The organism is Bacteroides sp. HPS0048 (genome assembly GCF_964240755.1).
GTDB lineage: Bacteria > Bacteroidota > Bacteroidia > Bacteroidales > Bacteroidaceae > Bacteroides > Bacteroides nordii.
In genome coordinates this window covers 1-57671 of the sequence record NZ_CAXSVC010000006.1, presented here as the reverse complement: position 1 = coordinate 57671, position 57671 = coordinate 1, and the positions used below count along the sequence as shown (strand labels likewise).

General features: G+C 39.3%; 32 protein-coding genes (1 of these 32 running past the window's edge). 26 read left to right on the top strand and 6 right to left on the bottom strand.

Annotation, left to right across the window (positions count from 1 at the left end; all coding sequences use genetic code 11):
• The 16 genes from ACESQI_RS06800 to ACESQI_RS06725 form a co-directional block, all read left to right on the top strand.
• Positions 1–364 carry the end of a GH92 family glycosyl hydrolase gene (locus ACESQI_RS06800; protein ID WP_373125600.1) on the top strand. Its footprint begins 1814 nt before the window's first position, so only the last 364 of its 2178 coding nucleotides appear in the window; its start codon lies beyond the left edge, outside the window; its stop codon occupies positions 362–364.
• A gap of 80 nt (positions 365–444) precedes the next feature.
• Complete coding sequence (locus tag ACESQI_RS06795; RefSeq protein ID WP_373125599.1) at positions 445–2310, top strand: T9SS type A sorting domain-containing protein; 1866 nt, start codon at positions 445–447, stop codon at positions 2308–2310.
• 89 nt (positions 2311–2399) lie between these two features.
• Complete coding sequence (locus ACESQI_RS06790) at positions 2400–3761, top strand: trehalase family glycosidase (RefSeq protein ID WP_373125598.1); 1362 nt, start codon at positions 2400–2402, stop codon at positions 3759–3761.
• Between the two features lie 40 nt (positions 3762–3801).
• The gene (locus tag ACESQI_RS06785; RefSeq protein ID WP_234130344.1) at positions 3802–5775 is read left to right on the top strand and encodes a T9SS type A sorting domain-containing protein; all 1974 of its coding nucleotides are present in this window, start codon (positions 3802–3804) and stop codon (positions 5773–5775) included.
• Positions 5776–5831: 56 nt separating this feature from the next.
• Positions 5832–7355: a sialate O-acetylesterase gene (locus ACESQI_RS06780; RefSeq protein ID WP_195661026.1), complete on the top strand. Its 1524-nt coding sequence runs from the start codon at positions 5832–5834 to the stop codon at positions 7353–7355.
• Between the two features lie 24 nt (positions 7356–7379).
• On the top strand, positions 7380–9587 hold the full coding sequence (locus ACESQI_RS06775) for an alpha-galactosidase (RefSeq protein ID WP_234130345.1): 2208 nt from the start codon (positions 7380–7382) through the stop codon (positions 9585–9587).
• A gap of 20 nt (positions 9588–9607) precedes the next feature.
• A complete protein-coding gene (locus ACESQI_RS06770) occupies positions 9608–11560 on the top strand; it encodes a sialate O-acetylesterase (RefSeq protein WP_278511882.1) in 1953 nt (650 codons plus the stop codon).
• A 20-nt stretch (positions 11561–11580) separates the two neighbouring features.
• Positions 11581–13122 carry a glycoside hydrolase family 28 protein gene (locus ACESQI_RS06765; protein ID WP_234130347.1) on the top strand — a complete coding sequence of 514 codons (1542 nt, stop codon included), beginning with the start codon at positions 11581–11583 and terminating at the stop codon, positions 13120–13122.
• A 4-nt stretch (positions 13123–13126) separates the two neighbouring features.
• On the top strand, positions 13127–16333 hold the full coding sequence (locus tag ACESQI_RS06760; RefSeq protein WP_320908339.1) for a TonB-dependent receptor: 3207 nt from the start codon (positions 13127–13129) through the stop codon (positions 16331–16333).
• A gap of 12 nt (positions 16334–16345) precedes the next feature.
• On the top strand, positions 16346–18082 hold the full coding sequence (locus tag ACESQI_RS06755; protein WP_002561990.1) for a RagB/SusD family nutrient uptake outer membrane protein: 1737 nt from the start codon (positions 16346–16348) through the stop codon (positions 18080–18082).
• A 44-nt stretch (positions 18083–18126) separates the two neighbouring features.
• Entirely contained in the window at positions 18127–20937 is a 2811-nt protein-coding gene (locus tag ACESQI_RS06750) for a TonB-dependent receptor (RefSeq protein WP_234130349.1), read from the top strand.
• Between the two features lie 15 nt (positions 20938–20952).
• On the top strand, positions 20953–22692 hold the full coding sequence (locus ACESQI_RS06745; RefSeq protein WP_025867718.1) for a RagB/SusD family nutrient uptake outer membrane protein: 1740 nt from the start codon (positions 20953–20955) through the stop codon (positions 22690–22692).
• A gap of 29 nt (positions 22693–22721) precedes the next feature.
• Positions 22722–24053: a DUF5013 domain-containing protein gene (locus tag ACESQI_RS06740; protein WP_025867719.1), complete on the top strand. Its 1332-nt coding sequence runs from the start codon at positions 22722–22724 to the stop codon at positions 24051–24053.
• Between the two features lie 95 nt (positions 24054–24148).
• Entirely contained in the window at positions 24149–26938 is a 2790-nt protein-coding gene (locus tag ACESQI_RS06735) for a glycosyl hydrolase (RefSeq protein WP_373125597.1), read from the top strand.
• Positions 26939–27001: 63 nt separating this feature from the next.
• Complete coding sequence (locus tag ACESQI_RS06730; protein WP_229127691.1) at positions 27002–28162, top strand: alpha/beta hydrolase family protein; 1161 nt, start codon at positions 27002–27004, stop codon at positions 28160–28162.
• 194 nt (positions 28163–28356) lie between these two features.
• On the top strand, positions 28357–29349 hold the full coding sequence (locus ACESQI_RS06725; protein ID WP_195661022.1) for a YeiH family protein: 993 nt from the start codon (positions 28357–28359) through the stop codon (positions 29347–29349).
• A 101-nt stretch (positions 29350–29450) separates the two neighbouring features.
• On the opposite strand, the gene recA is transcribed toward ACESQI_RS06725, so the two are convergent.
• The 4 genes from recA to ACESQI_RS06705 form a co-directional block, all read right to left on the bottom strand.
• Positions 29451–30488, bottom strand: a complete 1038-nt coding sequence (gene recA / locus ACESQI_RS06720; protein ID WP_002561983.1) for a recombinase RecA — start codon at positions 30486–30488, stop codon at positions 29451–29453.
• A 50-nt stretch (positions 30489–30538) separates the two neighbouring features.
• On the bottom strand, positions 30539–31003 hold the full coding sequence (gene bcp / locus ACESQI_RS06715) for a thioredoxin-dependent thiol peroxidase (protein WP_002561982.1): 465 nt from the start codon (positions 31001–31003) through the stop codon (positions 30539–30541).
• A 6-nt stretch (positions 31004–31009) separates the two neighbouring features.
• Positions 31010–32203 (bottom strand): saccharopine dehydrogenase family protein, encoded by a 1194-nt coding sequence (locus tag ACESQI_RS06710; RefSeq protein ID WP_002561981.1) that lies wholly within the window; start codon positions 32201–32203, stop codon positions 31010–31012.
• Between the two features lie 96 nt (positions 32204–32299).
• Positions 32300–33583, bottom strand: coding sequence for a hypothetical protein (locus ACESQI_RS06705; protein ID WP_373125596.1), 1284 nt, complete (start codon positions 33581–33583; stop codon positions 32300–32302).
• A gap of 124 nt (positions 33584–33707) precedes the next feature.
• Here ACESQI_RS06705 and ACESQI_RS06700 point away from each other — a divergent pair, with 124 nt between their 5' ends.
• Positions 33708–34499 (top strand): META domain-containing protein, encoded by a 792-nt coding sequence (locus ACESQI_RS06700; protein ID WP_195661020.1) that lies wholly within the window; start codon positions 33708–33710, stop codon positions 34497–34499.
• A 313-nt stretch (positions 34500–34812) separates the two neighbouring features.
• On the opposite strand, the gene ACESQI_RS06695 is transcribed toward ACESQI_RS06700, so the two are convergent.
• Together ACESQI_RS06695 and ACESQI_RS06690 are read right to left on the bottom strand one after the other, a co-directional pair.
• Positions 34813–35808, bottom strand: a complete 996-nt coding sequence (locus ACESQI_RS06695; protein ID WP_002561978.1) for an iron ABC transporter permease — start codon at positions 35806–35808, stop codon at positions 34813–34815.
• Positions 35808–36932, bottom strand: a complete 1125-nt coding sequence (locus ACESQI_RS06690; protein WP_320908334.1) for an ABC transporter substrate-binding protein — start codon at positions 36930–36932, stop codon at positions 35808–35810. The genes ACESQI_RS06695 and ACESQI_RS06690 overlap by 1 nt, the downstream gene beginning before the upstream one ends.
• A gap of 399 nt (positions 36933–37331) precedes the next feature.
• On the opposite strand from ACESQI_RS06690, the gene dnaK reads away from it, so the two are divergent.
• The 9 genes from dnaK (at position 37332) to brxL (ending at position 57059) form a co-directional block, all read left to right on the top strand.
• Positions 37332–39251 (top strand): molecular chaperone DnaK, encoded by a 1920-nt coding sequence (gene dnaK, locus ACESQI_RS06685; RefSeq protein ID WP_007484672.1) that lies wholly within the window; start codon positions 37332–37334, stop codon positions 39249–39251.
• Positions 39252–39570: 319 nt separating this feature from the next.
• A complete protein-coding gene (locus ACESQI_RS06680; RefSeq protein WP_195661283.1) occupies positions 39571–40200 on the top strand; it encodes a BrxA family protein in 630 nt (209 codons plus the stop codon).
• Positions 40197–40808: a BREX protein BrxB domain-containing protein gene (locus ACESQI_RS06675; protein WP_234130352.1), complete on the top strand. Its 612-nt coding sequence runs from the start codon at positions 40197–40199 to the stop codon at positions 40806–40808. The genes ACESQI_RS06680 and ACESQI_RS06675 overlap by 4 nt, the downstream gene beginning before the upstream one ends.
• A gap of 3 nt (positions 40809–40811) precedes the next feature.
• Complete coding sequence (brxC, locus tag ACESQI_RS06670) at positions 40812–44420, top strand: BREX system P-loop protein BrxC (protein ID WP_195661285.1); 3609 nt, start codon at positions 40812–40814, stop codon at positions 44418–44420.
• Positions 44421–44441: 21 nt separating this feature from the next.
• Positions 44442–47972 (top strand): BREX-1 system adenine-specific DNA-methyltransferase PglX, encoded by a 3531-nt coding sequence (pglX, locus tag ACESQI_RS06665; RefSeq protein ID WP_195661286.1) that lies wholly within the window; start codon positions 44442–44444, stop codon positions 47970–47972.
• A gap of 9 nt (positions 47973–47981) precedes the next feature.
• Entirely contained in the window at positions 47982–50804 is a 2823-nt protein-coding gene (locus ACESQI_RS06660) for an SIR2 family protein (protein ID WP_195661287.1), read from the top strand.
• A 13-nt stretch (positions 50805–50817) separates the two neighbouring features.
• Positions 50818–52416 carry an RNA-binding domain-containing protein gene (locus tag ACESQI_RS06655; RefSeq protein WP_195661288.1) on the top strand — a complete coding sequence of 533 codons (1599 nt, stop codon included), beginning with the start codon at positions 50818–50820 and terminating at the stop codon, positions 52414–52416.
• The gene (pglZ, locus tag ACESQI_RS06650; protein WP_195661289.1) at positions 52413–54953 is read left to right on the top strand and encodes a BREX-1 system phosphatase PglZ type A; all 2541 of its coding nucleotides are present in this window, start codon (positions 52413–52415) and stop codon (positions 54951–54953) included. The genes ACESQI_RS06655 and pglZ overlap by 4 nt, the downstream gene beginning before the upstream one ends.
• Before the next feature lie 24 nt (positions 54954–54977).
• Positions 54978–57059 carry a BREX system Lon protease-like protein BrxL gene (brxL, locus tag ACESQI_RS06645; RefSeq protein WP_195661290.1) on the top strand — a complete coding sequence of 694 codons (2082 nt, stop codon included), beginning with the start codon at positions 54978–54980 and terminating at the stop codon, positions 57057–57059.
• Positions 57060–57671 lie beyond the last annotated feature (612 nt).

Sequence of the window (57671 nt, the reverse complement as noted above, 5' to 3'; positions counted from 1 at the left end):
TGATCGTACAGCTGAATTAGTCCGTGAAGTATTCGATCGCTTCTATTTACCAAAACCTGATGGGCTATGTGGAAATGATGATTGTGGGCAGATGTCAGCCTGGTATATATTCAGTGCATTAGGATTTTATCCTGTGAATCCGGTTAGTCTTGAATATGTAATGGGTGCCCCTCAGATTCCTCGGGCACAAATAAAATTGAAGAATGGAAAAGTATTCACAATGATAGCACATGATTTGTCTAAAGAGAATAAATATGTGAAATCGGTTCAGTTGAATGGAAGGCAAATCAGAGATTATAAAATCTCATATGATGATATTATGCAGGGTGGAACGTTGGAGTTTTTAATGACCAACGAACGTTGATCGGTTATAATCTGAACATTAAAGTACTTTGATATAAATGTAGTAATAGAGCTTATGTTAAACATTAAAATTTGAAATTTATGAAAAACTTATTTTACTCTATGGTATTGGCATTGTGCTGGCAGTCTAATTTATCAGCCCAAGAAACTTTTTATGTAAGTTCGAGTGGAAGTGATGATAATCCTGGAACTAAAGAGCAACCCTGGTATTCACTAAATGCTGATAATTGGACTGATGGATGTACAATTATTGTATTGGATGAAATCTATTTGGACCCGGTAATTGACGTAAGTAAGGAGGCTACTATCAAAGAAGTTACAATAAAAGGGGGTACTCCTGAAGCTGCAATAATGGGGGTGAATGACGATGAGTTTAATGATGGAGAAATGAATGTTTCAAGTTTCTTTGATTTGAAAAGAGTGAAGTTGAACTTGGAAGATATTACGCTGAAAAATTTACATCGGGATGGGGGAACCGGATCTGGTGGTATGATATACGTAGATCCGTATTCGGAGTTGAATCTTAATAATGTTGTTGTAAGAAACGGAGTGGTTACTACTGGAGTAAACTGCCGTGGAGGCGCTATTTGCAGTGAAGGTAAACTGGTTGTAAAAAATACAATTTTTGAAGGATGTAAAGCTTATCAAGGCGGTGCCGTTTGTCTGAGAGAATCTGAGAATCCTATTTATGCCCGATTTGAAGATTGTATATTCAGAAATAATGAAACGGGAGACGGTGTGGCTGAAAATGGTAGTGGAGCTGCCGGAGGTGCTTTATACATAGAAGGTATGGAGATGGATATTACTTTTGATAAGTGTTATTTTGATTCTAACGTGGCTACTAATACAGCCAGAAATGCTACAGGAGGTGGCATACGTTTATTCCTTAATGAGGAATGTGATGCGAATGTAACATTTATGAATTGTACGGTATCAAACAATAAGTCTGTGGGTGCCAGTGGATTCATGCACTGGGCAAGATGCGAACAAGGAAATGTAAACTTGAAGTTTGTTAATAATGTATTTTACAAAAATCGTACGGAAGGCCCACAAGCGAATCTTATTACTTCTCAGAAACCAGCGCCTACTGTAGGGATGTCGGGAAGTTTTGTTTTTGTAAACAATACGTCCATGATGAACAATACTGGTGTTGACGGATTAGTTCAGACAGACCAGAATGCCATAAATTTCAGTGACTTTGGTGGTGATTTCGATTTGGTTTTTGTAAATAATATTATGTTGGATTGTATGATAGAACCTATTGATAAAGGTGACGGAACAATGGTTGACCAGTTAGGTTGGGGATGGTCAATCCGGGAAAAAGATGCCAGATCGACAGGTGAATATATTATTAAGAATAATTTGATTGATGGTGTAGGTGGAGCGTATGATGCGACTTGGGGTGCCGGATTTTTATATCATTTTAATAATGAAGATATTGCTACGGCAAATAACAATAAAAGTGTTCGTGGCAAGTCTACTGACCAGAAACTGAAACAAGTGGGAATTAATCGTAAGTTAACCGAACCGACAGAAGGTATTCCTTATATCGAGATCAATGATCCTGAAGGATATGCTATTGATAATGGAGTTTCTTCGTTGATATATAAAGGAGAAGAATTGATTCCGCAAACTGATATAAGAGGTGTTGCTAAAACTGGTAATTCCAGAGACTTAGGTGCTTTCGAGTATAATGGAGTTGTTTCTTCCGTCAATGAATTTAAAGTGGATTCTCAGATTTGTGTTTATTTGAATCATCTTACAGGTATTTTGTATTTTTCTGAAGAAGTTGCATCGGTTCAAATATATACATCTTTTGGTATGCCGTGTATTCCTGTTGCTGTGAACGTTACATCTGTTAATATACGGAATCTGGAAAAGGGTATTTACATCGTGCGGATAGTAGATAAAAATGGAAAAGTATATTCTGAAAAGATCTTGAAATAAGAATAAAACACAGAAAGGTGCTTTGAAAAGGTTTATGCACCTTTCTGTGAATTATATAAAATGATTATTGAATACTAAATCCTGTAACTATGGATAGATTCTTGGAAAAGAAAAGAGCTTTTTCTTTATTTATTGTATTTTCGATAGCAATATTTTCTGTTTATTCTCAACAAGAAGAAACATGGAGAGATTATAGCTCTATCATAAAAAAATGTATTTACAATGATTACAAAGGGATGTTCAGAGAAGAGGGAATGGCTTTGAAATATCCTTTTATTACTCCGGGAAGCAGTCAATACTCCGATGTTTTATGGGATTGGGATTCTTGGCTGACTAATATAGCACTACGTCAGATATTGTTGGATATAGGTAATGATAAAGCTTCGAAAGAGGCCATAGAATATGAGCAAGGTTGTATCTTGAATTTTTTGGAATTTGGAGGAATGGATGGTTGGATACCTATAAATATAAAGCGGGAATCTGTGAGAGCCGAAATACAACCTAAAGAAATTTATAAAACGAATATGCATAAGCCGTGTTTGGCTCAACATGCTGCATTTTTAACAAAACTCAATGGTGGTGATGCCGAATGGCTTAGAGCTAAATTTTATTATCTTCAGACTTTTGTGAATAATTATATTAACCATCACCGAGATCGGGCTACCGGATTATATTATTGGCAAAATGATGTAGCTATCGGAGTAGATAATGATCCGTGTACCTATTATCGTCCGGCAAGAAGCTCCGGATCTATTTTTTTAAATTGTTTGATGTATAAGGAATTGAAAGCTGTAGCTTATTTGTGCGAAAGGTTGGGGCTGTCTGAGATCGCACCTCAATATCAAAAGAATGCATCAGATTTGCGAGAAGCTATTCAAAAGCATTGTTGGGATGAAAGAGACGGTTTCTTCTATAGTGTAGATTTGAATTTATTGCCTGTAAGGGGGGCGGAGGCATTTGAGAGACATAGTGGCATGCCTCGTGATTGGGATTGTCTGATCATGAGAATTGGTGTTTGGTCAGGTTTTTTGGCCATGTGGGCAGATATTGCAACACCGGAACAATCGGAAAGAATCGTTCGGGAACATTTAAAAAATACAGAAACCTTTAATGCTCCGTATGGCATCAGAACTCTTTCTAAAATGGAGAAGATGTATAATTTGAAAGCTACTGGTAATCCGTCATCTTGGTTAGGGCCCGTGTGGGGGATTTCGAATTATATGGTTTGGAAAGGGCTGGTGAAATATAGGTATGAAGAGGAGGCGTACGAATTGGCCGAGAAAACTATAAAGTTATTTGGACGTGATTTTAAACGTTTCGGGGCTTTACACGAGTATTATCAGCCTGAAAATGGGGAGCCTATACTAAATCCTGGATTTCAGAATTGGAATTATCTGGTTATGAATATGTTGGCATGGCTGGAGAATAGGCCATTGGTTGATGAATTTTAAAAAGTAAAAATCGAGTAAATAAAGAATCAATAAAATACTTATGAAACATAAAATGAAATCTTTCGGTTTACTATTCTTTTTGGGAATGATCTCTTGTACGAGCAATGCGGGAGAAGTAAATGGGGATCTACGGACTGTTCTTGATGCTCAAATCAATAATTCTGTGATTGATATTCCCAAAGGAACCTACATCCTTGATTTGAAAGATGGAAAACAACCTTACTTATTTAGTTATAAAAAAAATGTTCAGGTCAAGGGAAATGGTTCGACAATTATTTGTAATTATCAGAAGCAAGCATTTAGTTTTGAGCATTGTGAAGATATGGTTTTTTCCGATTTGACAATAGAGTATGATCCGCCGTGCTCTACACAAGGTACAATTACACAAATGTCGGCCGATGCAAAGACACTTCAAGTGGAAATACATGAAGGGTATCCGATGCTGAATCCGGAAACAGTACAGAATAGAGTACATTTTTTTGATAAAGATACCCGAGAGTTGATCTGGAATCTCTATACCAATGAAATTAAAGATCCGATTGTTTATTTAGAAGGTCGTAAAGTACAGGTAAATTTGACAATGCCTAAGGTAGGAACTTATGAGGTCGGCGATTTTGTTGTATTCAATAATATTCCTACTACTTATGTCGGTCATTGTATCATTATGAATTATTGTAAAAATATGACAATGTCCGGTATAACCATTTATGATTCTCCTGCTTTTCATTTTGCCGAACATTATTGTGAAAATACGCATTATTATCGTTGTGTTATCGATCGGAAAGTGGATGATCCCAAATATCCTCAAGATAGGTTACGTCCTGGTATTGCCGATGGAATTCATAGTAGACATGCGACAATAGGACCTACTATAGAGGAATGTGTTATTCAGTATACAAATGACGATCCGATAGCCATTAACGGGAATTTCTATCCGGTATATAAGGTAGATAAAGAATATAAACAATTGTATGTTTTGGCAAGGGAGTATAATCTTGCAGATGTAACTATCAAGAAAGATGAAAATGTTGTTGTTGTTTCGAATGATGGGGTATGTCGTGGAGAAGCCAGACCTATACGCGTGACGTTGTCAACCGATCCTACCGCCGAGGATATAAAGAAATGTTTGTCCTATTTTAAAGATATTAAAGATACTCGGTATATAAGAACTGTGATGGTTCGTTTTTCAGCGGAAGATTGGGATAAAGTTAGTAATGTCACTCCTGGTGATGTGATTTATTCAACTGACAGAATCGGAGCGGGGTTCCGAGTTATCAATAATAAAATTGGCCATGTTCCGGGGAGAGGAATATTGGTAAAATCATCTGATGGAAAAATACAAAATAATGAAATAACATATACTGGTGCCGGTGCAATAATTATTGCTCCTGAATTTAATTGGATGGAGGCAGGACTATCGAGAAATCTGGAAATAAGTGGTAATCACATAGAAACGTGTATGTTCCGCCAAAATTTGAAGCGTTCTCAGGCAGCTGCTATTTCCGTAGTATTGGAAGCTTCGAATGGTGATTTGGCACCTGCGGGTGGTTTTAAGAATATCATTATTCATCGTAATACGATAAAGAATTGTCCAAAACCGTGTGTGTTTCTGAATGCGATAGATGGTGGCTATTTTTACAAGAATACGATTGAGCCTGCAACTTGGATACGAGATCATGGACAGAATTTTTTAATTCGGAATGATATGGAGTATGTAACGAAGTATGTGAAAAATATTGTTACGGATAAAGATCCTGTGGGGACAGGGTTGAGTCAAATAAAAAACGATGGGGAGAAATTGATTCGTGTAGACAATAATGGATATGTAAGCTTAAATGGATATCAAGAAAAACAGGTGAAAATGAGAGTTTTTGATGTTTATGGACAGTTAATTCTTGAAGATTCTTTTTCTGGATATTCTTCGGTTACTTTACATCGGCTTAAACAGGGGATTTATATTATTAATCTTATTTGTAATGATGAGAGTTTTTCTAAAAAGTACTCTGTTTTCTGATATTACAGAGGATACTTTTATGCAGTAATTCCTGTGTTTTGAAAATATTTAATATTATGAAAAAGTTTTTTGTAAATCTTCTGGTGATTTTTCTTCTTTCTATCACTTCATTCGGTACTTTGTATGCAAAGACTATTTTGCCTGGACTTATAGGTAATGATATGGTCTTGAAACAGAAATCAAAAGTTGCATTTTGGGGTTGGGACAAGCCAGGGACGGATATATCCGTAGAGACAAGTTGGAACAATAGGAAGTATGTGGCAAAAACCGGATTGGATGGTAAATGGAATATGTATATTTCTACCCCTGAAGCTGGAGGACCTTATCATATATTGATCAATGGAACGGACCGGATAGAACTGAATAATGTTTTAATAGGTGAAGTTTGGTTTACCAGTGGGCAATCTAATATGGGATGGTCAATCATAGAAGAAAAGGAGGCTGAAAGCATATTGAAAAATGCCGACCATGCCAATATTCGTTTGTTTCATGTTCCGCGTCATGTCTCAGACCGGAAGGAATCTGTTTTTGGTAAGAATGCTGTTTGGAAAGAATGTAATGCTGAGACTGTTCGACATTTCTCGGCTATGAGTTACCATTTTGCCGTTTTCTTACAAGAACAGTTAAATGTTCCGATTGGAATTATTTCTGCCTCTTGGGCAGGAACAGGTATTGAATCATGGCTTTCTTATGATTTACAGGCCTCTGACGATAATTTGAGAAAAGCGACAGACAGATGGTGGAAATGGAAGAAGGATTTTCCGCATGATAGCATTGCATACGCAGAGAAATTGGCTTTGCAGGAAGAAAATTTGGCAAAAGGTACTGCCCGGAAGATTGTCAAAAAACCGAAAAGTGTTCATATGCTGGAACGACCGCATTGTAAGCCCGGTTCCCTTTATAACGGAATGGTTCATCCTTGCATGCCCTATACCATATCCGGGCTGATCTGGTATCAAGGAGAAAATAGTGTGGAATGGGCCGATGAATATGAATATCAATTGCAGAGTATGATTGATAGTTGGAGAGCCGGTTTCCATTTGGATTTTCCTGTTCTTGTCGGGCAACTGACCAATTTTAACTATCCGTCTGCCGAACGGGCAGCGATTTTGAGAGATGCACAGTTAAAGGCACGTGAGAAAAAAGATACTTATGTCATCTGTACGATTGATATTGGAAATGCGGATGATGTACATCCGGATGATAAATTGCCTTTCGGACAACGATTTGCTGATATGGCATTGAGTAAGATATATGGGAGAAAAAAAATTGCAGATTATCCGGTGGCGGAGAAAGCAGTGGCTAAAGGAGATAAAATAGTAGTGAGCTTTAATCTTGTGAAAGAATTGCGCATAAAAGGAGGGGAACTAAATGATATTTGGGTGACTGATGCTACCGGAGAAAAGCGAAAAGTGAAAGCTTTTACTAAAAGAAATAAATTAATAATAGGTTGTGAAAATATTCAGAATCCGGTAAAGGTGAGTTATGCTGTAGAAAATAACGTGAACGCAAATCTATATAATAAAAATGGCTTACCGGCATTTCCTTTTACCCTGCCGGTGAGAATGTCTGAAAAATAAATGGAAAACTAATATTATGATGATATGAGAAAGTGTGTATTGATTACTTTTTTATCGTTTATTCTGTGCGGAGTGGAAGTTTGTGCGAAATCAATGGATTTTATAACTATAGAAACGGCCGGATTGAATATGTTTTTTACTCTTTCGGAAAATAAGAAGGTCTCTTTTCTGTATTTTGGAGATAGATTGGTTTCCGATAGCCGGACTACTGTTTTAAATAAGGAATACAAGCTCAGGCGTGATGGTCGTCCGCTTATACCGGAGATTTTTCCTACTTCCGGAGACTTTTTGGATCCTGCTTTACAGTTGACACACGCTGATGGAGTATTTACAACCGATTTATATTATGTGGAGCATAATACGATAAACGTGGATGATAATGTGTCCGAAACGATCATTCGGCTTAAAGATAAATTATATCCTCTTTTTGTCAATGTTGTATTTAAGGCATATAAAAAGGAAAATATTATCGCTCAATACATAGAATTGGAAAATGGGGAAAATGATATTGTTAAGATTGAGAAAATAGCTTCGGCTTATCTTCCCTTACACCGTAAGTCTTATTATCTCACTCATTTTTATGGAGGATGGGGTGCTGAGATGAAAATGAAAGAAGAACGGTTGACACCGGGAACAAAGAGCATAGAAGCACGGACCGGGATTTTGACAACGGAGTCGGTGAATTCTTCCTTTATGCTTTCAGCAGATGCTCCGGCACAAGAGGGAACAGGTGAGATATATGCCGGATCATTAGCCTGGTCGGGGAATTATAAAATGACTTTCGAACTTGACAAATATGGTATGTTGCATATGGTAGGGGGGATTAATCCATATGCTTCGATGCTCCTGATAGAACCGGGAAAGAAAATTAAAATGCCGGAAATGATTTGGACTTATAGCTCTTGCGGTCGTGGGCAGATTTCAAGAAATTATCATGACTGGTGTCGTCAGTACGCATTGGCGCATGGGAATGAGATACGTCCAGTTGTCTTGAACAGTTGGGAAGGCACTTATTTTAAGTTTGATGAGAAAAAGGTGAAAAGGATGATTGATGCCGCTGCTGATTTTGGTATTGAAATGTTTGTTCTTGATGATGGTTGGTTTGGTAATAAATATCCTCGCGATGATGATCGGTGTGGATTGGGAGATTGGCAGGTGAATAAGAAAAAACTTCCCGGAGGGATCGGTCATTTAGCCGATTATGCACATAAGAAAGGTGTAAAGTTCGGGATTTGGGTAGAGTTGGAAATGGTGAATCCTAAAAGTGAATTAGCCGAAAAACATCCGGAATGGATCGTTAGAAGCGGTAATCGGGAGCTTTTATTAGTCAGAAGCCAATGTGTATTGGATTTGACGAATCCGGAGGTACAGGATTTTATCGTCGAAACATTTGATGATATAGTAAGTAGTTCGCCTAATATTTCATACATCAAATGGGATTCGAACCGTTTTATCAATCGTGCCGGTTCGGAATATCTTCCGGCTGACAAGCAGTCTCATTTTTGGGTGGATTACATCAATGGTTTATATTCTGTTTATGACAGAGTACGTAAAAAATATCCGCATATCACTATTCAACTCTGTTCATCGGGTGGAGGACGCTTGGATTTTGGTGCCTTAAAGTATCATGATGAAGTTTGGGCCAGTGATAATACGAATCCGCTGAGCCGGATATTTATTCAATACGGTACTAATATGTTTTTTCCGGCTATCGCTACGGGTGCTCATGTTTCGATCAGTCCTAATCATCAAACAAAAATGCATGCATCGCTGAAGTATCGGTTTGATGTGGCTATGGCCGGACGTCTGGGCATGGAACTGCAACCTGAAGATTTGCAGGGCGATGAACGTGTTTTTGCTAAAAACGCGATAGAGACCTATAAACAGATTCGTCCGATAGTGCAGCTCGGTGACTTATACCGGCTTGTTTCGCCTTATGATGAGGGCGGATGGGCGGCATCCATGTATGTTGATAAAGATAAAAAAAATGCAGTTGTGTTTGCTTATAGTTTCGAATTTCACGGTAGAGATTGTTTCTTGGAATTTAAATTGGATGGCTTGGACGAAAAAAAGAAGTATAAACTGACAGAACTGAACAGAATGGGCAAGAAAAGTTCCTTTTGGGGAAATGACAAGATCTTTACAGGCGAAGAATTGATGAAGATGGGGATAAATGTAAATGATAGTGCCATGTTTGATAGCTTTGTTTTTATGATTACAGAAGTTAATTGATAATGTTAAAGAATCGGATTATGATAAGAAAATTTGTAGTGATTATTCTTGGATTATTGGGCATTGCTGATTTATCCGCGATGATTAAGGTATCCGGTGTTTTTGCCGATAATATGGTTATTCAGAGGGATGCTCCTGTCAAAGTATGGGGATGGGGAGACAAAGGAGAACTGGTAACTGTGATATTTAATGGGCAAAACCAGAGAACCCGTACAAATAATGACGGTTATTGGGAACTTCAACTGAAAGAAATGCCTTTTGGCGGACCTTACGAGATGATTGTTTCAGGTAAAAGCAATAAGATTAAAATCAAAAATATTCTGATAGGAGACGTGTGGGTTTGTAGTGGACAGTCGAATATGGAATTCCAGGTAAAGTTGTCCGCAAATGCTCCAAAAGAGATTGAAGCGGCCAATTATCCGATGATTCGCTCTCTGAATGTTTCGCGGACTGTGAACGCATCGCCTCAAGAAGATATGGCAGGTGAGTGGGAAATCTGTTCTCCTTCTACTGTTGGCAATTTTACGGCTGTAGGATACTATTATGCGCGTGAGCTTTACAGACAATTGAATATTCCGATTGGAATTATACATTCGTCTTGGGGAGCTACCGGAGTAAGGACATGGACAAGCAGAAAAGCATTTGATATGCTTCCACCGGCAATGTCGGCCGATTATAATCAATTGGCATTAAATGATTTCGGAAAATTCCAAAGAGAGAATTCCGATAATAAGAAACGATTTGAAAAAGCACTGGCTAATGATATCGGTATGGCCGAGAAATGGTATGATCCGGAGACGGACATATCCTTGTGGAAAGAGGTAAATCTTCCCAGAGCGTGGATGGGAACAGAGCTGGGAACTTCGTTAGGAAATGTGTGGTATTGTAAGAAAATAAACCTTTCGGAAAAGGTGGTTGGAGAGTCGGGTACCATATCGTTGGGAGTTATTGACGACGGTGATATTGTCTGGATAAACGGTGTGAAAATTGGAGAAGGATACGGTTATGATAAACGGCGTATTTATGATATACCCGAAGGGCTTTTGAAAGCAGGGGAGAATACGGTAACGGTTCGGGTTAATAATTCCTCTTATACGGGAGGCTTTATCTCCGAACCGGAGAACTATTATCTTGAAACAAAGGGGAAGAATAAATTTCATTTTCCTTTATCGGAAAAGTGGAAATATAAAAAGTCTGCTGTCAGCATGGATTATGGTTATGTGGAAATAGGGCCGAATATTGCGCCTTCGCTATTGTATAATGCGATGATTCATCCGTTGATAAAGTTTCGTATAAAGGGGGTGATCTGGTATCAGGGCGAACACGATACGGTTCGGGCTTATGCATACAGAACCATGTTTCCGAATCTGATAAATGACTGGCGTCGGCAATGGGGATACGAGTTTCCGTTTTATTGGGTATCGTTAGCGAATATAAATTCGGAAGATATCTTACCTAAGGATAGCCCATGGGCTGAATTACGCGAAGCGCAAACAATGACGCTAACTTTGCCGCAAACAGGACAGGCTGTTATTTATGATATCGGTGAAGCATATAATATACATCCGGTGAATAAACAGGAAGTGGGCAGACGGCTTGCGTTGGTGGCAATGAATAAAACATACGGTCAAACAGACACGGTATGTGAGGGACCTGTATATCAATCGTTTCGGAAGGAAAAGGATACAATTATTGTATCTTTTGATAACGCGGAAAAAGGATTGTGTACTAAAAACAATAAATACGGATATGTCACAGGTTTTTCTATTGCCGGTAAAGACCGGAAATTTGAGTGGGCGAAAGCTTATATCCAAGGAGATAAGGTAGTGGTGTTTTCAGATAAGGTAAAAGATCCTGTTGCTATCCGTTATGCTTGGTCTAATAATCCGGGAGCCAATTTATATAATAAAGAAGGATTGTTGACAGTGCCTTTCCGCACTGATTCATGGGAGGAATGTACAAAAAATAAATAGTAATCTTAAAAACAAGATCAATGAAAAAGGTTATATTAAGTCTGCTATGTTTAATATGGGGAATGCAAGTGAACGCTGCCGATATGTCCATCTTGGATTTTGGCGCAAAACAGAATTCCCGGGATAATTCGGCAGCTATACAGGCTGCTATAGATAAATGCGCATTGAGTGGAGGAGGAACGGTGTATGTTCCTGCGGGAACTTATCTAACCACAACGATATTCCTTAAGAGTAATGTTCATTTATTCCTGCATAATGGAGCTGTATTACAGGGAGTAACTGATCCTAAAGCTTACAAAGGACGCGCTATTGTTGTCGGAGAAAATATCAAAAATACTTCTATTCAGGGAGAAGGATGTATTGATGGACAAGGTAATCATAAAAACTTCCAGTTTGGTGATGATAAAGGTCGTCGCCCTCATGTTGTATTGTTCGAGAATTGTTCCAATGTCAAGGTAAAGGATGTATTTCTTTATAATTCTGCATCGTGGACATTACGTTGTGCCAATAACGATGGGGTAATTGTGAACAATATAAGGATCTATTCTCATGGTAATCATAATTGTGACGGAATTGATATTAACAGTAGGAATGTCGTCATATCTGATTGTATCGTAGACTGTGATGATGATGGCATTTGTTTTAAAACGGATATTCCCGGATTTGATGTGGAACATGTGACAGTGTCTAATTGTGTTATCGCTTCCAATTGCAATGGTATTAAATTCGGTACCGGATCTTTTGGTACTTTTCGGAATATAAGTATCAGTAACTGTGTTATAAAGAAAGCCTCTGAAAACAATGTTCGTAACTGGCGAAAGATGTTAAGGGGTATTTCTGCAGATACAACAGTTATTTCCGGTATAGCACTTGAGGTTGTTGACGGTGGGACAATGGACCGGGTGGTTATCAATAATATTTCGATGCAGGATGTACAGACTCCCCTGTTTATCCGTTTGGGAAACCGTAGGGGAAAAGGAGTACTAAAGAATATTATCGTTTCAAATATCGTGGCTGAGAATCAAAGTTTAATAACTTCATCGATAACGGGAATCCCCGGTAGTTATGTTGAAAATGTTACTCTCAGAGATATTATGTTTAGCTATACAGGAGGGGCGGATGAAAACGATGCTTCTATTGTTGTTCCGGAAAAGATAAATGAGTATCCCGAAAATAGAATGTTCGGTCCGGTACTGCCGGCTTACGGTCTGTATATTCGGCATGTAAAGAATCTGACGATGGAAAACATACAATGTCGTTTACGGAAACCGGATTATAGACCCGTATTTATTTTCGATGATGTGCATAATGTAAGTCTGAATAATTTTCAGGTCGATCTTCCTCAGGGAGAGGCCCCTATAGTATATTTGAATGAGTCTTCGGATGTTGTGTTTTCCGGGTTTCGTACATCGGAAGAAGCTCCTTTATTTTTAAAGATCGATGGTGAAAAAAGTAGACGTATCGATGTTAGATCCGTCAATTTTGATAGAGTCCGGAAAGAGACAGAATGTGGGGAAACAGTAAAAGAAGGAACAATTTACAGGTTAAATTCTATATTATAATAAAATGGAAAAACACACGAAAAACGGTATTAAATGTTGGAATTTAGGATTCTTTCAACAGAGATTCCTATATCTATGTTTGGTATTTCTGCTCGTCTCAATGACATCTGTATGGGCTGGGAATACGATTGAGACTACTTTTGCAAACGTAAAGACATTGAAAGGTACAGTAGTAGACTCAAAGGGAGAGCCTCTTATCGGAGCTACTGTATTGGTTCAAGGTACAACATTGGGAACGATTACGGATGTAGAAGGAAAATTCTCTGTTCAGGCTTCGGTAGGTGCTACTCTTGAATTTTCATATTTAGGTTATAGTACGGTAATTTATAAAGTAAAAACCTTGGGTGATATTTTTATTACTATGACTGAAGATGTCCATATGGTAGAAGAGGTCGTAGTAGTAGGTTATGGAGTACAGAAGAAAGAGACTGTTACGGGAGCAATATCTTCTGTGAATACGAAGGCATTGGTACAGTCGTCTCAGGCTAATATCAGTAATGCTCTTGTCGGGCGTTTACCTGGTTTGACAGCTGTTCAGAAATCGGGTGAGCCAGGTAATGACCAATCTATTATCCGAATCCGGGGGATTGGTTCTTTTGCAGGTTCCTATGATAGTGATTTACAGAATCCTTTGGTGATGGTGGATGGAATAGAAGTGGCAAACTATAATAATATCGATCCGAATGAAATTGAAAATGTCGCTATTTTGAAGGATGCTTCGGCTACGGCGGTATATGGGGTACGCGGTGCTAATGGAGTGATACTGATAACCACCAAACGAGGAATGGTAGAGAAACCTAAATTGAGTGTATCGACCAGTTATGCCATAAATTCATTTACGAATTTACGCGAGCCGATGGATGCATATAATTGGGCTGTTCAACTAAATGAAACACGGAAATATGATGGTTATTTGACTGGAAACTACGATCCGGTATTTACGGATGAGGAGATTCGGAAGTTTAAAGATAATTCCGATCCTGTATTTTATCCGAATACGAATTGGGTGGATATGCTGTTTAAAGAAACAAGTCTTCAAACTCAGCATAATATTAACTTAAGAGGAGGTACGGAAAGAGTGAAGTATTTTGCTTCATTAGGTGTTTTTACACAAGGTGGTATGTATAATAATACAGATTTGGTACCTGATTATGATGCGCAAGTACGTTATAAAAGATATAATTTTCGTACGAATTTTGATTTTAAGGTAACAAAACGACTCGATGTAACGCTGAATGTATCTGATCAGCTGGAATTTGTCAATCGCCCTAATGAGGATACCGGAGTTGTTCTTTCGTATGCTTTTGCACATCCGCCTACATCGGGGCCGGGAGTAGTGGATGGTAAAGTGATTGAAAACTTGGATGGTCGGTATAATTATTCCAGAAATCCTGTAACGCGAATAATGATCAATAGCGGGGCATTAAAGAACTATTCCAATCAGTTGAATGTTTCGGTGAAACCAACTTACGATCTTGGTTTTTTACTTAAAGGTCTGAGTGTTCACGCTATGATTTCATATCAACAATGGAATTGGCACAGTACCCGCTATTACAAAGAGGTTCAAACTTATAAAGCTGTGAAAAAACCGGACGGTTCACCGAGTTTCCTTCCTCAAGGGACTCCGTCGCCTTATGGGCTTACTGAATCTCTTAGTCAAAGAGGAAGGACTTATTTTGAAACCGGAGTGAATTATTCGGGAGAATTTGGTGATCATAAGGTAAGTGCTTTGATGTTGTATAATCAAACAAAAGATAATAATCCCAATTTATTATATAAGATTCCGAGTGCTTATACCGGTTTGGTAGGTCGTATTACTTATTCTTATAAAAACAGGTATCTTGCTGAATTTAATGCCGGGTATAATGGTACTGAGAATTTTGCAAAAGGACATCGGTTCGGGTTCTTTCCTGCATATTCTTTAGGATGGGTATTGAGCGAAGAAAGTTTCTTCCCGGAAAATAAGATTGTGACTTATGTTAAAATCAGAGGTTCCTATGGTGAGGTTGGAAATGATAAGATTGGAGGCCAACGCTTCCTCTATTTGCCTACTGCTTACACTTATAACAGTTCGGATAATAATTCGAATGCTACGGCAAGCAATAATGCTTATCATTTTGGAACAATCGGTCTCGATTATAAAAAATGGGATCTGACAGCATCGGAAGGAAAATTAGGGAATCCTGATTTAACATGGGAACGTGCGAAGAAAATGAATATCGGAGTAGACCTTTATTTTTGGGAAGGGAGAATTAAATTTACGGGAGATTATTTTAGAGAATTGAGAGATAATATCCTGGCGAATAGAGGTAGTGTACCTGTCATTGTCGGAGCTGATTTACCTGCTTATAATTTGGGTAAAATGAAGAATTATGGTTTTGACGGTGAAATATCTTATAATGACCGTATCGGTGATTTTAATTATTGGATAAAAGGGCTGTTTACTTTTGCCCGTAATGAGATATTGAAAATGGATGAGGTTGACAGGGCTTATCCGTATATGCAGCGGACAGGGAAACCGTTTGAACAGTATTTCGGACTTATTGCTGAAGGATTTTATAATACTTGGGAGGAGGTAAATGATCCGAATCGTCCGGTATCTATCTGGAATAACAATAAGTTGCAACCGGGTGATGTCAAATATAAGGATGTGAATGGGGATGGTATCATTAATAATAATGATATGGTTCCTATTGGCTATAGCCCTTTCCCTGAGATCTCATACGGATTTTCATTGGGAGGAAGTTATAAGAACTTTGATTTTTCCGTTTTATTTCAAGGAGCGGCAAACTCATCGAAAAAGGCTTCAAAGAAATTCTATCAAGGCTGGCAACAAGATGGATCGGCCTTGGATTTCTTGAAAGATTGGAGTTGGACTCAAGAAAAATATGAAAGAGGCGAGAATATAACATTTCCACATGTTTCGGCTAACAGGTCACAGGAACATAATTATCAGAATTCGACTTTATGGATACGTGATTCAAAATATCTGCGTTTGAAAAATGTGGAATTGGGATATACATTTACCAATTCGATATTGAAAAAAGTACATATTGAGTCGGCGCGTATATATGTGAATGGAACGAATCTGCTTACTTGGAGCGGGTTGTGGAAAGGTGAAGATCCGGAAGTTCCTTCTTATAACGATAATAATTATGAACCGTATCCTATAGTAAGAACGGTTAATATGGGACTTAACATTAATTTCTAATACACAATAAAAATGGAAAAAAAATATATAAAAACCGCTGTTCTGTTTTTAAGTATATTCTTGAATGCAATATGTTTATCATGTGATGGATATTTGGAGAAACCTCCCGGAGTGGATGTTACTGAAGATACGATTTTTTCGTCACCGATACAAATCGATTATTTCGTTGCCGGAACTTATTTTATGGGAGTAAAAAGTGATTTTCCATACTGGAACCAACATGATATGAGTGATATCGGTTCGGGAGCTGCAACAGATGAAGCCGAGATAACCCAGGGGTGGTACTGGTGTCAAGCTCCGTGGAACGCTGGAGGAATGAATCCTAGTAATACAGGGGATCTTAGGTTTGCGACTCACTGGAAAGCTATACGAAGAGCTAATACGATATTGGAACGCATAGATGATGCTCCTTTTCAAGATGATGCTTTCAAACGTCGTGTCAAAGGAGAAGGGTATTGTATCCGAGCACTTAATTATTTTGAGCTGTTTCGTAAATATGGAGGTGTCCCGATTCTTCGTGAACGTGTTGCTTTAGGAGGGGATCTTAAAATTCCACGGAATACGGTTCAAGAGGTCGTTCAATTTATTTTGGATGATTGCAAAGAAGCTATAAGACTTTTACCGAAACCAAATGAGTTAAATACTTCCGAAAGAGGGAGACTCACTAATTTGGCTGCAATGTGTTTGAAAGCCAGGACTTTACTCTATGCTGCGAGTCCCACTTTTAATACAGATAAACCTTATCTGAATTTTGGTGCAAATAATGATCTGATAGTTTTAGGAAATTATGATAAAGAGCGCTGGAAAGCGGCAGCAGATGCTGCTAAAGATGTTCTTGATGAGGCTACCAAGACAGGTGTGGCTCTTGTAAAAGGAAGGAAGGATGAAAGCGGTAAGGATATATCCTATTTATACGTATGGGATAATCCGGATAATGAAGAGGTAATTCTTGCTGATCAGTGTAGAGGAAAAGTCGGTACAGGACACTTTCCATGGAATGGACAAATACCGAGTGTTGTCGGAGGTTCGGGTGGAGGACTTTGTATGACATTTAATTTTGTTATGAAATATGAGAAGAAAGATGGAACTCAGCAGACATGGAATATGAATGGAGGAGATGATCTGATGCAAAAATATGAAGAATTGGATCCTCGTTTCAGACAGACGGCAACTTATCATGGTCAACCTTGGAATTCTACGGATAATCTTTCTATGGACATGTCTCAGACTGGCAATGATAAATGTATTACAGGGCAATATATGCATAAACCGGTACCACTTTCAGTTAGCCGGAGAGATAATGTGCAGGTTGAACCTAAAGGATGTATTTTCAGATTGGCAGAATTCTATTTAAGTTACGCAGAAGCTTTGAATGAATATTATGATACTCCGCCTACAGAGGCTTATGATGCTGTAGACGAAATTCGTAAGCGGGCGGGTATGCCTTCTTTATCTCGGAATCTGACTCAGGAAGAATTCAGAGAAAAAGTGCGGAATGAAAGAGCTATAGAGTTGTGTATGGAAGGACATCGTTTGTTTGATGTCAGACGTTGGGAAATATGTGAACAGGAAGGGATTATGAAAGGCGATATGTACGGAATTAAAATCTATAAGATAGATGGTACGAAAGAATGTCGATATGAACCTTATGTTTTTGAAGTGAGGACTTTCAACCGTAAGATGTATAGGCATCCGTTTTCTACCGGTGAAATGGATAAAGGTTATCTAATTCAAAATCCGGGATATTGATATGGTTATATTTCTTGAACTTTTAAATAGATATTATGAATTCGATGTTTAAATATATAATGTGTTTTGCTTTTCTTTCCATATCTGTTTCCACTTTTGCTGTAAATGACAGTATATGTGCCGAAACTTCCATTGGATACGATGTACAGGAAAGATATAAAACGAGCAGTGCTATTTCTTCTGTCCGTGGAAATGAGCTTTCGAAATCTTTTACTCCTAATTTGCTTAATTCGTTGGCCGGCCGTTTACCGGGACTAACGATTAGTCAAGGTTCGGATGAGGCTGGAGTTATTGATAATAAATTGTTTATACGAGGACTTGGTACTTTTCAGGGATTGACTGAACCTTTGATTGTTATTGATGGCTTTGTAACCCAATATATTGATGGAGATGGATATCTGAGAACACTTTTGTCTCAACTGATGCCGGAGGAAATAGAATCAGTAACTTTATTGAAAGACGCGTCCGCAACGGCAATTTATGGATTGAGAGGGGCTAATGGGGTTTTACTGATAAATACTAAGAGAGGTTTAAATTCTCCGTTAAAAATAAATTTTACTGCACAGATTGGATTCCAACAGCCAACCCGGATGCCGAATTTTTTAGATTCGTATGATTATGCACGTCTTTACAATGAGGCTTATGGTTATGCGAATAATGGTGCTCAGTTTTATGATGAGGATGCTTTGAATGCTTATAAAAATGGTACGGATAAGTATCTGTATCCGAATGTGGATTGGTACGACGAGACCTTACGGAAAACAGCCGAGATGTATAAAGTCGGTTTGAATTTTCAAGGAGGAAATAATATTGTAAAATATTTTGTGTTATTAAATTATTTGGGAAATTCCGGATTACTCAGACGTACGGCTGATATGTCTGATAAAACCAAGAACCAGCATTATAATCGATACAATATCCGTTCTAATATGGATGTGAATATTACAAAAAACTTATCTGCTCATATTACATTGGGAATTGCTATCGAAGACAAAATAACTCCGGGAGGGACAGGTGCCGGTAAGAATACGAATGATCTTTTTAGCCGTATACAACAGCTTCCCCCTAATTCATTTCCTGTAATGAATCCTAATAATTCATGGGGGGGAAGCAGTAATTGGTCTAATCCGTTGGCTAATATTACAGAACGTGGTTATTGGAAACAAAATTCGAGAAATATTAATTCTGCTTTAAGGTTGACGGAGAATTTGGATATGCTGCTTCCCGGACTTAGTGTTTCCGGTGCTATATCTTTTAATAGTTATTATTTGGGATATTCTAATAGATATGCTAATTATGAGTATTATGCGTTAACGGGTAAAGATGTTGAAGGAAAATATTTGTATTCTGAACCTTTTGGTAAAAAAGAACAGTTAACGATTGATGATTCAATGTCCGATCAATGGAGGAATACGACGGTAGAGGGATCATTGAATTATAAAGGTTCTTTTGGCAGAAACGATATAGATGCTTTACTTTTATATTCGTATGAGAATGAGACATACGGACAACAACAACCTTTTATACATGTCGGTATGGGAGCACGTATGACTTATGCATATGCCCGAAAATATATAGGTGAGTTTTCTATGGGATTACAAGCTGCTGAAACGTTTAAAAATGGAAATCGCGCCGGATTTTTCCCGGCAGGGTCTATCGCTTGGGTTATTTCAGAGGAAGATTTTTTGAAAGAAAATAATTTGATAAGACTTTTGAAACTCAGGGCATCATATGGTTTGACCGGAAATGATAAGATTAATGGTGACAGACGCTTTATGTATGATCAGGAATATGGAGGAGCAGACGGGTATAATTTTGGAATTAGTAATAGTAATTTTTCCGGTTTCAGACAGCTTAGATTGGCTAATCCGGATATTTCATGGGAGAAAGATAAAAAGATGAATATAGGATTTGAGGCGAATTTAGGAGGAAAATTGGATCTTTCGTTCGATTATTTTCACAATCGTAGGTCGAGTATCTTATGTTTACCGAATCGGAGTATTCCTTCTTATATGGGAGCAGAATTACCGTATCTGAATATTGGAAAAACTAAAAATACCGGTTTTGAAGCATCTATTACTTATCATGACCGTATCGGTAAAGATTTTGAATATTATATAAAGACAGATATGTGGATGGCCAAGAATGAGATATTATATATGTCTGAAGATATTAGGGCCGAGAATAATGGACATTTGTATAAGACGGGGCATCGTATCAACCAACCTTTTTATTTGGAATCATTGGGGTATTACACACAAGGGGATATTGATAATCCGGACGTTGCAAAACCAACATGGAAAGAGGTTGTTCCTGGAGATTTGAAGTATAAAGATTGGAATGGAGATGGGGTTATCGATAATAATGACAGTGCTCCTTTCGGTTATACGAATATTCCGGAAATAACGCTTGGGATGAATCTCGGATTTTCATATAGGAACATAGATTTCTCGGCATTTTTCCATGCAGCGTTGAATAGGAATGTGTATTTGGATGCTAGTTATTACAAGGCTTTTCAAAACAATGGTTCTGTTTCGGAATTTGCATTGAACCGGTGGACTTCGGACGAGACAGCACATACCGCAACCTATCCCCGGCTTTCTCTTACTAATGAACAAAATAATTATAGAACATCTACTTTTTGGATGCGTAATGGTAATTTTTTGAAATTGAGAGATGTAGAAGTCGGATATACTTTTAAAAATATTATTCCCGCAACAAAAGCCGATTTAAGGGTTTTTGTGAATGGAACCAATCTTTTTGCTGTGGATAATGTTGACGGATATGATTCAGAAAGGATTGGAGGTTATCCTGCAGTAAGAACGGTGAGTTTAGGAGCAAATATTCAGTTTTGATAAATACGAGAAAAAATGAGAAGTACGATAAATAAATATAATCTTATTTTTATGTTGTTCTTGTTTGGAGCATGTTCTGATCTGGACAGAGAATATTCGACCACTATGAATGAAGAGGCGATTGCCGTGGAATATGGCAATTTGCAGAAACAGGTTACTCATCTGTATGCAGGTATGCGTGACGGACATTATTTGATTGATAATGCGATGATGGCTTCGTTAAGTGATGAGGCCGAATATACCTTGCAGGGTAATGCGCAAGTCTTTAATTCCGGTTCTTGGAATCAGTATGTTAATCCGGATGATTTGTGGGCACATTATTATTCTTATATACGTCGTATAAATACCTATTTGGAATCTTCGGAAAAGTTTGAAGTGAATCTGGACGCATATAAATTTGATCCGAGTGAAAACGCACAAGAGATTTATAAAACGCGATTGAAGGATATTGCCAATTGGAAAAAAGAAGCCCGTTTTTTAAGAGCTTATTATCATTTTGAATTGGTAAAACGTTATGGCGGCATTCCGATTATGAAAACAGCTTTACCGTTGGATGCAGATTTTAAAAATATTCATCGAAATACGTTGCAAGAATGCGTTGATTTTATAGTTAATGAATGTTCTATTTTGGGTGGAGAAGGCGAAAATGGTGATGAAGATGCTTTACCAATAACTTATAATAATGATAATTTAGGAAGAGTGACAAGAGGGGCTGCTTTGGCTTTAAAAAGTCGGTTATTGCTATATGCGGCCAGTGATTTGTGGAATACGGATTCATGGGCACAAGGATATTCACATCCCGAACTGGTGACCTTAGAACAGAAAGACCGTAGGGGCAGATGGGCGGAGGCCGCCGCAGCAGCTAAAGCAGTAATTGATTTGTCTGCCGAAGCCGGTTATGGACTAATGGAACGTTATTCGGATTTGGGAAAAGTAACTCAAAGCCCAGAATTGATATTGGTACGACGTATAAGCGGAAATACCAATACGTTTGAAAAATTGAATTTTCCGGCCGGATTTCCTAATGGGGAAGGACGAGTTACTCCTTCACAGAATTTGGTGGATGATTATGAAATGATTGATGGCAGTAAGTTTGATTGGAATAATCCGGAACATGCACTCTCTCCCTATAGTAATCGTGATCCCCGTTTGGCCTTGTCGATATATACCAATGGCTCTTCATTTAAAAATACAACTATAGAAACATTTGAGGGAGGGGCACACAAAAGGATTAAGAACGGGACAATGACCGGATATTATTTGAGAAAGTTTGTAGATTCTAATATCGATTTGATGGTGAATGGTACAAGTAATCATCCCTGGGTGATCTTTCGTATTTCCGAGATTTACTTGAACTATGCTGAGGCTTTGAATGAGAGTAATCCCGGACATCCGGATATTCTGACTTATGTGAATAAAACAAGAGGCCGTTCTGATGTTAAGATGATTCCGATTGGAGATACGGATCAGGATGTGTTACGTAAAAGAATAAGAAATGAGAGACGGATTGAATTAGCTTTTGAGGATCATCGTTTATGGGACGCCCGGAGATGGATGATTGCGACGGATGTGCTTAATGCTGATTTGACAGGTGTTGAGATACGTAAGAATGAAAATGAAACATTTACTTATAAAAAAATCAATGTTGAAAAGAGAGTCTTTTCACCTAAAATGTATTTCTATCCTATACCGGGATCGGTCATTTTGAATGAGCAAGTAATGGCTGCTGGTTGGCCGCAAAATCCATTATGGTAAATTTCTTAACGAATAAAAATATAAAGTATATGAAAAAGATGATATATAGAGCATTGTCATTGTTGCTGGTTATCTTGTTACATGCATGTGAATATAAAGATATTTATGATGCAGGATCTGAATATCCGGTTGATAAAGTATACATAGCGGGGACTTATGAAAGTATTATTTATAAGGTTGATCAGATTGTAGAAACAGAAAATGCTCCGTTTCGTTATAAAATCGATGTGGAGAATAATAAGGTTTTGATACCTTTGGGTATATACCGGTCATCGGTATGGAGTAATAATGATGTGAGTGTTGAATTGGGTATTGATAATGATACGATACCTGCTCTTATCGATTCGGAGGAATTAGTGGGTGAAGATGGTACTATTCCCGAAATTCTGCCTGCAGATAAATATCGGTTGGATACGGAAATACATATTGCAAAGGGAGAAGATTTGGGACAATTGAATTTAACTGTGGATATTCCTTTTTTATTGGATAATCTGGATAAAAGATATGTATTAGGCATAAGGATACTAAATTCGAACGCAGAGATCAATGAAAAAATGAGTCTTATTGTTGTCGACATTACAGCGGGGTTTATAGAGCCTCAACCGGACTTCACTTTCGAAATGGACGAAAAGAAACCATTTGAGGTCTCTTTCTCCAATAAATCTGTTTTCTGCCTGGATTATGAATGGGATTTTGATGACGGGTCGTCAACGGTTAACGAGAAAGAGCCTCAGAAGCATGTGTTTCCCGGGGTTGGAATTTATAATGTAAAACTGACTTCGAAGGGTACGCGTGGAAATCTGGTTACAAAAGAAAAAGTGGTTCATATTTGGGAAGATATTACGGATATCTACATTAAAAATGGTGGAAATCCTTTCCAGAAAGCAGGATTGGTTTCCGGACGTGTTGACTGCCTGAAAGATTGGACCTGTACTGAAAATGTATTGTCGACTTATAATTCGTCTAAAAAGATATATGTAGGCGGTTATCAGGGAGATAATGGTGGAGTGATGGATTTTTATGCAAATAAAGCAACGACGGGTGCATTGGAAAATGCTAAAATTTATCAAACCACGGATTTACCGGAAGGGGCTTATTATGCTGCTTTTGTTCCGTTTAGTTTTGTTGGAAAAAATAATTGTTATTTTGTAGTAGCTAAGGGAGTGGAACTTCCTGATATTGACGATGTGGAAAGTAATCCTAATGTTATTGCTTATCTTCATTGGGATGAAACAATAGAGATAACAAAACAGGGTATGGAATTTGAAGTATTGGCAAGCGGACCTGTGACAATCGGTTTTGTTGTATCTAATGATGAGGGAGGACGTGTCAAAATAAAATCAGTTTCTTTAGCTAAATAATTAAGTAAATGATGGATATTATGTTAAGAAAATATTTTTTATTATATACTGTTGTAGTATTTTTTACTTCTTGTTCTCTTTCTAATAGTTCGAAAATGCAAGAAACCGGAGCTGTAAAATGGCCGGAAATTACGCAGGAGATGAGACCATGGACTCGTTGGTGGTGGTTTGGGAATGTCTTGACTGAGAAAGATATTACAGCTGCCTTGGAATCGTATCGGAAAGCAGGAATAGGAGGGGTTGAAATTACTCCTGTATATGGAGTCAGGGGGGAAGAAAGTAAATTTATTGATTTTCTATCTCCAGAATGGATGGATAAATTAGTGTACACCCTTGCTGAGGCTAAACGCCTTGGCATGGGGGTAGATATGGCGAATACATCCGGATGGCCGTTTGGTGGGCCTTGGGTCGATGAGGATATGGCCTGTAAAAGTATGTTGTCAAAAACGTTTGAATTACAAGAGGGGGAGAGACTGGCTGAGAGAATAGAATATGTCCGTCAACCGCTGGTTTATACTCAAAACGGTTCGAAAGTGAATATTGACGATGTGAAAGAACCTGTCACTGCGAACCGGAATTTGCAAGAGAATTGTTATGCACAGATTTGGTATAAAAAAAGTTTGCCGTTGATTACTGTCACAGCTAATAAGAAGCAGGCAGGGCAAGTTGGGTTTACAGAAACTATAGATCTTACGGATAGGGTGAAAAACGGTTTTTTAGACTGGACTGCTCCTAAGGGAGATTGGTTGATTTGTGCTTTGTTTCAAGGCAATCATGGTAAAATGGTGGAACGTGCGAGCCCTGGTGGTGAAGGGAATGTAATCGATCATTTTTCGGAGCATGCAATCAGTGAATATTTGAAAAAGTTCGACGAAGCATTTGCCGGATATGATTTGAGTTATTTAAGATGTTATTTTAATGACTCTTATGAAGTGGATGATGCAGTTGGATGTGCAAATTGGACTCCGGATTTTCTGAAAGAGTTTAAACGAGTTTGTGGATATGATTTAAAACAATATCTTCCGGCTCTTTTAGGCTTGGCAGATGATGATACTAATAGTAGGGTTTTACACGATTATCGTATGGTTATCTCTGATTTGTTATTAGAACGATTCACTCGAAAATGGCAGTTGTGGGCTGAACATCAAGGAAAAGGTATTCGGAACCAGGCACACGGTTCTCCGGCTAATGCTCTGGATTTGTATGCGGCCAGCGATATTCCGGAAACAGAAGGGAGTACGATTACGGATATAAAAAGTGCTTCTTCGGCTGCTCATTTGATGGGAAAGAAGCTAACGTCAGCAGAATCAGCAACTTTGTTAAATGAACATTTTCAAACCAAATTGGCTGATGTCAAGATTGCCAATGATAAATTTTTATTGGGAGGTGTAAATCATATTTTTTATCATGGTACGGCTTATTCTCCTCAAAATGCTTCTTGGCCGGGATGGCTGTATTATGCAGCGGTACATTTTACTCCATCCAATAGTTTTTGGGATGATTTCGGAGCACTCAATAACTATGTTGCCTGTTCACAAAGCTTTTTGCAGGCAGGAAAACCATCTAACGATTTATTGCTTTATTATGGAATTTCTGACCTTTGGTCTACTCCCGGAAAAGAAATGTTTCATTACTTCCATTCTTTTAAAACGGTAACAATGGATGAATGCGGACGTTATCTCTGGCTAAACGGATATTCATGGGATGCTGTGTCTGACCAACTATTACAAGAGGTAAAAGTCGGGAAAGATGGTGTTTCTGCCGGAGGGAATACATATAAGATGATTGTGGTTCCTAAAATAAAACATATGCCTTTAAAGACATTTGAACGATTGATGGAGTTGGTGAAGGCCGGTGCTACCGTTGCTTTTTATGGTACGCTTCCTTCCGATGTTCCGGGGTTGATTGATTTAGAACACGACAGAAATAAATTGTTCTCTTTGAAAGATAGACTTAGATTTGTAGAAAAGGGGAAAGTGTGTATTGCTCAATATGGAAAAGGCAAATTTATAACCTCAGGGACCATCTCGGATTTGATGAGTGAATCGGGGATTATTTCCGAAAGTATTTGTAAACAGGGATTACAGTGTGTCAGGCGACTAAAAGAAGACGGGAATTTCTATTATTTTATTTTGAATCCTAAAGATAAAGAATTTTCAGATTGGATAACTTTGAATGCGGATTATAAATCGTGTGCATTATATAATCCAATGACTGGAAAAGACGGTTATGCGCGGACGCGTGAGAAGAGTGGGCAGACAGAACTATGGCTTAGTTTGAAACCCAATGAATCGATGGTAGTTGAAACATTCAGTCAAAAGTATACGGGTGATTTGTATCCTTATTATACACCGATAGGCGAAGAGGTTATTTTGAATAATAATTGGACGATTTCTTTTGTGAAAGGTGGTCCTGTACTACCGGAAGCGAGAAATGTTACAGAATTGGAGTCATGGACAGAATATGGAGAAGACTACGCAGCTTTTTCTGGGACAGCTGAATATACAACTCGTATACCAGCATTACCGGGAAAAGCAGATGCTTGGTTACTTCATATAGAGCATCTGTATGAGAGTGCTGCGATATACGTGAATAATAAATATCTGGGAACTCTTTTTAATGCTCCATATACAATAGAGATACCAGCTTCTGTATTGAAAGGAAATGATGAACTGAAAATTAAAGTATCCAACCTTATGGCAAATCGTATTTCTTATATGGATAAAAGAGGATTGGAATGGAAGATTTTTTATAATGCGAACATCGATTCAAAAGGACGAATGAACGTTGGAAAGGATGGGAAATTTGACGCAGGAAACTGGTCTCCCCGGCCGTCAGGAATCTCGGGTAAAGTTATATTAAGGCCGCTTTCTTGTATCAAATAGTGGCAAGTATAAAGTTATAATCATTCGTATAGTTCACATTAAGATAAAAAATGTTATATGCTTATGAAGTCAATAATTTACTGGTCTGCATTGTTGTCAAGTACATTAATTGTTCCCCAATGTACAAATTACCAAAAAACAACTCAAAAAGATGATATTTTGAGAGAGCGAGACCTTGCTTATAAAGACAGTTTTTCCGCATCTGCTTATTATGAAGACCTCTATAACAGTACTGAAATGAAGTATGCATTTAAAGGTACGACATCTGAGGAAGTCGATGTTTGGCAGACAGAATTTAGAGATAAATTAAAAGAAAGATTAGGGATCAGTCAGTTAGAAAAGCAGTTGGCTTCATTTAAAATTAAAGCCAGGAAAATCAATTCTGAAGATATCGGATATGCTGTTAGAGAGAGATGGGAAATATGGACTGAACCGACTGTTCCCCTGCCGTTTGTGCTTTTATTACCTAAAAATAAAGAAGGAAACCTGCCTTTAATGATAACACCGCACGGACATGGGAAAAATACGGAAACCTACGCCGGAATATATCTCTCTGAGCAGGAGCGTATTGAGGGTGAGATTGGCGAAAGAAATGTTGCTGTACAAGCAGTGCAGAACGGTTTTATTGCCATAGCTCCTACTTCAAGAGGATTCGGAAAGACACGTACTTCGGAAGATAAGGCAAAGGATGTACCATATTCTTGTCGTACGCTATTAATGCAAGACTTATTGGTTGGGCGAACTCCTATAGGTGATAGAGTGTGGGATATTTCTAAGTTGATAGATTGGGCATTGGCAGAGCTGCCCGTTGATAAGTCTAATATTATTGTTTCTGGTAATTCGGGAGGTGGGACGACGACTCTTTTTGCCGGAGCATGCGATACTCGTATTTCGATGTCGATTCCATCTTCCTATTTTTGTACTTTTACAGGGAGTATTGGAGCAATGTATCATTGTGACTGTAATTATGTTCCGGGAATATTGGAGTATGGTGAAATGTCTGATATCGCAGGGTTGATAGCCCCTCGCTTTTTTTGTACTTTGAATGGAAAAGACGATACAATGTTTCCTCTCAAAGAAACTCAGAAAGCTTTTATAAATCTGAAGAAAATATATACGGCTGCCGGTGTTCCGGATAATTGCGAACTTTACATTGGCAATGGAGGGCATCGCTATTACAAAGAAGGTGCATGGAATTTTATAAATAAACATTTATTGAAATAACAAATGTTTATAAAAGATAGTTGAATTACTTATAGTATAAATCAATCTTAAGATAGTAGTAGAAAATTTATACTATAAGTAATTTCTATTTGGAGGTGATAATAAAAAGTTATAGCACATAAATAGAAACGATTGGCATAGCCCATAAACTAAGCATATCTTTGCAGCCGAAAAAATAATTAAATAATAAAGATATGGCTTTAGCAATTACAAGAACATTAAAGGCAAATAATAAAACTGTTTATGTGTCTTTACTTTCTATTTTAACTTTTTTCTTGTTGTTAGACTACATTCCAGGAATGCATGCCCTTTCCGCATGGGTAACCCCTCCTTTAGCTCTCTTTTTAGGATTAGCATTTGCATTGATCTGTGGGCAGGCACATCCAAAGTTTAATAAGAAAACCTCAAAATATTTATTGCAATATTCAGTAGTCGGTTTGGGGTTTGGTATGAATCTTGATTCTGCTTTAGCTTCCGGTAAAGAAGGTATGGAGTTCACAATTATTTCTGTTATTGGTACCTTACTGATCGGGTGGTTTATTGGTCGCAAGGTATTGAAGCTGGATCGTAATACCTCCTATTTGATCAGTTCCGGTACTGCTATTTGTGGAGGGAGTGCTATTGCTGCTGTTGGACCGGTGGTGAAAGCAAATGATAGTGAAATGTCTGTGGCATTAGCTACCATTTTCATTCTAAACGCAATTGCATTGTTTATCTTTCCGGTTATTGGTCACGCTTTGGGTATGAGCCAGCATGAATTCGGAACATGGGCTGCCATTGCTATTCATGATACGAGTTCTGTTGTTGGAGCAGGAGCAGCGTACGGTGAAGAAGCTTTGAAGGTAGCTACTACTATAAAATTGACTCGTGCTCTTTGGATTATTCCGATGGCATTTGCAACTTCGTTTATATTCAAAAGCAAGGGACAAAAAATAAGTATTCCCTGGTTTATTTTCTTCTTTGTACTGGCTATGATAGTAAATACTTATCTCTTAGGTAGTATTCCGGAGTTAGGGTCTGCTATTAATGGCTTGGCTCGTAAAACTTTGACTATAACCATGTTTTTCATAGGTGCTTCTCTTTCTATGGATGTAGTAAGATCGGTAGGGTTAAAGCCATTGATTCAAGGTATATTGCTGTGGGTTGTTATTAGCTGTAGTACACTGGCATATATTTATTGGTTTTAAGAAGGTTGATCAGCTATTGATTGATAAAAAAGGATAAAAACAAAAGGCTGTGCAGGGATTACTAATCCAATTGCGCAGCCTTTAATTTTCAATCTTTAATTTTACTTATGTTCTTTCAGTTTTTCAAATATTAATGCTTCAAGTTCTTCTGCCAATTCCGGATTGTCGGCGATACACTGTTTAGCAGCGTCACGTCCTTGTCCCAGTTTAGTATCATTGTAACTATACCATGAACCACTTTTCTTAATGATTCCCATATCAGCTCCCAGATCGATCACTTCACCGGAACGGGAAATACCTTCGCCGAACATGATATCGAACTCTGCTTTACGGAAAGGAGGTGCCACTTTATTCTTCACTACTTTCACCTTAGTCTGTTTACCGATAACTTCTTCGCCATCTTTTATTTGTTGAGAACCACGGATGTCCAAACGTACAGAGGCATAGAATTTTAATGCGTTACCACCGGTAGTCGTTTCCGGATTACCAAACATTACACCGATTTTCTCACGCAACTGATTGATGAAAATACAAGTAGTGCGGGTTTTGCTTACTGCAGAAGTTAGTTTACGTAGTGCTTGAGACATCAAACGTGCCTGTAAGCCAACTTTGTTATCCCCCATATCGCCTTCAATTTCGGCTTTCGGTGTTAACGCTGCCACAGAGTCCACAACGATAATGTCAATGGCAGAAGAACGGATTAACTGCTCGGCTATTTCTAATGCCTGTTCTCCGTTATCCGGTTGAGAGATAAAGAGATTGTCTACATCTACTCCCAACTTTTCTGCGTAGAAGCGGTCGAACGCATGTTCAGCATCAATAAATGCTGCAATACCTCCTGCCTTTTGTGCCTCAGCAATGGCGTGGATGGCCAGAGTTGTTTTACCGGAAGATTCCGGACCATAGATTTCAATTATTCTACCACGTGGATAACCACCTACGCCAAGAGCTGCGTTTAATGCGATTGATCCGGTAGGGATAACCTCCATTTCTTCTACAACTTCGTCACCCATTTTCATGATAGAACCTTTGCCGAAGCTCTTTTCTATCTTGTCCATGGCAGCCTGTAAGGCTTTTAGTTTTTCGCTTGATGCCATATTATTTCCTGTTTCAAAATTAAGTTCGTCTTTCTTTGCCATACTATTTTAGTAGTTAGTAGTTAGAATTTAGTAGTCAGTATACTGACTGATTAGTCTTTATTTACTAAAATTTGAGCGGCGTGTTCTTTGGTTTTCACCTCTTTAGGTCCAATGATCCGTTCTATAATTCCTTCTTCGTTAATAAGGAAAGTAGTACGGAAGGTTCCCATGTATGCACGCCCATACAGTTTTTTTTCTCCCCATACACCGAATTCTTCTACCAATCTTTTGTCTGTATCGGCTATGAGAGTGAAGGGTAATTCGTTTTTAGCTATAAACTTCTGGTGTGATTTCTCATCATCTACACTTACACCGATCACTTCGTAACCGGCTTTACGCAGTTCTGAGTAATTGTCACGCAAGCTACAAGCCTGCGCTGTACATCCGGAAGTATTATCTTTTGGATAAAAGTAGATTACGATTTTCTTTCCTCTATAATTGCTGAGACGGATTTCCTCTCCTTTTTCGTTTACTCCTAATATTTCGGGAGCTTTATCTCCAACGTTTAATCCCATACTATTTTATAACTCTAAATCACCATCAAATACTTCATGCCAGGGCAATCCCTGTTTATTCAGTTGATCCATGAACGGATCCGGATCAAACTCTTCTACATTATTCACACCCGGACGTTTCCACTCTCCTTTGAAGAACATCATAGCACCGATCATTGCCGGTACACCGGTAGTGTAACTGACTCCCTGCATACCAGTTTCCTTGTAAGCTTCCTGATGGCTACAATTGTTGTATACATAGTATGTGCGTTCTTTGCCATCCTTCAATCCCCGGATACGACAACCAATGGAAGTTTCGCCCTCGTAATTTTCGCCCAGTTCCTGTGGGTTAGGCAATACGGCTTTGAGGAATTGTAACGGGATGATTTCTACGCCATTGTAATTGATTGGATCAATACGGGCCATACCAATATTCTGAATTACGCGCAGGTGAGTCAGATATTCCTGACCGAAAGTCATCCAGAAGCGTGCACGCTTGATCGTAGGGAAATGTTTTACCAATGACTCCAACTCTTCATGATAGAGCAGATATGAATCGCGCGGACCGATATTGGGATAGGTAATATCTTTGTGAATCTCAAGTGGCCCGGTAGTTACCCATTTACCATCTTGATAATAACGTCCGTTTTGGGTGATTTCACGGATATTAATTTCCGGATTGAAATTAGTGGCAAACGCTTTATGATGATTACCTGCATTACAGTCTACGATGTCCAGATACTGAATTTCGTCGAAATAATGTTTAGCTGCATATGCCGTATAGATTCCACTTACACCCGGATCAAAACCACAACCCAAGATAGCTGTCAGCCCGGCTTCTTTGAAACGATCGTGGTAAGCCCATTGCCAGCTATATTCAAAATGAGCTTCATCTTTGGGCTCATAGTTCGCAGTATCCAGATAGTTCACTCCAGCTTTCAGACAAGCTTCCATAATGGTCAGGTCTTGATAGGGGAGGGCAACATTGATAACCATTTCCGGTTTGAAGTCATTGAATAAAGCTACCAGCTCGTCTACGTTATCAGCATCTACTTTGGCTGTTTTTATATTAGGGTTACCAATGGCTTTCACGATGTCATCACATTTGGATTTAGTGCGGCTGGCAATCATAATGTCAGTAAATACATCGGCATTTTGTGCCACTTTGTGCGCAACGACGGTACCTACACCGCCCGCACCGATAATAAGAACTCTACCCATTTCTTTTATATGAGAATTAAAAATTAAGAATTTAAGACTTGTTTAAGGAACAAATATACGGTATTATTTTTATAAAATCATTCCCTCTTTCCTTATTTATTTATAACGAAGCAACGTGCCACTTTCAAATTCAAGAATTTTACGGGCGTACAACCAGCTTTCAAAACGGGTGTCCTGTTTAAATTCTATTTGGATGGGATTGCCCAATGCCAGACGACATTCATCTGTAGTCATACCCTCCTTTATTTTACCTTGGGCAATTAGTTTCCAATTCTCTTCTGTGATGTAAGGGTACTGTTTCCGGATATTTCCAAACGCGAAGATATCTTCTATGTAATTCTCGTTTTTGGTAATTATATCATATTTCAGATCTACTTCAGTCTCATAAATACTTCCGTTTGCATCTTCCAGAGTTAGCATAGCCACTGTTTTTGGAAGTTCTACGGAAATATCTTTTATCTGCAACGGAGTGTAACGTAGTAGGCGTACTTCTAATGCTGTGGTATTTCCTTCTACTTTCATGTTGCATTTTGTACTCATTGTTTGTTTGGGATAGACGGACATGCCGATGTATTTGTTTTTTAAGTTTTCAAGTGTTAATGCGTTTTGATTATTGAATGAGAATGTGTTTGGAAAATATTTAGTTTTCTTATCTGCCTGAAAGTCCGCCTTATCCATGCCGGAATTTGTCCTGGATAAAGCTACCTCAACATAATATGAATTACCTTTTGTGTCTTCAAAAACAATTTTTACCGGATAGGCTTTACTGCCTACTCCTATATTTGTGATTGTAACTTTTTCATTTTCGGCAATTTGTACTGTCTTATAGCCTGAATAGCTATTACTGTCGTCTATCCGTGCACTGGTGATGTGAGTGTAAACAACTTTGCCGATAAGTAATTCTCGTGCCTTGTCTACATCGGGTAAATAGACCAGTCCACTAATGTTGGCACGTGGGTTTTGCTCACAAATATCATTAAGGCGTAGGTTTTTGAATTCGGAATAATACTTCTTTCCTTCGCAGTTAAAGATGAAGCGGGTAGAGTAATTGATACCCACGTAGGTCTCCTTTTCTTTCTCTTCTGTACCCTGAAACTCGAAAATTTTGTGTTTAAGCTTATTGCTGTCCACTTCTTTTTCTGTTTCGTAAGAGTTGAAGATTGGAATAAAAAGCTCATTGCCATCAGGAATAAACATGAATTTTAATCCGGGTGTCCATTTACATAGGAGTTGCAACGGAAAGTTGTTTTCAATGAATTGTTCTTCTTCGCTCATGCTACTACTTTTTTGCTGAGGCGTCGTCACAAGATAATCATTCTGAGCTGTAATGGTTACAATTCTCAGAATAAGGCAGAGGAGAATAAATGTAATTCTTTTCATCTTCATTTGTATTTCATGAACCATTGAATTGTCTGTTCTGTTAATATTAAATTAGACAAATGTATGAACTTTATGTTATTTTTGATATATTTGCGCCCATATTTAACTTAAACGTTATTGAATAATGAAAAAAGTATTAGTTTCTATTTTCATTGCAGGTGCAGCACTTGCAATGTCATCTTGCCGCTCTTCCAAAGAGGCGACTTCTTTATCTTCTATGAATGGTGAATGGAACATTGTTGAGATAAACGGTACAGCTGTCGTACCAGGTCAAGGTCAGCAGATCCCTTTTATAGGCTTTGATACTACCACTGGAAAAGTATATGGTTACACCGGATGTAATCGTTTAATTGGATCAATTGATGTGAATGCGAAAGCAGGTACAATTGATTTGGGAGCATTGGGCAGTACTCGTATGGCTTGTCCGGACATGACCCTTGAACAGAATGTATTGAGTACTTTGGGACAGGTGAAGGGATATAAAAAAATGGGGAAAGCAACAATGGCTCTCTGTAATGCTTCCGATCGTCCTGTTGTTATACTTCAAAAGAAAGCTGCCGATGTGAAAGTGACTGATTTGAAGGGTGAATGGAACATTACGGAAGTGAATGGAGAAGCAGTTCCTACAGGTATGGAGAAACAGCCTTTCATTGCTTTTGATGTGAAAGAACAGAGAATTCATGGCAATGCCGGATGCAACCTGATCAATGGTGGTTTCAAAACGGAGGAGGGGAATGCTCTTTCAATTTCTTTCCCTGCTGTAGCATCTACCATGATGGCATGTCCTGATATGGAAACCGAAGGCAAAATTATGAGTGCCCTGAATGAAGTGAAATCGTTTGGTAAACTTGCCGGTGGTGGAATTGGCTTGTATGATGCGAATAATACTTTAGTATTGGTGCTTACCAAGAAATAGAGAGAAGTATATATTAAATAAGTATAGTGTAGCCTCGGATGAACAAATGTTGTACATCCGGGGCTATGTGTTTATGTCTGAATATAAGGAAGGTAGATGGCTTTTGCCTTAGAGAAGTACTCTTTTCTTTGGTGAGAAGCAATGTACGACATGTGCATCTCGTACAGCGCGACATGTGCATCTCGTGCAGTACGACATGTGCATCTGGTACAGTACGACATGTGCATGTCGTACATCGTTCCTTACCAACCTTGTACAGGTTGAGTCCTATCATACGCTATGAAGGTCTTACTGAAGTATTGCTTTATCCTTTTTATCCTTTATTTTTTAGTATGATCCAGATAATGACTGGAGCACCAAAGAGGGCTGTCACGGCATTGACGGGGAGTGTACCTTGAAAACCAGGCATTTGTGAAATAAGGTCACATATTAATAGGATGATGGCTCCGCACAGCATAGAAGCCGGAAGAATAATCCGGTGATTAGGAGTCTGGAATAATCCGCGGGCAATATGAGGCATTGTAATCCCAATAAAAGCAATTGGTCCGGTGAAAGCCGTTGAAGTGCCTGCTAATAGTGCTGTAGCGAGAATAATCCATAAACGTAGTTGGGTGACAGAAATACCCAGTCCGCTGGCGTAGTTTCTACCTAAGAGCAATACATTCAACTGTTTTTGCAAAAGTAGCGCCAGAAAGATTCCACTGATAATGATGGGAGCCATTACTGCCATTTGTCCCCAACCGACAGAAGACAGGCTACCGAATGTCCAGGTAATGAATAGTTTCAGTGTGTCCGGATTGCTCATGCTTTGCAGAATACTTACTATTGCTCCGGCAAAATAACCGAACATCATGCCTATTATTAACAAAGAGACAGTCTGCGGTATGCGAATGGACACGATTATAACCAACAATAGTACACATACTGCTCCAATAATAGCAGCCATAACCTGTCCCCATCCGGTAATGAGCCAAAGGGGAAGGGTAGAAGTTCCTAATGTAAGTAAGGCAACTCCCAGGCTGGCACCGGAAGTAACTCCCAATACGTCGGGGCCTGCCAATGGATTATGAAACAGTGTTTGCATCAGTACGCCGGCTACGGAGAGGGCTCCTCCCGCCAGTATGGCAGTAATAGCTTTAGGTAGCCGGTGATTTAATATGATTTCATGATAAATAAGATTATCGCTGTTTCCTGTTAAGGTTGCCCACACATCAGATAATGACAGGTTGACACTGCCAATAGCGATATCGGCCAAAAAAGCACAAATCAGCAATCCGCCTAACAAAAAAAACAGAGGATAATTTTTCATTATTTCAGTCGTTCGTAATAGGTTAGTTCGTATTCAGATAAGAGGCTGGGATGGCAGATTTTAATCATGTCATTCAGTAGCAAGTCAGGACGTGCAACTCCGCTTTCCCAGTAGTCATTTCCCCCGGTAGCATTTATTCGTTTGTTTGTGTTGTACACGTTGCCTTCTTTGTAGGCTTTGAAAAGTTTGTATTTGCTATCTGTTTTTCCTAATTCTTCAAGTGAAGAAGTCTGTACACCTATCCATATATCCGCTTGGTTGAAGTTCACTAATACCTCTTCTATATTGCTGGGGATGCTGGTGCTGGTTGAATCTTGTGAGTATTTGTACGAGGCTCCGGCATCACGAAACAATTGGGCTGTATAACTTTTACCACCTGGTAATGACCAGGTACCGCGATAATCCTGTCCGGAGAAGATAGATGGAGCATATGAGAGTACCAGTGCTTTCATCTTTGAATCGTTATAGCGTTGTTCTATTCCCGTATATATACTGTCAGCCAGTGCTTCTTTATCAAAAAAGGCTCCGATAAATTTAATCCATTCGGCACGTCCCAGCAAAGTTGGTTCTTGCCACTCTATATTATATATAATATTAAGTCCTGTTTGCCGCATTCGTTTGCTATTTTCATCTTCGGTATTATAAGCAGTAGTCATGACAGCTTGTGGATGGAGTAGGAGCAGGTTCTCTATATCGAGATTGAAAGCATCTCCCAAATCTTTAATTTGTCCTTTTTCTACTCCCTTTAGAATAGTCGGATTATAAATATAATCAGAATTGCATACTCCCGTCACTTTGTCAAGTTCTCCTAACAGTTCGAGGAAGCCGAGGTGGGTAGCTGAATTTGTCATCAGGCTCTTTAACGGAATAGTAATCTTATGTCCGTCTTCGGGCACTGCAATTGTCTCATCTTTAACGAGATAATATTTATCATATATTTCTCCTGGTTTCCAGGGGTTATATACAGTAACAATAGTATAAGTGTCGGTGTGTGCTATACCGAAACCTTGGGCTTGTGACAGAGAAACGGGAGTACCATCCTGTAGCACTGTTTCCTTTTTTGTTTTTCCGCCACAGGCTGTCAACAAAACAAAAAGGCAGATGTATAAAATACGGTTTGTCATATCAGGGTTGTATAAATTAGAAATTAGTAGTTGGTAGTTAGTAGTTAGAATCCTTGCGGCGTAATAGTATTGATATGCCGAAAGGATTCTAACTACTAACTACCAACTTCTAACTTCCAACTACAAAGATAAGAATTTATTTTTTCCATCGAACCAGAGCCGGTTACATTTGTTGTATGAAGCAATCATGCTTGCAGCCCTGTGCCTGCTGCGGCAGCTTCTAACGTTAAAAACTGTCGTTTTGGCAGAAAATATGTCACTAACTAATGTAATTTCCTTTTGGCACACGGTTTGTTTTTTAGTCGTCGTCCGTTTGAAAGATATCCTTGAAAAAAGGCACTGAACGACAACCGGACAAAAGGAAATTAGAATAATAAATAATATAAAAGTATAAAGATCATGGGAAAAATTATTGGTATTGACTTAGGAACAACAAATTCATGTGTTTCTGTATTCGAAGGAAACGAACCGGTAGTAATTGCAAACAGCGAAGGTAAACGTACAACTCCTTCTATTGTTGCATTTGTTGATGGTGGCGAACGTAAAGTAGGTGATCCTGCAAAACGTCAGGCTATCACAAATCCGACAAGAACAATTTTCTCTATTAAACGCTTCATGGGTGAAAATTGGGACCAGGTGCAAAAAGAAGTAACCCGCGTTCCATATAAAGTAGTAAAAGGTGATAATAACACTCCGCGTGTTGATATTGATGGTCGTCTTTACACTCCGCAGGAAATTTCTGCAATGATTTTGCAGAAAATGAAAAAAACTGCTGAAGACTATCTTGGACAAGAAGTAACAGAAGCAGTTATCACTGTACCTGCATACTTCTCTGATTCACAACGTCAGGCTACTAAAGAAGCCGGACAGATTGCCGGTCTGGAAGTAAAACGTATCGTAAATGAACCGACTGCTGCTGCACTTGCTTACGGTCTTGATAAGGCACACAAAGACATGAAGATTGCCGTATTCGACCTTGGTGGTGGTACATTTGATATCTCTATCCTTGAGTTCGGTGGTGGTGTGTTTGAGGTACTTTCTACTAATGGTGATACTCACCTTGGTGGTGATGACTTTGATCAGGTAATTATCAATTGGTTAGTTGAAGAATTCAAGAAAGATGAAGGTGCTGATCTTACACAGGACCCGATGGCTTTGCAACGCTTGAAAGAAGCTGCTGAAAAAGCTAAGATTGAATTATCTTCTTCTACAAGTACAGAAATCAACTTACCGTATATTATGCCGGTAGGTGGTGTACCTAAGCACTTGGTCAAGACATTGACACGTGCTAAATTTGAATCTCTGGCCCATAATTTGATTCAGGCTTGTCTTGAACCATGTAAAAAAGCAATGCAGGATGCAGGTCTGGGTAACTCTGATATTGATGAAGTAATCCTTGTAGGTGGTTCTTCACGTATTCCTGCCGTACAGAAACTGGTTGAAGATTTCTTTGGTAAAACTCCTTCTAAGGGTGTTAACCCCGATGAGGTAGTGGCTGTAGGTGCTGCTGTACAGGGTGCTGTGTTAACAGACGAAATCAAAGGCGTAGTATTGTTGGATGTTACTCCGTTGTCAATGGGTATTGAAACACTGGGTGGTGTGATGACTAAGTTGATCGATGCTAACACAACTATTCCCGCACGTAAGAGTGAAACATTCTCTACTGCTGCTGATAATCAGACAGAAGTAACTATTCATGTGTTGCAAGGTGAACGTCCGATGGCTGCACAGAATAAATCAATCGGTCAGTTCAACCTGACAGGTATCGCTCCGGCTCGTCGTGGTGTACCTCAGATTGAAGTAACATTCGATATCGATGCTAACGGTATCTTAAAAGTATCTGCTAAAGATAAAGCTACTGGTAAGGAACAAGCGATCCGTATTGAAGCTTCCAGTGGTTTGAGCAAAGAAGAAATTGATAAGATGAAAGCAGAAGCAGAAGCTAATGCTGAGGCAGATAAGAAAGAACGTGAGAAGATTGATAAACTGAATCAGGCTGACAGTATGATTTTCTCTACTGAAAATCAATTGAAAGAACTGGGTGATAAGTTGCCTGCTGACAAGAAAGCACCGATTGAAGCAGCTTTGCAGAAACTGAAAGATGCTCACAAAGCGCAGGATCTTGCAACTATTGACAGTGCTATGGCTGAACTGAATACTGCATTCCAGGCTGCAAGTGCTGAGATGTATGCACAGAGCGGTGCACAAGGTGGTGCTCAGGCTGGTCCGGATATGAACGGTGGACAACAAGCTGGTGGACAGTCTAATGGTGGACAGGATGAACATATTCAGGATGCAGACTTCGAGGAAGTCAAATGATTCCGATAAGGAAACAGATAATAAACAATAAGCAAAAGCGTGCAGCTCAATGAGTTGCACGCTTTTTGCGTTTAGGAGTCGGAGAGATTGAGGTAATGTTTTTGGCATCCTTCCCAACCGCTATTTGGAATCAATGGTTTAGTGAAGTGGGAAATACACTTATTGTGTTAAGAAAGGTGGCAAAATTTATGGTTCAACCGAGTAACTTCATTACATTTGCGTTATGTATGCAATTATGGCAGATTTGAATCGCATTAAAGTAGTTTTGGAGATTGATGTGCGAGAACTGATTAATAAATCGAAAGAATAAAAGAACAATATGGCAATGAAGATAAATAGCCCTTATACGGCTGCAATTACGGGTGGAGGTTTTTTACTTAATGAGACGCTTGCTCTGCTTCCTCTCTTGCAAAGTGAAGATCGAGAAGAACTTCTCAAAGATGAACAATTGAACAACCGCGTACTGATGATTAATGCTGAAACATCAAGAAAGAAGGCAATCCTAGAGATTAGTCGTCGTTATGATACGATGTCACCAGCTTTCTGGCAGGACTTTTTAGCGATGACTGCCGTAGAGCAGCCTATTGCTCTCTTTTTTGTGATGTTGAAGACGTACAAAATACTTTTTGACTTTCATGTAAACGTGACGATACGTCGTTGGAACAGCGTCGCTAAGTCTGTGAAGAGAGAAGATATCCTCATGGAGTTTAATGAAATATCTGCTCGTGATGCATTTGTTGACTCGTGGAGTGAAGCTACGAAGGACAAAGTGATTAGTGCCTATTTATCTATTTTGCGAAAGATAGGAATGCTCGATAGAACTAACCAATTGCAAGTGCTTGATTGTACCAACTATCCATACTATTTGCAGATTGGCGAATCTTGGTTTCTGGAGGCTTGTTTGTTACAGCCTTATCAAATTGAAAAGATTAAAAACAGTTTGGTATGACTATAAAAGAACTGGATGATAAACTTAATAGTCCCGGATTTCAGGATACTGAGAACGGAGACTTATTTTATAATTTCTTCATCTACCAATATCCGGCAGAGAAAGAATATGATATCCGTAAGCAGATACAGGAGTTCAAACAAAACCTTATCCGTCCCACGAATTATGTGGATGTGCTCACGCTCGACTTGTTTGAAGAGTTCTGTAACTACCTCAATGGACAAAAGTTTCTCAAGTTCGACTCCATGCTGCAATATTTGCTCGAGAAAGAACAGGAGTATCCCGATACGAGCGATAAGATTTTCAGCACATTGGAGCGTCATGCCCATAGTGAGAAGTTCGTGAAATATCTGCATGAGCGGATCGTGGCGCATATCACGATTGATGATGAATATCGTCGTCCATATGTGTTTATGTATGGCATCGGTACCATGTATCCTTATCTTCGTGCCAATGAACTTTTGGCAAAGTACGAGGATTACAATGAGACCGGACGCTATAAAATCATTCTCTTTTATCCCGGACATCGGGAACAAAATTCATTCAAACTCTTTGATACCTTAAATGACCATCATACTTATCGCGCAACCCTTTTAATAAACGAATAAACGATGCAACTACAAAACCTGTATATCAAATCCATTAATCGTCCGGTCAATCCGGCGGTTTCTGCTACTAAGTTCGATAAAGAGACCATTGATATTGAAATCAAGGAATACGTTTTTACCGATGAAATCCTCAATGGACTTTATCGCATTCTGAATGCTATCAAGAACAATAAACCTTATGACCATGTTGGTATTTGGATTGATGGTTACTACGGTTCGGGTAAATCTCACTTCTTAAAGTACCTCGACTACTGCATAACTCCCGAAACTCGCGATTTAGCCTTAGAACGTTTACTTGATGCTGTGAAAGAAATCGATCCTTTCGATGGTAAGCATAACCTTCAGTTTGAGTTTTCACAGGTTCAAGATATTGCTTCGTGGCTCAAGACTGCCACCGTCGATACCTGCATCTTCAACCTCGAAACCTCCTACAATGCGACTACTGACAAAAAAAAGGCTTTCTTGCAGGTGTTTTGGGATGAGTTTAACGGCAAACGTGGACTGAACAAGTTTAACCTCACCTTAGCACAGCTTTTGGAAAAACCGCTGATGGAGCGTGGGTTGTTGGAGCAATTTAAGGAGGTCATTGCCGATATGGGTGGCGATTGGAACAATCCCAGCGAGGCTGCCGACTTGGTGGATCAAGCTTTGGAGATGGTTGTAGATGCCGCTTGTGAACTCAATCCGCAGTTTGACCGCAACTCCCTGTACAATCATATCGATAAGCGCGACTATGCCATTAGCATCGAACGCTTCGGCATGGAACTGGCAGACTATATCAAGGACAAAGGCGAAGATTATCGCTTGATATTGCTTGCCGATGAGGTGAGCCAGTTTATCAATAAGGAACGTGACCGTTATCTGAATCTGCAAGAAATTATCACTAAACTTTCTGAAGCTTGCAACAATCAGGTGTGGGTGGCTTGTACCGCCCAGCAGGACCTTAGCGAAATAATGGACGACTGCAATATTGGTGAAGAAAAGGATAAGGAAGGAAAGATTAAAGGTCGTTTTGAAGTGAAAGTATCACTTAAAGGCACGCAGCCGGAAGTGATTACACAGAAGCGTATCTTGGAAAAGAAGCCGGAGGTGAAAACCGACTTAGCTGCCATGTACGAGCAGCAGCAAGGAGCCTTCAGTCTCCAGTTTAAGTTACCAAATGCGTATAAGAGCTACGATACGGAGACTGACTTTATCGACTTCTACCCCTTTGTTCCTTATCAGTTTAAGCTCATCATGCAGGTGTTCGACTCTTTCCTTGCTTTGGGGTATGTGGCTAAGGAGGTGAAAGGTAACGAACGAAGCATCATCAAGGTGATTCACGCTACGGCTAAGGCTCCCAACAATGCTCAGGCCGAAGTAGGTAAGTTCGTTTCGTTTGATGAACTTTACAACAATATGTTCGAGGAGGGTTTGCAGGCTCGTGGACAAAAGGCTGTGGATAATGCTATCCGCATTGCCCGTACCTATACTGACCCGAAATTGGCTGTACGTGTAGCCAATGTCCTCTTTATGGTTTGCAATATTTCGCAAACTGACCAACTAGTTTTCCCGGCAACGCTCGACAATATCACTACGTTGCTGATTAACGATATGACCACGCCTCGCCTCAATCTGAAGAATGAGGTAGAAAAGGTGGTCGATTTTCTTTGCGACAACAACATCATCCGTCGTGAACAAGGCCGTCAGGGTGCGCCCGACTTCTTCTCGTTCTATAGCGAAGAGGAAATGAAGGTAGCCGAGCTGATTAAAAGTCAGACTGCTGATAACAACCTGCAAGCCGGTGAACTGAAAGAAATCTTCAATCGCTACTTGAAAGGATTGAAGAACAAGGAACAATATAAAACTCGTTCGTTTGCCGTGGGAATGACCATCAATCAGCGCAACTACCTCAGTAATAACCCCGATGTAGTGCTGGAATTTATGATGGATGACGACTATGATACACCCGAACAACTTGCTCTGCAAAACCAGACCAATCGGTTGGTGTACTATGTGGGGCCACAGTTCCGTGCCAATGCTCGTTTGCGCAACAACTTTTATTGGTATTGTAAGGTGCAGAGTTATATGATCGCCAATCCTGCTACCAGCGACGAGAATGCTGCTGTGCGCGAAGAATTTAAAAAGCGTGCCAGCGAAGTGATGACTGGCATCATTGAGAGAGAGTTCCAAAAGATTCTCGACACCTGTCCTCTAGTAAGTGGTCTCTCTGTGATTGATGATGTAGAGTTGGGTAATAAAAAAGGGAATGACCGCTACTTGGCTGCTATAGAGAAACACCTCTCCGGTATCTATACCAAAGCAGGACTGGTAGATTTACCGCAAATTCCCCGAAACAGCGATAAACTCAAGACAGCTATCCTTCGTCCCGTGAACCCGGGTGATTACGAGGGATTAAATGACTCGCTTACTGAAGCAGAACATGAGGTGGAAATTTACCTCAACAAGCAATACGAGGAGTTGAATGTGGGTGATGTGGTAGCCAAGTTCTCTAAAGCTCCGTTCGGTTGGGATGGCATCTGTACTCTTTATGTAGTGAACGAACTCGTACGCCGGCATAAGCGTGACTATAGTTATAGCAATATTCCCAATGTGGAGGTGAGTATTGTAGCAAACCGTTTGCTGAGCGAAACCAACAAGTTTACCATTCGTCCGGCTGTAACCATTTCGTCCGAGGTGATTAATGGTTTCATTGCCGCTTGGAAGAATATCTTTGGTGTGAGCGAATCTTTCTCCACTACCGATAGTACCCAGCTATTCCGTCTTAGTCGAGAGAAAGAGAATGTACGAAGTGTGGAGAATGTAGTTGCACGCTACAAACAGCTCTACAAGGATATTGCCGCATACTCTTTCAGTGCGCCGCTCGACGAGATGGTGACCTTGCTCGAAGGTTGGCTTGCTGAGCGCGATCCGTTGAAGTATTTCCGTCGTGTGATTGACGAACAGCAGCAGGCGCGCACCCTCTTCGATACTTGTAAAGAAGTCGTGCAGTTTGTCCAAGACCAAATGGACAATTATAAGAATGTACTCCGCTTTGTGCGTGATAATCGGGATAATTTTAGCTTTGTACCTTCAGAGCTTCACGAAACAGTCACACAGTTATTAGAAATAGAGAATGCAGCATGGCCCATCGGCATACGTACTTATATGAAGCTTCGCAACACCCTTGCCGGAGCCATCGATGCTAAGCGAACAGAACTTCGCAAACAAATCGCTGAAGAGTATGCCAAAACGTATGCTCAGTTGGAGCAAGGCTGCAAGGAAAACGAGGTATCGACTTCTGTTCTCTCAGATCAAGAGGTTATAGTAAAACTCAAAACACAACCGGATAGCATTCCTGTGTTGCAGACCAACCTCGATACCAATGCATTCTTTGCTGAGCAAACGGCGAAGATATTGGCAGCAAAACCGAAGCCTAAACCTACGGTTGGTGATGACAAAAACAAGAAGGAAGAAACTCCCGCTAAGAAGTATCCTACACAGGTAGCTTTGAGTACTCGTACCACTTTACCTATTGGCTCAGAGGCTGATGTGGATAAGTATTTGGCACAACTCAAGAAGCAACTAATGGCACATATTGACAAAGGCGAGACGGTAATGATTATCAAATAATGAAATGAAGGAATAAGATAGATGGAAACCAATAGATTAAAGAAATTTGCTATTGAAGCACGCAATATACTAAAGGCGGGTATTGCCGCCAAACTCACCAGCTTGGGCTTCGATAACAAGGGCGAAGTGGCTGAGAATTTACGCCCGCAACTCTTGCAGGGCGGTACGCTTTGGAATGGACGAACTCTCTCCGAAGGATTTTATTACCAATGGATGCGGCTCTATGAGGAGGTGCAGGCTAAGGGGGTGAACGAAGTATACGAGCAAGCAGCTTACACATGGTTTAATCGTCTGGTAGCCATTCGTATCTTACAGAAGAACGGACTTTGCGAACCGGTAAGTACATACGCCGACTCTGCACATACCCCGCAGATTGTAAACCAAGCCCGGCAAGGGCTTTTCCCTCCAATGGAGGAGGCGAGCAAGCGTCACCTCTTGGAACTCCTAGATGACGATACGAAAGTTACTGAACAATTTGCTGTGCTTTTGGTGGCATGGTGCCATGCCAACCCTATCCTGCAACGCTGCTTTGGCACTATGGAGGACTATACTGAACTGTTGCTTCCCGCCAATATTTTGGCGGAGAATGGTTTTATCGACCTCTTGAACCACACTGAGTTTATCACCGACGAAGAGTTTCGCTCGCCGGAACTGATTGGTTGGCTATACCAGTTCTACATCAGTGAGCGCAAAGATGAGGTATTTGCCAAAAAAGGCAAGTTTGAAGCTGATGAGATTCCTGCCGCCACGCAGATTTTTACGCCTAACTGGATTGTGAAGTACATGGTGCAGAACACCGTGGGGCGTATCTATCTCGATAACAATCCCAATACCACTTTGGCTTATAAGGAGAAATGGCAATACCTCGTGGAGCCTGCAGAGCCGACTCCTGCTGAAGCTATTCTTCATTACAATGAGTTGACTGACTTGAAAGTGGCTGACCTTGCTTGTGGTTCGGGACATATCCTTAACGAGTGCTTCGATCTACTCTACGATCTTTATATCACTGAAGGTTATACGCGTGTTGAAGCCATAACACATATCTTCCAAGATAACCTCACGGGTATCGATCTCGATCCTCGTGCACAGCAACTTTCGCTCTTTGCATTGACGCTGAAGGCTTGTCAACGCGATCATAGTTTTGTAGATGCACATTGCTTGCCACGGGTGCTGACAATGCCGAAGGTACAATTGCCTTTGCCTGCCGATACCCGATTAGCGGTAGAGATTAATGTCGCCAATGCTTTGCTGAAGGATGCCGATTCTTTAGGTAGCATTATGAAGTTTGACCTTACACCTGCTGCTCGTGAATGGGTGGCTTCGCGGGTTGAAGAGAATGAAGCGGCAGCGTTGGTGATAGCGTTGACAGAGCAGTATGATGCTTTGGTGATGAATCCGCCGTATATGGGGGGAGGTAATATGAATGAGGTGTTGAGTAAATATGTGAAAAGGAATTATGAGGATGGAAAAACAGACCTTTTCTCTGTATTTATGGAGGTTGCCATTGAACGACTAAAAGTACACGGTCGTTATGGCATGATTAATATGCAGAGTTGGATGTTTCTTTCTTCGTTCGAGAAACTTCGCAAGACATTACTCGACAACTATCATATTGAGAATATGCTTCACCTTGGTCCTCGTACTTTTGACGAGCTGAGTGGGGAAGTGGTACAGAACACAGCTTTCGTGGTGGCAAAGCACAGTGTCCAACAAGGTGGAATGTACTTCCGTTTGGTGGATGGGAAAAGTTGTGCTGATAAAGAGCAAATGTTCTTGAACTATGCAGGGCAAGGTACAAAGATATACTACTCTAATGTGCCGCAGGCTAACTTTGAGAAGATTCCGGGATGCCCGATTGGATACTGGGTTTCTGAAAAAATTTTATCCCGCTTCGCGGGAAATCTCGCATTGTCTGCCGTTGCTAAACCCTGCGTTGGTTTGCAAACGGCAGACAATGCGAGATTTCTCAGATATTGGCATGAAGTCAATCTTGAAAAGATTGGCTTTGGGATGAAATCGGCTGAGGAAGCAAAAGAATCGGGAAAGAAGTGGTTCATAACTACTAAAGGCGGCCCATTTAGAAGATGGTACGGCAATATGGACTATTTAGTAAACTGGGAAAATGATGGAAAGGAACTAAAAGAGTTTAAGGGTTCTGTTATAAGAAATGAAAAGCGATACTTTACTTCACCGGGTGCTACGTGGTCAACTATAGCATCAGGCAAACCATCTTTCCGTTTCTTTGATAGAAGTTGGTTGTTTGAGACTAAAGGATCTGTATGTTTTCCTATAAAGGAAGATAAACTTTATACTCTAATGGGTTATTTGAACTCTCCTATTGTAGTTGCTTGTCTTCAAACTTTGTCTCCTACCTTAGATTATCATGAAGGTCCCATGGGTAAAGTCCCATATGAAGATATTGAGAACGTTGCAGAGATTGATGTGTTTGTAAAATCTAACATCACAATCAGCAAGCTCGACTGGGATTCCCACGAAACTTCTTGGGACTTTCAACAGAACGAGCTTATTTCCCTTATAGATTTCACCGAACAAGACATTACAACAGAGTCACTGACTACCTTGTTTAGTACTACTGCATATTGTGATGCAGCAACACCACAAGCTGACAATAATCCTCATACATTCCGATTGCAAGACCTCATGGATCTTTATCATCAAAAGTGGAGTACCTTTTTCATGCAACTCCAGACCAATGAAGAAGAACTCAACCGTCAGTTCATCGACATCTATGACTTGCAAGACGAACTTACCCCCGACGTACCTTTGAATGAAATTACCATCCTGCAACAAGGAGAGGTGAGCATTGAGGGAAATGCCTTGAAATGGCACGACGAAGTAATATTAAAGCAATTCCTCAGCTATGCTGCCGGCGTATGGATGGGACGTTACCGCTTGGGCAACCCCGGTTTGCATATCGCTCATCCCAACCCTACAGCCGAGGAATTGGCTCCTTATACTTATAATGGTCACATCATCGAGATAGATGATGATGGCATCTTCCCCTTGATGGCCGCCGATAGTGGCTTCACCGATAATGCCTGCCTACGCACCGCTCAATTCGTGAGCGATGTATTTGGCGCGGAGCATCAGGTGGAGAACCTTAACTACATTGAGCGTATCCTCGGTAAGACCATAGAGCAGTATTGGCAGAAAGACTTTTGGAAAGACCATAAGAAGATGTATCAGAATCGTCCCATCTATTGGCTGTTTGCGAGCAAAAAAAGCACCTTTCAGTGCATTGCCTACTTGCATCGTATGACACCTTATACCCCCGAACGCATCCGCAGTAAATATCTTCTGCCCTTCATCGAAACGCTAGGTCGTAAGATTGCCGATCTCACAGCTCGCGCTGCCGACCTCAGTACAGCCGAGCGCAAGAAGCTTGACACGCTGAACAAACAACTTAAAGAGTGTCGTGAATATCATGACCGCCTTGCTGTAGTAGCTGAACAAGCTATCCCGCTTGATCTTGACGATGGTGTGGTGGTGAACTATGCTAAATTGGGTGATGTAGTTAGTAAATTAAAATAGAGTAGTACAATGGATAAACAGCAACTTTCTAATTTGTTACATATACAACAAGCAAGCCGTGAAAATCGTTTGGTTGTATTTGTTGGTGCTGGGGTTTCAAGAAACTCCGGTATTCCGACATGGAACGACCTTATTAAAACGATGAAGTCAGAGTTACCAGATAAACTTGCTAATGATATGGATGCGCTGAAGGTGGCTCAACTGTATAAAGATGCAAGAGGTCACAAAGAGTATATGGATAAAGTAAAAGAAGTTTTACTTTACAATAAGGCTGTTCCCAATCCATTGCATAAAAGAATTCTAGCACTTAAACCATGTCATATGGTTACTACTAATTATGATGATCTAATCGAACAAGAACTTATTAATGAATTCATACAATATGCTGTAGTAAGAGAAGATAAAGATATACCGCAAATGGTACATCCTAATGCTCTTGTGAAGATGCATGGTGATTATGCAACAGATAATATTGTTCTTACAGAAACGGATTATTATAATTATTCAAATAATTTTCCTCTTATTCGTGCCTTTGTGCTTTCACTATTTGCTAGTAAACTTGTATTGTTTGTAGGTTTCTCTTTTGCGGATTTAAATCTCAAAATGATTTTAAACGAGCTAAAAGGCATTTTATCCGAGAATATACAAAGAGCATATTTATTATCATGTGAAGACCCTGATCCTGTAACAAAGCAGTACTTTGAAAAGAAAGGTATTAATATATTATATTTTAACGAGAAAGATGTAGATTTAATCAATGGTTCTGATTATCCAGAAAGTTCTCTAAGTGGAATTGGACTTCTTACGGATAAAATCTTATTTGCAATAAAAAATTATAGCCCAATATCTAAAAATGATCTTGTTAGCTACATATATGACCGTATTATATCATATAATAAGGAACTTCATTCTTTTGGCGATGGACTTAGATATTTTTTCCCAAATAACAAAAGTATGATGTGGAATACGCATTCATGCGGATTGCAAACACACTTGACTTATTTTGAGGATATAGCAAAACAGTTACAATCCAATCAACAAAAAAGGAAATTCTTAATCACTCATCCAAATATTGATTTAAGGTCATTGCTAAAAATAGCATGCTATAACTATTTATATGAAATAGACGGAATTAAGATACTAGATGATAAATTCTGTAAGAATATAGATAATTATATTTTACCGACTACAATGTGTTTCTTGCATAAATTTGACCAGGTCAAAACGTGTGAGCGATTAAAGGTTTTGTGTGCACAATCCATTCAATATACTATTGAAGACTTAGAATACCCGTTTACCTTGTATCTGTTAGGAGATTATTGGGCGGCTTACAAACAGTATGTAAAACTATTGCCTTTATATTGGAATCGTCAAAAGTATATTTTGTATTTCATTTGTAGATATAACATATGGTCTATACGATATGGCGTTGAATATCAGCAGATGCAAGATGGTAGTTTCAATTCAGATAAAGAGCTTCAATTAGCTTATGCTTCTGAATTAGAAGATATTTTGAGCAAACTTCCAATAGATTTAGAGATTAAGAAGATGTTTCAAGACTTAATATCATACAGGTTTGTTGGAAGTCACGTTGTGGAAACTTATAAACTTAAAGAAAAAATTTTTCAGCAACGAAAATCTGCTGAGAAAGGCGGTTGCTCCATTAATAGCAACATCACCGTTCTAATGTCACTTTATCAACGTGAAAGTATGTTTTCTTGGGCTAATTATATAATATGTGATAATAATGAACATTTTAAATCAGTTTGTAATAATACGGCATTGGGTATTTTGAATAGTTTTGCTACACCAACAAGCAAAATGTTTGGCGGAAAATTGTGTTCAACAAAAATTGAATCGCTTGATTCATTTATGCTTGAAATGCTGATATTTGATGTAGAACATGAACAACTGATATCAATTTTTAAAGGATACGACATAATGAATTTAGAATTTGATACTTCTGGCGTTGAATACATAAATTTATGCCTTAATAGTTTAGGCGTCGATTGTCAGTATTTGTATAAATCTGATTTGTTTTTTTATAATCCCTTATGCAATCTTTTTCTCATTATCTCTAAATCACATATTAACGAAGTAGATACAGAGGCATTGTATAAAGCATTATTGAAATATTGGAGATTTGAATTGCAAATAGGTCATGAAACCATTAATAATCTTATACGACAATACTCACCATCTAGTGATTTTGTAGATAAACTAATAAGCCAAATGCTTTATAATTCTCATAATACAGAATATTACAGAGAAAGCATTCGACAATTGGCTACTATACTAAAGAAAAATGAATTAGTATTTAGCGATATTCGCATGGATACTCTTAAGCAGAATCATGAAGATAAAGTTTTGATATTACTATATCCTATTTGTTCGAAGTCATTAAAAGACACAATATTGGATTATTGTTTGGAAAATATTGAAGATTTCTGGTATTATATCTACTTTGTGTTTCATAATGCTATTCAAATTCCTACAATCAGCAGATTTAAAGAACTATTTGAGAAAGATAAAAATAGTATCGATGAAAACTATTGTTATATTCTTGCTAAGATAAGGAAGGATTCTATATTTGCAAATCTCCACGGAATAATAGACGAATTTGCTATTTCAAATGATTGTATGCAATTCTTTCTTTCTCCAGATGAATATATGTCGCCTGAAAAGGTTGAGGTTAAATGGATTTTGAAATTTAACCAAGAAAAGAGAGAACGATTCTTTAAAAACGAAGTATACAGGAATAAACTCAAGGAATATATAACAAGTAATTGGTTGAGTGATAGTTATCGACAGTATCTCATCAGCCTTCTATAATTTTATTGTAACAATGACCACTGAAGATATACAGAAACTCAGAGACCTCGGCGAAGTGAGTAAGGTACAGTTCAAAGAACGTATCTTAGATAAATATGATATAGGCTGCGAGCTGGTTGCCATGAGTAATGCTCGCGGAGGGCAGCTTGTTATTGGTATCAACGACAAGACAGGAGCTTTTAACCCGTTGTCGTATGCAGAAGTGCAGGAAACCACCAATCTACTGAGCAATGTGGCTTCGGAGAATGTGGTACCCAATATCCTACTTGAGATAGATGCAGTCAGCGTTGAAGGTGGCAGTGTAGTGATAGCTACTATTAAGGAAGGAATTAACAAGCCCTACCATGACAATAAAGGTATCGTGTGGATGAAAAATGGAGCGGATAAGCGTAAGGTTTTCGATAATGCGGAGCTGGCGGAGATGATGACCGAGTGTGGTAGCTTTACTCCTGATGAAGCCGCCGTAAAAGATGCCACATTAGATGATCTGGATGAAGATACTATCAAGCAGTTCCTGCAAAACCGTTTTGCTATGGTATTGGAGAAAAAAGGAATGATTGGCGATGCTTTGCAGGAAGCGTCACTTGATGAGATAGCCAATGCGATTGCCAAAGGACATGATCTTAATAAACTGATGCGCAACCTGCGTTTTATCCGTCCGGATGGGAGTCTTACAGTGGCTGCCATATTACTGTTTGGTAAGTACACCCAGCGTTGGTTACCTGTGATGACGGCAAAATGCATTAGCTATGTAGGTAATTCAATTGGCGGCAAGGCCTTTCGAGATAAGGTGAACGATGCAGTAATGGAAGGAAATCTTCTGCACCAATTTGAGACCATTATGTCTTTCTTCACTCGCAACCTCAAGAATGTGCAAGTGGAAAAAGAGTTCAATTCATTGGGCGAGCTTGAGATTCCATACGTGAGCCTGATGGAGTTTGTTGTAAATGCACTGGTCCATCGTTCGCTGAATTGGAAAGCTCCCATACGTATCTTTATCTTTGATAACAGAGTGGAAATTCACAGCCCGGGCACGTTGCCTAACGGCTTGCAAGTAGAAGATATTACCAATGGCACCTCGATGCCCCGTAACAACTTCCTTTTTAGCAATGCTATCTATCTTCTTCCCTATACAGGTGCAGGTAGTGGTATTCAACGTGCCTTGGAGGAAGGAGTGCAAGTAGAGTTTACGAATGATGAACGGATACATGAGTTTCTAACTACCATAAAGAGAAACAAAGACTTGGATAGTAATCTAGCTGACTCTGACACTACCCCTAACACTTTTTCAGAGCACTCAGACACTACCCCTAACACTTCCGATGAATGCCCTGACACTTTTTCGGAGCACTTAGACACTACCCCTAACACTTCCGATGAATGCCCTAACACTCATCAGATGAAACTTACCAATAAACAAAAGGATATAGTAAACTTTTGTAGTGTACCGAGAAGTAGTCGGGAGATACTTGAGAGGGTAGGAGTGAAATATCATAATAGTAATATCAAAAGATATGTTACTGAATTAGTAGAAGCAGGGTATTTGGAGCGAACCATTCCCGATAACCCTTTTGATATGAATCAAAAGTATAAAAAGAAGCAATCATTATGACTCAAGAAAGAATATACAGTTATTTTCAGCGTAACCCACAGTTGCATGTGCTTTTTATCTTTGACAAGGCGAATATCATTATGAATGATTTGGCAGACTGTTCGTGGGAAACTGAATATATCTATAAAGTATTTGATGGAGCTTGGTTCAATACTAAATATAACATTGAATACGCATGGAAAGAGAAACGTGTGGTGTTGCTCTTTCCATTAGGCTCCTATCCCATAAGTGAGGAACAACAGCTCAGATTCCCTCTTATGGACATGCTGAAAGCTAACATGGAATATAAAGAGGAAGATTATGCCGCATTCATGCAACAATATAAACTTCCTGAGAAATATCGCGCCTTTATCAGCCGCCATATCGGTGAATTGATGTCGAATAAGATAAATGCAATGCTGAAAGACCGGTTTACGCCGGAAGCATTCAGTGAGGATGTAGTAGTCCGCGGTTTTATTTCTTCTTATCTGGGTGAAAAGAGACTCTTGGAATGGGAAAACATCATCATAAGAATGTTTATACTCGGATTGGATTCAGAAAATAAGAAACGGTTGGATTTCTATCATAAGTTGGAACGAAACAAGGATGCCAAGACAGCGGTTGATGAGCGTTTGACCAAGATATTTGGATTCAGTTACAAACCCAACCAAGAGGCGAAGGTGAAAGAGTTGGTGGAGAGTTTGAAGTATAATAGCATTACCCAACTTCTTGATGTGATTGCCGATGATCCCTACAAGGCTTACAAAATAAAGAGCAGTATAGCACTTGAACAAATGAATCGTATCTATGAACTGGGTACACGTGACCGGGAGTTTGTAGATAAATTTATGAAAGTGATGAAAGAACTAGGTGCTGATATTCACGAAAAGGAGCTGACTACCATTTATGGCATGGATGCCTCCTTCTATTACTTGACGGAAGAATTAGGTTGGCCTATATTGCAAGAAATTGCCGGTAGCAAACTCGTGACAGAACCTGCAGAAATGCAAGAACGTTTGCGTTTGCTTTCCCAAAAACTTCCTGCCGATAGTGTGCTTCAACAAGCTATAAGCTTCTTGATGCAAGTGGCCTTTTATTATGAAATGGTAAGAGGACTGGGTAGCCTGAAGTTGAATACGCCGGAAGCTTATGTGCAACTCTATACGAATGACTTGTACAGGCTTGACACCTTCTATCGTTGTGCATTGGAAGAATATCATGAATTGTTGTCAAAGGATGTTCCTATACTTACTTGTTTGAATAGACTGAAACAACAGTTTGACGGAGGGTATGCACGTATGGTTAATGTTTTCAATCTGGAATGGATGACCTGTGTGATAGAAAAAGGGAACTACTTTAACGACCTGTCGTTGAAAAAACAGGAGGATTTTTATGCTAATGAATGTGTCAGTAACAGTAAACAGGTGGTAATCATCTCTGATGCACTACGCTATGAAGTGGCGGCAGAACTGATGCAGGAACTGGCTAAAGAGAAACATATAGCAAAACTATCTGCATATCGGGCCATGCTGCCTACTGAAACCAAATACTGCAAGCCGGCTCTTCTGCCTCATACTTCATTGATATGGAAGAACAAAGAAATGCTGGTAGATGGTGAAGTATTAGACACCTTAGAGAGTCGTTCGGCACAGGTGGCCAAATACAAAGAAAGTGCTTGTTGTGTAGACTATGAAACTGTAATCAAAGCAGATGTAAAAACTGCACGCGAACTATTTAAACGTCCATTAGTCTATATTTTCCATGATACAATTGACGCTGCTAGTCATGGGGCTGGAGTCGGAGATGTAATTGCGGCTTGTCGCAAAGCTATTGAACAGCTCGCTGTGCTGATTCGTCGCCTTCATGCCTCCTGGAATGTGACGAATGTTGTGCTGACAGCTGACCATGGTTTTCTCTACAATGACGTGGAATTTGCAGAGAAGGATAAACATGCGGTGACGGTTGCGGGTATTATCGAGAAGAAAACGCGTTACTACGTGAGTGATCAAGTTAGCGCGCAAGAAGGGGTGGTAACAATGCCATTGGACAAAGTATCGGGAATAAAAGCCGAGACTCCTATATATATAGGAGTACCTATGGGTACCAACCGTTTGGCTGCTTCTGGTGGATACAGCTTTGCCCATGGCGGAGCGACTTTGCAGGAAATGCTTATTCCCGTGATTCATAGTTCGCAGAAACGCTCTGATAAGACCAATAAAGTGGGTGTGGCATTGGTTGATCACAATCTCGTGATGGTAAGCAGTAGATTGAAATTTCAATTGATACAAAGTGAAGCGGTTTCCATGACGGTAGTTGAACGTAAGGTCGTTTGTCAAGTGTATCAAGGGGATACACCCGTAACCGGAAAGCAAACCATTACGCTTGACAGTGCTGATACGATCAATTTGAATAATAGAGTATACGAAGTTGTGCTGACCTTGAATCATTCAGTACATTCAGGTATGCTACAACTACGTGTGTATGATGAAGAAGACTGTTTGAATCCACTTATTCGTGAAGTGGTGAAGAATAATACAATGATAGAACAAGACTTTTAAGTATTAGTGATTAAGTTTTTTGATATGACACTACAACAGAAAATAATGAATGCTTTCATAGGTAAAGTGGTTCGTAAAGATTTGGCTTTTCTTGTAAAGGGAGGGCTCCCTGTACCTACATACGTATTGGAGTATCTGCTTGGGCAGTATTGCGCCTGTGATGACGAAGCAACCATAGAAGAAGGTTTGGAAAGGGTGAGACAAGTGATCCAAAACAATTATGTGCATCGCGCGGAGTCAGAAGTCATTAAAGGTAAAATCCGTGAGCAGGGTCGTCATCGTATCATTGATAAGGTGACTGTTACTCTCAATGAGAAAGTGGACGAATACCAAGCTCATTTTGCTAACTTAGGTCTTACTAATGTGCCTATTGGCACTCAATATGTGACAGACAATCCCAAGCTCTTATCAGGAAATGGTGTTTGGTGTATCGTCACTATTGGCTATATATCAGGTGAAGATATTAAAGTGCGCTGGGAAATTCAAACCCTGAAGCCTGTACAAATATCCAATGTGGATGTTCAAGATTATATAGATAAACGCAAGAACTTTACCACAGAGGAGTGGTTGGACTTCATGATGCATACCGTTGGGTTGAACCCCGACACCTTAAATCGGCGTGAGAAGTTCATTACGTTAGCTCGTCTACTTCCTCATGTTGAGAATAATTTCAACTTTATGGAATTAGGACCTAAAGGAACTGGCAAGAGTCATGTCTTTCAGGAACTGTCACCATACGGTGTTTTAGTGAGTGGTGGTGATGTGACCAGTCCTCGTCTGTTTGTTAAAATGAGCGGTAATAAAGAGATTTTAGGATTGGTGGGTTACTGGGATGTAGTGGCTTGGGATGAATTTGAGCAGCAAAAAGGCCGTGCCGTAGATGCGGTATTAATTGATACCATGCAAAATTATCTGGCCAATAAGTCATTCAACCGTGGTAAGGGTACGCATGAGGCTTCCGCTTCTATTTGCTTTGTGGGTAACACGAAACATACGGTTCCTTATATGCTAAAGAATAGCCATCTTTTTGAATCAATTCCTACTTCGTTTATCAAGGGTGCTTTTTTAGATCGTATTCACCTCTACAACCCGGGTTGGGAGATTAGGATGCTGAAGAAAGATAGCTTCTCAAAAGGATACGGTCTGATTACCGATTACATAGCAGCCATTATGCACGAATTGCGCAATAAAGATTTGACAGCATTATTGAAGGATTATGCTAAGTTTGATGGTTCCCTTTCTGAACGTGATCACTTGGCTATTCGGAAAACATTTTCTGGCATGGTGAAGTTGATTTATCCGGATGGTAACATGACGGACGAAGAGGCATTTGAGTTGATAGACTTTGCTGCCGAAAGCCGTAAGCGTGTCAAAGACCAGTTGTATATCGTGGATGAGACGTTTAATGCAGAGCCTGCTAAGTTCAGATATGTACGTGAGAAGGATGGTGTAGAGGTTAGTGTGGAGACTTTGGAGAAGGTGAGCAATGCACTTATCATCCCTAACAATATTCACCAAGGATCTACTTTTATGGCAAATTTGGATGATAGCGATATTCCGCTTTTCCAAGAAGGAGCTGAAACAACAATGCAAGTAGAGCTTTCTTCAGAACGACAGTCTCGCAAAAGATTCATTTGTTTGCAGGAAAAGAATCAGTTCTTCCGTCTGGGACAGACCGGTGTCACTTATCAGTCTCTCTTCGCCGAATATCTCAAGGATGCAACTGAAATTATGATTGAAGACCCGTTCATCCGAACAAGTTGGCAAGTAAAGAATCTCATGGAATTTCTGACGATGCTCATTGATACCCGCGACGTAGATGATCTTAGAGTGCATCTGGTGACCAATGAAGAAGAAGATAAGTTACCTGATCTCATAGATAAACTGGATGACATAAAAGACGATATGATTGGCTATGGCATTGAGTTTGATTATAACTTCCGTGAATTTCACGATCGTTGTATTAGGACCGACAATGGTTGGGTAATTTCAATGGGACGTGGACTTGATATATACGAGAAGTATAGTCCGTATTCTGTTGCAGCCGCTCGGCCGGATAAACGTAAATGCAAAGAGTTTATGGTTACATTCACTAAAGATAAATAATGTGAATCAGTATTTGGTTCATTAGTTAAAAATTAGAGTAATCAATGATTTCATACTGTCACAATTTTGAGGTTTGAGTGAATTAACTGTCTGACAAGTTCACTGATTGCTTCCGGCATCAAATTCAATCTATAATTGAATGTTTGGTAAGAAGGCAAGTCAGGGAACCATGAAAGTAGTTATTCCTTGGTAAAAGTATGTATGTTTTTGATTTTAAAATATTGCTGATAAGCTCCGCAGAATAGGTATACAGTAAGCAGTTTCTGAACGGTAAAGATTGGATGATTGTTATTACTGAACCTCTCTGGTAGTAGAACTTGAATGAAGACTCGTAAACATCGTAGATATACATATATATTTTTATAAGTTTTAATTCTTTCTCTTTGGGAATCATAATTAGAACAATGAGTGGTTTTATTCTTCTAATATGCTGATTGTCATGGAGACTGGAAAACTGATTAATGAGATGATTTACTGAATTGTAACATTTTAACAAGCGAAAAAGTAGATGATTGCCAACTGCTGATTTGCATAAATAGGGATATTCAGTAAATGTCCCTCTTTCTTATAAATTAAGAGAACAGTTTTACTTTACGTGAGCTTTTCTCTTAA

Excerpts from the sequence above, each read along its gene's own strand:
- bcp (WP_002561982.1), bottom strand. The coding sequence starts at position 31,003 with ATGGGATTAAACGTTGGAGATAAAGCTCCCGAAATATTAGGAGTAAAC.
- ACESQI_RS06770 (WP_278511882.1), top strand. The coding sequence starts at position 9,608 with ATGATAAGAAAATTTGTAGTGATTATTCTTGGATTATTGGGCATTGCT.
- ACESQI_RS06725 (WP_195661022.1), top strand. The coding sequence starts at position 28,357 with ATGGCTTTAGCAATTACAAGAACATTAAAGGCAAATAATAAAACTGTT.
- ACESQI_RS06780 (WP_195661026.1), top strand. The coding sequence starts at position 5,832 with ATGAAAAAGTTTTTTGTAAATCTTCTGGTGATTTTTCTTCTTTCTATC.
- ACESQI_RS06745 (WP_025867718.1), top strand. The coding sequence starts at position 20,953 with ATGAGAAGTACGATAAATAAATATAATCTTATTTTTATGTTGTTCTTG.
- ACESQI_RS06710 (WP_002561981.1), bottom strand. The coding sequence starts at position 32,203 with ATGGGTAGAGTTCTTATTATCGGTGCGGGCGGTGTAGGTACCGTCGTT.
- ACESQI_RS06785 (WP_234130344.1), top strand. The coding sequence starts at position 3,802 with ATGAAACATAAAATGAAATCTTTCGGTTTACTATTCTTTTTGGGAATG.
- ACESQI_RS06675 (WP_234130352.1), top strand. The coding sequence starts at position 40,197 with ATGACTATAAAAGAACTGGATGATAAACTTAATAGTCCCGGATTTCAG.
- ACESQI_RS06765 (WP_234130347.1), top strand. The coding sequence starts at position 11,581 with ATGAAAAAGGTTATATTAAGTCTGCTATGTTTAATATGGGGAATGCAA.
- brxC (WP_195661285.1), top strand. The coding sequence starts at position 40,812 with ATGCAACTACAAAACCTGTATATCAAATCCATTAATCGTCCGGTCAAT.
- dnaK (WP_007484672.1), top strand. The coding sequence starts at position 37,332 with ATGGGAAAAATTATTGGTATTGACTTAGGAACAACAAATTCATGTGTT.
- ACESQI_RS06705 (WP_373125596.1), bottom strand. The coding sequence starts at position 33,583 with ATGAAAAGAATTACATTTATTCTCCTCTGCCTTATTCTGAGAATTGTA.
- ACESQI_RS06735 (WP_373125597.1), top strand. The coding sequence starts at position 24,149 with ATGCAAGAAACCGGAGCTGTAAAATGGCCGGAAATTACGCAGGAGATG.
- ACESQI_RS06790 (WP_373125598.1), top strand. The coding sequence starts at position 2,400 with ATGGATAGATTCTTGGAAAAGAAAAGAGCTTTTTCTTTATTTATTGTA.
- pglZ (WP_195661289.1), top strand. The coding sequence starts at position 52,413 with ATGACTCAAGAAAGAATATACAGTTATTTTCAGCGTAACCCACAGTTG.
- recA (WP_002561983.1), bottom strand. The coding sequence starts at position 30,488 with ATGGCAAAGAAAGACGAACTTAATTTTGAAACAGGAAATAATATGGCA.
- ACESQI_RS06730 (WP_229127691.1), top strand. The coding sequence starts at position 27,002 with ATGAAGTCAATAATTTACTGGTCTGCATTGTTGTCAAGTACATTAATT.
- pglX (WP_195661286.1), top strand. The coding sequence starts at position 44,442 with ATGGAAACCAATAGATTAAAGAAATTTGCTATTGAAGCACGCAATATA.
- brxL (WP_195661290.1), top strand. The coding sequence starts at position 54,978 with ATGACACTACAACAGAAAATAATGAATGCTTTCATAGGTAAAGTGGTT.
- ACESQI_RS06695 (WP_002561978.1), bottom strand. The coding sequence starts at position 35,808 with ATGAAAAATTATCCTCTGTTTTTTTTGTTAGGCGGATTGCTGATTTGT.
- ACESQI_RS06680 (WP_195661283.1), top strand. The coding sequence starts at position 39,571 with ATGGCAATGAAGATAAATAGCCCTTATACGGCTGCAATTACGGGTGGA.
- ACESQI_RS06660 (WP_195661287.1), top strand. The coding sequence starts at position 47,982 with ATGGATAAACAGCAACTTTCTAATTTGTTACATATACAACAAGCAAGC.
- ACESQI_RS06775 (WP_234130345.1), top strand. The coding sequence starts at position 7,380 with ATGAGAAAGTGTGTATTGATTACTTTTTTATCGTTTATTCTGTGCGGA.
- ACESQI_RS06690 (WP_320908334.1), bottom strand. The coding sequence starts at position 36,932 with ATGACAAACCGTATTTTATACATCTGCCTTTTTGTTTTGTTGACAGCC.
- ACESQI_RS06700 (WP_195661020.1), top strand. The coding sequence starts at position 33,708 with ATGAAAAAAGTATTAGTTTCTATTTTCATTGCAGGTGCAGCACTTGCA.
- ACESQI_RS06795 (WP_373125599.1), top strand. The coding sequence starts at position 445 with ATGAAAAACTTATTTTACTCTATGGTATTGGCATTGTGCTGGCAGTCT.
- ACESQI_RS06755 (WP_002561990.1), top strand. The coding sequence starts at position 16,346 with ATGGAAAAAAAATATATAAAAACCGCTGTTCTGTTTTTAAGTATATTC.
- ACESQI_RS06750 (WP_234130349.1), top strand. The coding sequence starts at position 18,127 with ATGTTTAAATATATAATGTGTTTTGCTTTTCTTTCCATATCTGTTTCC.
- ACESQI_RS06760 (WP_320908339.1), top strand. The coding sequence starts at position 13,127 with ATGGAAAAACACACGAAAAACGGTATTAAATGTTGGAATTTAGGATTC.
- ACESQI_RS06655 (WP_195661288.1), top strand. The coding sequence starts at position 50,818 with ATGACCACTGAAGATATACAGAAACTCAGAGACCTCGGCGAAGTGAGT.
- ACESQI_RS06740 (WP_025867719.1), top strand. The coding sequence starts at position 22,722 with ATGAAAAAGATGATATATAGAGCATTGTCATTGTTGCTGGTTATCTTG.